Origin of the sequence: Anabaena lutea FACHB-196 (assembly GCF_014698305.1) — a bacterium.
Taxonomy (GTDB): domain Bacteria; phylum Cyanobacteriota; class Cyanobacteriia; order Cyanobacteriales; family Nostocaceae; genus Anabaena; species Anabaena lutea.
On the sequence record NZ_JACJST010000011.1, the window covers coordinates 1 to 57,671 of the forward strand.

The 57,671-nt window shown below is 39.1% G+C and carries 48 protein-coding genes, 1 pseudogene and 2 CRISPR repeat arrays (1 of these 51 running past the window's edge); of the genes and pseudogenes, 19 read left to right on the forward strand and 30 right to left on the reverse strand.

Annotated elements, in window-relative coordinates; all coding sequences use genetic code 11:
* Positions 1-132 precede the first annotated feature (132 nt).
* The 6 genes from H6G59_RS13155 to H6G59_RS13180 all read left to right on the forward strand — a co-directional run bounded on the left by H6G59_RS13155 (position 133) and on the right by H6G59_RS13180 (position 5,572).
* Positions 133-648 (forward strand): glycosyltransferase, encoded by a 516-nt coding sequence (locus H6G59_RS13155; protein ID WP_242038867.1) that lies wholly within the window; start codon positions 133-135, stop codon positions 646-648.
* The gene (locus H6G59_RS13160) at positions 645-1,355 is read left to right on the forward strand and encodes a class I SAM-dependent methyltransferase (protein ID WP_190715046.1); all 711 of its coding nucleotides are present in this window, start codon (positions 645-647) and stop codon (positions 1,353-1,355) included. Before H6G59_RS13155 ends, H6G59_RS13160 begins: the two co-directional genes overlap by 4 nt.
* A 45-nt stretch (positions 1,356-1,400) precedes the next feature.
* Positions 1,401-2,246 carry an FkbM family methyltransferase gene (locus H6G59_RS13165; RefSeq protein WP_190715048.1) on the forward strand — a complete coding sequence of 282 codons (846 nt, stop codon included), beginning with the start codon at positions 1,401-1,403 and terminating at the stop codon, positions 2,244-2,246.
* Between the two features lie 67 nt (positions 2,247-2,313).
* The gene (locus H6G59_RS13170; RefSeq protein WP_190715050.1) at positions 2,314-2,793 is read left to right on the forward strand and encodes a serine O-acetyltransferase; all 480 of its coding nucleotides are present in this window, start codon (positions 2,314-2,316) and stop codon (positions 2,791-2,793) included.
* A gap of 60 nt (positions 2,794-2,853) precedes the next feature.
* The gene (locus H6G59_RS13175; protein ID WP_339327963.1) at positions 2,854-4,218 is read left to right on the forward strand and encodes a hypothetical protein; all 1,365 of its coding nucleotides are present in this window, start codon (positions 2,854-2,856) and stop codon (positions 4,216-4,218) included.
* 211 nt (positions 4,219-4,429) lie between these two features.
* The gene (locus H6G59_RS13180) at positions 4,430-5,572 is read left to right on the forward strand and encodes a glycosyltransferase family 4 protein (RefSeq protein WP_190715052.1); all 1,143 of its coding nucleotides are present in this window, start codon (positions 4,430-4,432) and stop codon (positions 5,570-5,572) included.
* A 52-nt stretch (positions 5,573-5,624) separates the two neighbouring features.
* Here H6G59_RS13180 and H6G59_RS13185 read toward each other — a convergent pair whose 3' ends face one another.
* From H6G59_RS13185 to H6G59_RS13240, 12 genes are all read right to left on the reverse strand, one after another.
* The gene (locus tag H6G59_RS13185) at positions 5,625-6,296 is read right to left on the reverse strand and encodes a class I SAM-dependent methyltransferase (RefSeq protein ID WP_190715055.1); all 672 of its coding nucleotides are present in this window, start codon (positions 6,294-6,296) and stop codon (positions 5,625-5,627) included.
* 23 nt (positions 6,297-6,319) lie between these two features.
* Entirely contained in the window at positions 6,320-7,414 is a 1,095-nt protein-coding gene (locus H6G59_RS13190) for a glycosyltransferase family 4 protein (protein WP_190715057.1), read from the reverse strand.
* 101 nt (positions 7,415-7,515) lie between these two features.
* Positions 7,516-8,646: a glycosyltransferase gene (locus H6G59_RS13195; protein ID WP_190715059.1), complete on the reverse strand. Its 1,131-nt coding sequence runs from the start codon at positions 8,644-8,646 to the stop codon at positions 7,516-7,518.
* 37 nt (positions 8,647-8,683) lie between these two features.
* Entirely contained in the window at positions 8,684-9,886 is a 1,203-nt protein-coding gene (locus H6G59_RS13200; RefSeq protein WP_190715060.1) for a glycosyltransferase family 4 protein, read from the reverse strand.
* Between the two features lie 3 nt (positions 9,887-9,889).
* On the reverse strand, positions 9,890-10,048 hold the full coding sequence (locus H6G59_RS13205) for a hypothetical protein (protein WP_190715062.1): 159 nt from the start codon (positions 10,046-10,048) through the stop codon (positions 9,890-9,892).
* Positions 10,049-10,207: 159 nt separating this feature from the next.
* Positions 10,208-10,930, reverse strand: coding sequence for an FkbM family methyltransferase (locus tag H6G59_RS13210; protein ID WP_190715064.1), 723 nt, complete (start codon positions 10,928-10,930; stop codon positions 10,208-10,210).
* Positions 10,927-12,192 (reverse strand): MATE family efflux transporter, encoded by a 1,266-nt coding sequence (locus H6G59_RS13215; RefSeq protein WP_190715066.1) that lies wholly within the window; start codon positions 12,190-12,192, stop codon positions 10,927-10,929. The genes H6G59_RS13210 and H6G59_RS13215 overlap by 4 nt, the downstream gene beginning before the upstream one ends.
* 216 nt (positions 12,193-12,408) lie before the next feature.
* Positions 12,409-13,842: a carotenoid oxygenase family protein gene (locus H6G59_RS13220; protein WP_190715068.1), complete on the reverse strand. Its 1,434-nt coding sequence runs from the start codon at positions 13,840-13,842 to the stop codon at positions 12,409-12,411.
* Positions 13,843-13,959: 117 nt separating this feature from the next.
* Complete coding sequence (locus H6G59_RS13225) at positions 13,960-14,901, reverse strand: aromatic ring-hydroxylating oxygenase subunit alpha (RefSeq protein WP_190715070.1); 942 nt, start codon at positions 14,899-14,901, stop codon at positions 13,960-13,962.
* Positions 14,902-14,967: 66 nt separating this feature from the next.
* Positions 14,968-15,558, reverse strand: coding sequence for a TetR family transcriptional regulator (locus tag H6G59_RS13230; RefSeq protein WP_190715072.1), 591 nt, complete (start codon positions 15,556-15,558; stop codon positions 14,968-14,970).
* 93 nt (positions 15,559-15,651) lie between these two features.
* On the reverse strand, positions 15,652-16,296 hold the full coding sequence (locus H6G59_RS13235) for an Eco29kI family restriction endonuclease (RefSeq protein WP_190715074.1): 645 nt from the start codon (positions 16,294-16,296) through the stop codon (positions 15,652-15,654).
* A gap of 22 nt (positions 16,297-16,318) precedes the next feature.
* Positions 16,319-17,527, reverse strand: coding sequence for a DNA cytosine methyltransferase (locus tag H6G59_RS13240; protein WP_190715076.1), 1,209 nt, complete (start codon positions 17,525-17,527; stop codon positions 16,319-16,321).
* 203 nt (positions 17,528-17,730) lie between these two features.
* On the opposite strand from H6G59_RS13240, the gene H6G59_RS13245 reads away from it, so the two are divergent.
* From H6G59_RS13245 to H6G59_RS13265, 5 genes are all read left to right on the forward strand, one after another.
* Positions 17,731-18,480 carry a thioesterase II family protein gene (locus tag H6G59_RS13245; protein WP_190715078.1) on the forward strand — a complete coding sequence of 250 codons (750 nt, stop codon included), beginning with the start codon at positions 17,731-17,733 and terminating at the stop codon, positions 18,478-18,480.
* A gap of 393 nt (positions 18,481-18,873) precedes the next feature.
* Positions 18,874-19,368: an Hsp20/alpha crystallin family protein gene (locus H6G59_RS13250; protein ID WP_071191156.1), complete on the forward strand. Its 495-nt coding sequence runs from the start codon at positions 18,874-18,876 to the stop codon at positions 19,366-19,368.
* Positions 19,369-19,562: 194 nt separating this feature from the next.
* The gene (gene dnaK / locus H6G59_RS13255) at positions 19,563-21,446 is read left to right on the forward strand and encodes a molecular chaperone DnaK (protein WP_190715086.1); all 1,884 of its coding nucleotides are present in this window, start codon (positions 19,563-19,565) and stop codon (positions 21,444-21,446) included.
* A gap of 350 nt (positions 21,447-21,796) precedes the next feature.
* Positions 21,797-22,042 (forward strand): hypothetical protein, encoded by a 246-nt coding sequence (locus H6G59_RS13260; RefSeq protein ID WP_190715088.1) that lies wholly within the window; start codon positions 21,797-21,799, stop codon positions 22,040-22,042.
* Positions 22,043-22,056: 14 nt separating this feature from the next.
* Positions 22,057-23,058 carry a hypothetical protein gene (locus H6G59_RS13265; RefSeq protein WP_190715090.1) on the forward strand — a complete coding sequence of 334 codons (1,002 nt, stop codon included), beginning with the start codon at positions 22,057-22,059 and terminating at the stop codon, positions 23,056-23,058.
* A 176-nt stretch (positions 23,059-23,234) separates the two neighbouring features.
* Here the strand turns inward: H6G59_RS13265 and H6G59_RS13270 are convergent, their stop codons facing one another.
* The 3 genes from H6G59_RS13270 to H6G59_RS13280 form a co-directional block, all read right to left on the reverse strand.
* Positions 23,235-23,987, reverse strand: coding sequence for an MBL fold metallo-hydrolase (locus tag H6G59_RS13270; protein ID WP_190715092.1), 753 nt, complete (start codon positions 23,985-23,987; stop codon positions 23,235-23,237).
* A gap of 166 nt (positions 23,988-24,153) precedes the next feature.
* The gene (locus H6G59_RS13275; RefSeq protein ID WP_190715094.1) at positions 24,154-24,921 is read right to left on the reverse strand and encodes a circadian clock KaiB family protein; all 768 of its coding nucleotides are present in this window, start codon (positions 24,919-24,921) and stop codon (positions 24,154-24,156) included.
* 459 nt (positions 24,922-25,380) lie between these two features.
* On the reverse strand, positions 25,381-26,661 hold the full coding sequence (locus tag H6G59_RS13280; protein WP_190715096.1) for a type IV pilus twitching motility protein PilT: 1,281 nt from the start codon (positions 26,659-26,661) through the stop codon (positions 25,381-25,383).
* Between the two features lie 677 nt (positions 26,662-27,338).
* Between H6G59_RS13280 and H6G59_RS13285 the strand changes: the two genes are divergently transcribed.
* Both H6G59_RS13285 and wecB read left to right on the forward strand, forming a co-directional pair.
* A complete protein-coding gene (locus H6G59_RS13285) occupies positions 27,339-27,710 on the forward strand; it encodes a hypothetical protein (RefSeq protein WP_190715098.1) in 372 nt (123 codons plus the stop codon).
* A gap of 116 nt (positions 27,711-27,826) precedes the next feature.
* The gene (wecB, locus tag H6G59_RS13290; RefSeq protein WP_190715100.1) at positions 27,827-28,936 is read left to right on the forward strand and encodes a non-hydrolyzing UDP-N-acetylglucosamine 2-epimerase; all 1,110 of its coding nucleotides are present in this window, start codon (positions 27,827-27,829) and stop codon (positions 28,934-28,936) included.
* A 122-nt stretch (positions 28,937-29,058) separates the two neighbouring features.
* On the opposite strand, the gene H6G59_RS13295 is transcribed toward wecB, so the two are convergent.
* Positions 29,059-29,664, reverse strand: coding sequence for a peptidoglycan-binding domain-containing protein (locus H6G59_RS13295; protein WP_190715102.1), 606 nt, complete (start codon positions 29,662-29,664; stop codon positions 29,059-29,061).
* 186 nt (positions 29,665-29,850) lie between these two features.
* Positions 29,851-30,717, reverse strand: a complete 867-nt coding sequence (locus H6G59_RS13300) for a M23 family metallopeptidase (protein ID WP_190715104.1) — start codon at positions 30,715-30,717, stop codon at positions 29,851-29,853.
* Positions 30,718-31,264: 547 nt separating this feature from the next.
* Here H6G59_RS13300 and H6G59_RS13305 point away from each other — a divergent pair.
* Positions 31,265-31,627, forward strand: a complete 363-nt coding sequence (locus tag H6G59_RS13305; RefSeq protein WP_190715105.1) for a hypothetical protein — start codon at positions 31,265-31,267, stop codon at positions 31,625-31,627.
* Positions 31,628-32,510: 883 nt separating this feature from the next.
* On the opposite strand, the gene H6G59_RS13310 is transcribed toward H6G59_RS13305, so the two are convergent.
* Genes H6G59_RS13310 through H6G59_RS13320 form a run of 3 tightly spaced genes read right to left on the reverse strand, consistent with a single transcriptional unit; the run spans position 32,511 to position 34,917 of the window.
* A complete protein-coding gene (locus H6G59_RS13310; protein WP_190715107.1) occupies positions 32,511-33,446 on the reverse strand; it encodes an alpha/beta fold hydrolase in 936 nt (311 codons plus the stop codon).
* Positions 33,447-33,465: 19 nt separating this feature from the next.
* Positions 33,466-33,969: a DUF4112 domain-containing protein gene (locus H6G59_RS13315; RefSeq protein ID WP_190715109.1), complete on the reverse strand. Its 504-nt coding sequence runs from the start codon at positions 33,967-33,969 to the stop codon at positions 33,466-33,468.
* Positions 33,970-34,026: 57 nt separating this feature from the next.
* On the reverse strand, positions 34,027-34,917 hold the full coding sequence (locus H6G59_RS13320; protein ID WP_190715111.1) for a YihY/virulence factor BrkB family protein: 891 nt from the start codon (positions 34,915-34,917) through the stop codon (positions 34,027-34,029).
* Between the two features lie 142 nt (positions 34,918-35,059).
* Between H6G59_RS13320 and H6G59_RS13325 the strand changes: the two genes are divergently transcribed.
* From H6G59_RS13325 to H6G59_RS13335, 3 genes are all read left to right on the forward strand, one after another.
* Positions 35,060-35,581 (forward strand): hypothetical protein, encoded by a 522-nt coding sequence (locus tag H6G59_RS13325; protein WP_190715113.1) that lies wholly within the window; start codon positions 35,060-35,062, stop codon positions 35,579-35,581.
* Positions 35,582-35,732: 151 nt separating this feature from the next.
* Positions 35,733-36,926, forward strand: coding sequence for an AbrB family transcriptional regulator (locus H6G59_RS13330; RefSeq protein ID WP_190715120.1), 1,194 nt, complete (start codon positions 35,733-35,735; stop codon positions 36,924-36,926).
* Positions 36,901-37,716, forward strand: a complete 816-nt coding sequence (locus H6G59_RS13335) for a DUF1838 domain-containing protein (RefSeq protein WP_190715122.1) — start codon at positions 36,901-36,903, stop codon at positions 37,714-37,716. The genes H6G59_RS13330 and H6G59_RS13335 overlap by 26 nt, the downstream gene beginning before the upstream one ends.
* Positions 37,717-37,936: 220 nt before the next feature.
* Positions 37,937-40,410: a CRISPR direct-repeat array (repeat unit 37 nt; unit sequence GTTTCCAATTATGCGTCCCCACATGGTTAGTGGAGAC).
* Positions 40,411-40,767: 357 nt separating this feature from the next.
* Here the strand turns inward: H6G59_RS13335 and H6G59_RS13340 are convergent.
* From H6G59_RS13340 to H6G59_RS13370, 7 genes and pseudogenes are all read right to left on the reverse strand, one after another.
* Positions 40,768-41,175, reverse strand: a pseudogene (locus H6G59_RS13340) (Rpn family recombination-promoting nuclease/putative transposase); the annotation flags it as partial.
* A gap of 32 nt (positions 41,176-41,207) precedes the next feature.
* On the reverse strand, positions 41,208-42,941 hold the full coding sequence (locus tag H6G59_RS13345) for a hypothetical protein (protein ID WP_190715124.1): 1,734 nt from the start codon (positions 42,939-42,941) through the stop codon (positions 41,208-41,210).
* A 14-nt stretch (positions 42,942-42,955) separates the two neighbouring features.
* Entirely contained in the window at positions 42,956-44,944 is a 1,989-nt protein-coding gene (locus H6G59_RS13350) for an RAMP superfamily CRISPR-associated protein (protein WP_190715126.1), read from the reverse strand.
* Between the two features lie 2 nt (positions 44,945-44,946).
* The gene (locus H6G59_RS13355; protein WP_190715128.1) at positions 44,947-45,396 is read right to left on the reverse strand and encodes a hypothetical protein; all 450 of its coding nucleotides are present in this window, start codon (positions 45,394-45,396) and stop codon (positions 44,947-44,949) included.
* On the reverse strand, positions 45,393-46,277 hold the full coding sequence (locus H6G59_RS13360; RefSeq protein WP_190715131.1) for an RAMP superfamily CRISPR-associated protein: 885 nt from the start codon (positions 46,275-46,277) through the stop codon (positions 45,393-45,395). The genes H6G59_RS13355 and H6G59_RS13360 overlap by 4 nt, the downstream gene beginning before the upstream one ends.
* 11 nt (positions 46,278-46,288) lie before the next feature.
* The gene (locus H6G59_RS13365) at positions 46,289-47,353 is read right to left on the reverse strand and encodes a type III-B CRISPR module-associated Cmr3 family protein (protein WP_190715133.1); all 1,065 of its coding nucleotides are present in this window, start codon (positions 47,351-47,353) and stop codon (positions 46,289-46,291) included.
* Complete coding sequence (locus H6G59_RS13370; RefSeq protein ID WP_190715135.1) at positions 47,314-49,086, reverse strand: Cas10/Cmr2 second palm domain-containing protein; 1,773 nt, start codon at positions 49,084-49,086, stop codon at positions 47,314-47,316. Before H6G59_RS13370 ends, H6G59_RS13365 begins: the two co-directional genes overlap by 40 nt.
* A 460-nt stretch (positions 49,087-49,546) precedes the next feature.
* Here H6G59_RS13370 and H6G59_RS13375 point away from each other — a divergent pair, with 460 nt between their 5' ends.
* On the forward strand, positions 49,547-50,395 hold the full coding sequence (locus H6G59_RS13375; RefSeq protein ID WP_190715137.1) for an Rpn family recombination-promoting nuclease/putative transposase: 849 nt from the start codon (positions 49,547-49,549) through the stop codon (positions 50,393-50,395).
* A 135-nt stretch (positions 50,396-50,530) separates the two neighbouring features.
* Here the strand turns inward: H6G59_RS13375 and H6G59_RS13380 are convergent, their stop codons facing one another.
* A complete protein-coding gene (locus H6G59_RS13380; protein WP_190715139.1) occupies positions 50,531-50,866 on the reverse strand; it encodes a hypothetical protein in 336 nt (111 codons plus the stop codon).
* 241 nt (positions 50,867-51,107) lie between these two features.
* A CRISPR array of direct repeats spans positions 51,108-53,023; the repeat unit is 36 nt; unit sequence GTTTCCAATTATTCCGATTTAACCCAATCGGTGGGG.
* A gap of 345 nt (positions 53,024-53,368) precedes the next feature.
* Here H6G59_RS13380 and H6G59_RS13385 point away from each other — a divergent pair.
* Entirely contained in the window at positions 53,369-55,531 is a 2,163-nt protein-coding gene (locus tag H6G59_RS13385; RefSeq protein WP_190715141.1) for a WYL domain-containing protein, read from the forward strand.
* 321 nt (positions 55,532-55,852) lie between these two features.
* On the opposite strand, the gene H6G59_RS13390 is transcribed toward H6G59_RS13385, so the two are convergent.
* Together H6G59_RS13390 and H6G59_RS13395 are read right to left on the reverse strand one after the other, a co-directional pair.
* Positions 55,853-57,568 carry a sensor histidine kinase gene (locus H6G59_RS13390; protein WP_242038868.1) on the reverse strand — a complete coding sequence of 572 codons (1,716 nt, stop codon included), beginning with the start codon at positions 57,566-57,568 and terminating at the stop codon, positions 55,853-55,855.
* Positions 57,565-57,671, reverse strand: the end of a protein-coding gene (locus H6G59_RS13395) for an ABC transporter substrate-binding protein (protein WP_199332028.1). 946 nt of this gene lie beyond the right edge of the window; only the last 107 of its 1,053 coding nucleotides appear in the window; its start codon lies off the right edge, out of view — the gene reads right to left on this strand; it ends in the stop codon at positions 57,565-57,567. The genes H6G59_RS13390 and H6G59_RS13395 overlap by 4 nt, the downstream gene beginning before the upstream one ends.

The window sequence follows — 57,671 nt, forward strand, 5'->3', positions numbered from 1 at the left end:
AGTAATATTATTTATTTGTTATGTGTAAAATCATTTTTTTGTACGGTAAAGATTTTTTAGTGATGCCTGTTTTTAACTTGGCGATCGCACTTTTTTTGCCCTACCTCACAAAATCGCGTTGCTCCCCAAAGTATGTTACTTTCTGCTTTGGGACAATTACGTGACATCCCTGGCTGGATATGTTGGATAGCTGGGGGAGTACAACGCTCCCATGAGGCTGAATATTTAGAAGAACTAAAGATACAAGTACAGGAACTTGGTATTGCCGACCGTGTGCTATTTTTAGGACAACGATCTGATGTACCGAGCTTGTTAGCTGCTGCTGATATTCACTGTCAACCTAATACGGGAGCAGAACCTTTTGGTATTGCTTTTATAGAAGCCCTTTATGCAGGTTTACCAGTTGTGACGACAGCTATAGGCGGGGCTATGGAAATTATCGATGATTCCTGTGGGCGTTTGGTTGCAGCCAATGATATTGATGCTTTGAGTCAAACTTTAGAAATACTGATTTCTAATCCGGGTGAAAGAGCATCTTTAGCATCTGGGAGTAAAGCACGGGCTGAGTATCTTTGCAATCCGCAACAGCAATTAAATCGACTTTATAGTCTGCTTTCTCAAGTTATCGAAAAAGAGGCTGTAGCATGATTTCATCGGATGAGGGAAAGCAAATAGCATCAATGAATGTGGAAAACCGGGCATTACAAAGTCTCGGCGGTAGTAGTGATCCTGTGTACCAAATGGTAGCCAGAACACTGAATAAATTACATCCTGACGGTGGTGTATTTGTAGATGTTGGTTGTGGTAGCGGTAGACTCTGGTCATTTGTGAGCGATGCCTACGGCAATAAACTACGCATTAACCGCTATATTGGTGTAGATGTTGTCCGCTATCCTAACTTCCCAGCAGAAATAGAATTTATTCCCTTTGATTTGGATATTGGTAAAGCACCTTTACCAGATGGATTTGCTGATGTAATCTGTGCTGTGGAAACTATTGAACATTTAGAAAATCCACGGGCTTTTGTGCGAGAACTCGTTAGATTAGCCAAACCAGGAGGATTGGTAATTGTCACTACACCGAATCAGTTAAGCTTGTTGAGCAAATTGACTCTAATTCTTAAAAATCAGTTTAACGCATTTCAAGAAGCACCAGGTCTTTATCCAGCACATATCACAGCTTTATTAGAAATTGACTTAATAAGAATTTTTACGGAGTGTGGTCTAACCAAGATTCAAATAGATTACACTAATTCTGGTCGTTTGCCTTTTACACCGTGGCACTGGCCAAAACGTCTAGGTTTTGGCGGTCGGGCGTTTAGTGACAATATTCTTTGTGTGGGGAAAAAATTGTAGATATAACTATCAACTATGGAACGATGAAAATTAATGAGGTAGCGCATGAATTGGGAATACAGTACTAAAACTAAACTACTGAAAATTTTTCTAGTTATTTTTTCAAGACCATCTTTTTTTAATTTCTTCTATGGAATAAATAAAATTTGTTTGAACGCTATGAATCGAACGGCAGCTTCTCAATTATCCCCTAATTTTACCGGGGAAAAAAAAGCCTTTAAATTTGCATTTGAGAAGCTAAAAAATCATGATAAATTGGTTATATTTGATGGTGGCGGAAGTTATGGGGATTATTCAAACATGATTAAGGAGATATGTTACTCTGCAAATAATAACTTTGATTTGTATATTTTTGAACCATCTTCAGTCTGTTTTTCTTATTTGTCAGAAAAAAATAAAAATTTAGAAAATATTAAACTTTACAAACTAGCTCTTTCAGAAGAGAACAGTTGCTGCCGATTGTATTCACCTTGGGAAGGATCATCTGGAGCCAGTCTTGCTGAACTTAAATATTTGAAAATGGTGATTAAAAATTCAAGTGATTCACTTCCTTCGGAAACTGTAAATACTACTAAATTAGATGATTTTTGTGACGATAATAATATCAATAAAATTGATTTTTTAAAGCTGGATATTGAAGGATTTGAATTGTCAGCACTTAAAGGTGCATACCAAATGATTATGAACGGAAAGATTAAATTTATTCAAATAGAGATAGGTTCCGCTTCACTTACAACTAAATCCATGTTATTTGATTTTTGGGAGATGTTCAATAACTTGTATTATTTTTATCTTATTTTAAATCAGGGTTTGATAGAAATAAAAGAGTATAAAGCCGATTTAGAATCCTTTTATGGGGCTTCTAATTTTCTTCTTCAGTTAAAAAAATAATTTTTGCAATATGATTGAGAACACTGAAAAATTTGATCTGCACTTGGAGTTAAATAAAGGATAAATTATGTTAAATCCATCATATCTATGGTGGCTAAGTTCCCAGGCTTATCAAAAAAAGCTGTATTTTGTAGCCCGGATATTGAAAGCAATCAATTTTTTAGTTTTCCATGCTATTTTACCTCCAGAAACAGAGATTGAAAAAGATATTAAACTTCAACATTATGGATTAGGAACTGTCGTTCACTGTAATGTTAAAATTGGAAATCGTGTGCAAATATATCACCATGTCACCCTAGCAGCACAAGTTCCCATTGCTTCTGAACATAAGATTTTTATTGGTGATGATGTAATTATCTGTGCTGGGGCAGTTATAGTTGGACGTGGCAACCAAAGTTTAAGCATTGGTAGTGGTGCAATAATTGGTGCTAATGCTGTAGTCACCAAAGATGTACTACCAGGTCAAACCGTAGTCGGGGTTCCTGCCAGACCAATCCAAAAAGCAGTGTCTACAACTAGTGCAGGCGATAAATCTGTTAATAATTGATAGCGATACCCCTAATTTTGGGGTTTTACGAATTGTAAAAAAGTTGGTTAAGTAGACTCAGTGATTACAAAAACAAGTCAGGAATTACCACATCCTTATATCTGGGCAAAACTAAACTGGACATGGGCGCACACCTTCATCTTGTTACAGTTTTCCCTGCAAATATTACTCTTATTTCCGGCAATCGGGGTTTTCCGAGTACCAATGCGGATTGCTTCCTTTGCCCTTGGTTTATTTTTATTAGTGTGGCTACCTACAGCAGAAAAACAGAAACATCCAGCAACTGAGCCAGCAATTATAGTCCTAGCAATCATGCTGCTACAGTTCTGCCTCAATCCTTATATTAATTCGGTAACAGCAGGATTAGCACAAGGAGCGATGTATCTTGCTATTCTCAGTCCTCTTTTTTGGGTCAGAGGATTAAAAATTACACCCAAGGCTTTTGAAAGCTTAATGTTTTTGATGTGGGGAATTAATACATTGAGTGCCATTGTTGGGGTGTTACAGGTATACTATCCAGGTAAATTTCAGTTAGCTCTTTCTACTGCGATTCAAAATAGCGCCTTTGGTGGAGAGGACTTATTAATCACCTTAGCTAATGGCTCACAAGTATATAGACCAATGGGCTTAACTGACGTACCGGGAGGTGCAGCCAATTCTGGTTTATATGCTCTTTTATTCGGGGTTGTATTTGCACTCAAAAATAAAAACCCGATTTTAAGAATTGCTGGCATTAGTAGTGCTGCCATTGGTTTATTTTGTATCTATCTAACTCAAATTCGTTCTATTTTGGTATTGGCTGCTATTTCTATGGTTGTTTTGGCAGTAGTCTTAATCAGGACAGGTCAAGTTGCCCGTGCCACAGCTATGGTATCAGGTGTGACAGCTTTGTTTGCCGGGACATTTTTTTGGGCAATAGCCATTGGGGGACAATCAACACTACAACGCATAAATAGCTTGTTTGCTGGTTCTCCTCAAGAAATTTACCAACAAAACAGAGGGGGGTTTTTGCAGAATACTATTGAGAATTTATTGCCTAAATATCCTTTGGGAGCAGGTTTAGGGCGTTGGGGGATGATAAATGGCTATTTTGGTGATAATGCCGACTTGATATCTCAACCAATTTGGGTAGAAATCCAGTGGACAGCATGGTTGCTAGATGGGGGAGTGCCACTAATATTTGCTTACGTTTTTACCATTTATTGGGCTTGTCAGACAGCATGGAATATTGCTATCAATCGCAAATTGGGAGATTTTGCACTGTGGGGAGGATTAATATTTGCATACGATATTGGGGTGGTGGCGCTGACTTTCAATTACCCTATTTTTATGAGTCAGGGCGGTATGGAGTTCTGGTTACTGAATACAGCACTGTTTGTAGCTGCTAATCATATTTTGGATCAAAAACCTTTAGAAGATGTCTGATAGCTTGCGTGGCGTAGCCATCAACTTTTTCGTGTCGTATACAACACTTGTATATCCCCCTAAATGCACGCCAGTTCGCACAACGGGGGGAACCCCCACAAGCGACTGGCTCCCCTTAAAAAGGAGGACTTTGATTACTTTATTCCCCCCTTATCAAGGGGGATCTCGATAAAATCTGATACTTATCAGATACCCTCTTAGATGTGCAGTAATGAAATCTTATTTGCTAGTAACAGGTGATTTTGTCAAAACTGGTGGCATGGACAGAGCCAATTTTGCTTTAGCTGACTACTTAGCAAAGCAAGGTGAACAAGTACATTTAGTAGCTCATCGGGTAGCTAGTGAGTTGTTAGCTTATCCTAATGTTAAATTTCATCGAGTACCAAAGCTAGGGAATTCTTATCTACTCAGCAGTCCTTTACTAAATAGAATGGGAGGCATTTTAGCACAGCGATTAGCTGCCAATGGTGGTAGAGTTTTGGTTAATGGTGGTAATTGTCAATGGCCAGATGTGAACTGGGTGCATTATGTTCACGCAGCTTACCAACCTGATCATAAAGCTAGGTTATTGCGTCAGTTGAAGGGTTCAGTTTCACGTCAGATGTTTTTAGATGCCGAAAAAAAAGCATTAAACTCTGCGCGGGTAATTATTGTGAATTCAGACCATACTAAACAAGATTTGATCGAGAAATTGGCGATTCCTGAGCAAAAACTGCACACAGTATACTATGGCATAGATCCACAAGTCTTTTATCCAGCGACACCAGAAGAAAGAATAGCATTACGTCAGCAGCTAGGATGGGCAGAAGATAAGGCAATTGTAGTATTTATTGGTGCTTTAAGCGATCGCCGTAAAGGATTTGATACTCTGTTTGCAGCTTGGCAACAGTTATGTAAATCCCCTGATTGGGATGCCGATTTGGTAGTGATTGGAGTTGGTGCAGAACTACCACTATGGCAGCGTAGCGCTGATATTGCTGGTATTTCCAACATTCATTTTTTGGGGTTTCGTGCTGATGTGCCGAAATTGTTGCAAGCTGCTGATTGTTTAGTTGCTCCAACACGTTATGAAGCTTATGGTTTAGGGGTGCATGAAGCTTTATGTTGTGGAATACCTGCTATAGTCAGTGCTAATGCTGGAGTTGCAGAACGTTATCCGCTGGAGTTACAAGACTTGTTACTTCCTAATCCTGAAGATGCAGTTGATTTGGCAAGACTGCTGCTCAAATGGCAATCGCATCAAAATCATTATAGTCAGTTAGCCTTTTCTTTTTCTCAGGAATTAAGAAATTATACTTGGGACAATATGGCACAGGAAATGTTACATTTTTTTGATTCTTGCCAGCAGGACTGAGAGGATGTTTTAAAAGGTATAAACTGAATTTGTAGACAGTTTCAAATTATAACTACGCATAATTTTTTACAGCTAGACCTAGTTGTTGGGGATCTTCTGACTCCAAGATGTAGATACTATAATTAGGCAGATAATCAATGGCTGCACGACGAACGTTAGGCTCTACAAAATCATGAAATAACACCACAGACCCGGGCTGAAGATAAGGTGTAACAACCTTTAATTCTTCACTAACTCCCTCGTAGTCATGGCGGCTGTCTTGAAAAAATAAATCTGGGGCTACCTGCTTCAAGACTTCAGGCATTGTTTCTACAGATGGTTTTCCTCGATAAAGTTCGATGCGCGATCGCAAACTGTTAGGGATGTATTTTCCGGCATGAGGATAAATATCAAATGTGTGGACTTTACCCGTGGCATCAGCATCTTCGAGGGCAGCAGCTAAATATGCTGTAGAGTATCCCCAATAAGTGCCAGTCTCAAAAACTTGGTTAGCCTGACTAGCTCGACAGATAGAATATAAAGCATGACCTGTATCAGGATGCACGGTATTTGAACGGGCAAAAGCAGCATCGAAACGGCGAATTAACTGAGGTGGAAGAAACTTGTAAAGACTTTTTTCTTTTTGGCGTATTGAATCAACAACATCCATACCATTGGGATAACCAGAAACATCTGCAATGTGCCAATGCTCTTTAATAAATTCCTCAAGACTAATAGTTTTCATTTTCAAACTCCTGGTAAGTAATATTAATTTTTTTTGGAAGCATCATCAATAGCCTGTTGATAAGCCTTAGCAATCTTCTCCGCTGCTCTCTTCCAAGAGTATACTTGTACTTTTTGCCTAGCAGCTTCCCCAAGAGAGCGGGCTAGAGTTTCATTGCTAACTAAATGATCCAAAGATTGGGTAAGAGATTCAACATCACCAACTGGAACTGTAAGACCATTAATACCATTCTCAATAAAATCAGCCATGCCACAGATATTAGTTGTCACAATGGCTAATCCCATAGCAGCAGCTTCAAACATTGTCAAAGGCTGACCTTCAAAATAGGAAGGCAATACTAATATTGAATGCTGACGGTAAATATCAATTAGTTCTTCATTACTTGATATTTTTGGGATTACCTGGATTTGGGAACGGATATCTTGAGCAAAATATGCGACAACAGTATCAGCATCAAAACCACAACCAGCAATAGTAAACTGAAGCGATGGGTGACGTTGCATAACCTGGCTTATAGCTGGAACTAAATCCAATGTACCTTTTCGCAACACCCAACTTCCCAAAAACAAGATCCCTGAGCGAGATAGACTTGCTTGTGCTAAAACTTCACCTGCGAGCAAAAACTGTGATTCAACACCATTATCAGCTTGAGTAATCCTATTTTTATCCACACCAATTCGTTGTAGATAAGCAGTATCCTCTGAATTTAAACAAATCACATGGTCACAATGCCGCACCCCATACATTGCCTGTAAAACCGTAATCCGCAAGAAACGAAGGGGAAGGGAAACCGGGAGATATTTCTGCCGTCTATAAGCTAGTTCAGCTAATTGGTTACGTTTTTCCAAACCATGTGAAAATAAGACTACAGGTGGTAGATTCTGATTAATTTTACGATTGAAACAGTAAGCAGCCGCTAGAGGCTCGTGAATCTCGACAACATCATACTGTTTGCCTTTCTGAGCTAGGCTGTAAATTAGTCCCGGTATTTGTAGTGGCACAGTAAATCGCCTCGGAACAACAGATCCACTTACCTGCCAGTATTCGCTAAATATATAGTCAACTTGATGACCCATTGCTATTAGCGCATCCCCAGTGCCGTACATTGCACGAGACATACCACCTGTTCGATTATTAGAAGCAGTACTTATCCGTAAAATTCGCATTTATGATACTAGTAAAGGCTAAATTTTAGTTGCTACTGACAGAGAATATGCAGCTATTCCCTGGTAGTTTTGTTAGCTATTCTTTTAGATTCCAGACAGAGCAGGTAAGTTTCACTTGTGATTTGGGCGATATGCTGCCAGGAAAATTGTTGGGACTGCTGTTTAGCCCACAAACGAGCAACTTTAAGTTTTTCTTCATCATGTAATAAATTTATCACTTTGTCACTCATGCCTTTGATATCTCCTCTAGGTACTAAGTACTCAGGTGGTAGCATCATCGGTGGACCAGGAGCATCATAAGCAATCACGGGAATAGAAGCAGCAAGCATTTCTAAAACTCCAAATCCAAAGCCTTCCAGATATGAAGGAAAAATTCCTACGGAGCAAGTAGCAAGTAGCTTGGGTAGTTCCTCTGGGTGAAAGTTAGATATAACTTCAATTTTGTTCCTCAATCTCTGATCAAAATGTCCCAAAACTTCTTTTTCGGTCTTGTAGCGTCCACCCATCAGCCGAAATTTTACATTGGGAATTGCTTCTGAAATATACTGCACAATTTTAGGAAAATCATTAGCACCTTTGCGGGGGTCGAATGTGCCGACAAAAGCTACAGTAGGTTGAACAGGAGACAAGCTGGAAACATTATCGAACAAAAGCCTTCTACTTTGACTAATACCATAAGGAATTACAGATATTTTATTAGCTGGTATTCCTCGTCTGACTAATTCTGTTTTATCATCATCATTACTCACATTAACGAGATCAGCTTCTCGAATGGTCAGTGTGGCATCCCTAATCCAGCCCTGAACCTGAGCTTTTCTTGTGGCTCCATTGATGAGGTTAGCAATCTTTCCCCGCAAATTATTGGGGATGGGAATAGGAATAGTTTCCAAATGTTGTACTAATAGAACTGATCTGGCAACAAATAGAGTTGAATTAATAAATTCATCTCTTGAATAAGGAAGATAAACATGATCGTATTCTATAACATCATACTCTGAAGCATATTGATGCAAATAATTTTTCAATTTTTCAGCATACATATGCTGATATTTGAGTCCGCTATAGTTGAGTATATCAGGACAGATATCTGTTGGACTTAATAACTTACATATCCAGCCTAATTCTTGCAGTTCTTCTATCAATTCTATTAAGACTTTTGACATTCCTAATTCTTTAGAAGGCACGATTGGGCTGCAAAAAAGTATTTTCATTAACTGCCTCCTAATAATTTTTGTTTGTCTGACTAATTTTTATTAGCGAATCCTCCAGACGAGCTAACACTACTTCACTTCTCCAACTTTTAGCTTTACTAATTGCATTTTTAGATAAATACTGCCAAGTTTGACGATTAGTATAAGTGCGAGCGATCGCATCCGCAAAAGCTTTGGCAGTCAGTTTTTTAACCAGTAATCCATCAACGTCATTTTCAATAATTTCTGCTGGTCCACCTGAATCATGGCAAATACAGGGTGTGCCTACAGACATAGCTTCAACTATACTACGACCATAAGGTTCACCCAGAGAAGTTGAGATCAGCAAATCTGCGGAATACAGATAGTTATAAACTTCACTATTAGGAACTTTCCCTTGCAGGTATATACAATCCTCCAATTTCTCTGAAGCGCAATAAGCTTCTATATTTGAACGCTCCGAACCATCTCCTAAAAGTGTTGCTTTCACATTAATTCCATAGTCACGCAGAAGCTTGACTGCTTGACAAAATATTAAAGGATTTTTATTGGCAACAAGGTTGGCAACAAATAAGAGGTGAAAAGGTTTGGATTGATTAGGAACTTCCCTAATTGAAGAGAAATCGTAAATAGGAGGATCTACAATCACAGGCAAACACAATACCTTAGCTTGGGGAAACTGATTTTGCATAGATTCAGCCTGCTTACTCGTCGCACAAATGATCAGAGAAGCAGCCTGTAATGTCTGATGCCATCCTTTCTGGGCTAAAGGACTAACAAATTTTTCTATACCAATGCCAAATCTTGGTTTAGCCCTCATTGCCTCATTTTCTGGCCAGCCATAAAATAGAGGTCCAACTACCAAAGGTTTGCCCCGGGTTTTGGGTAATGTCGGACAACCTGTTCCATAAGGGTGCATTCGCCACACAATATCAATATCATATTTATGGCTTAAATCCTGCAACCAATTATCGGCTTTCCAGGAATGTTCCCAAGAAGCAAGAGAGTCAAAGGGGACACGATGTCTGCCACCCACTTTTACTTGTAAATTAGGATATTCTTCAGAAATAGCAGCATATCTGGTGTAAGCAAAAATATCATGGTTGCGTCTGGTTAATCCGTTCAGTAAAGAGAAGCAAATTAGACCATCGCCGTGAGATTCGCAGTCAGTCAGGTACTCTGAAGCTGAATGGACAAATATTGATAACGATTGATTAAAGATATTTGAGTCCATTTTTCAGCTTTTTTGATGATAGGGAGATGCTAATAAACTTTGAATTAGGGGCAAGGCGCTTGGCTGAACAAAAGCTATATCTTTATCTAAATCGGGATGAAGAAATTCACCGAACTGATAAGCAAACAAACCTTCATTTCTAACGTAAATATATTTGTTCACCAGTATGCCAACATAAACTGCTTATCGGTCTAAATTTTGGATAAAGGTGTCCAAGCCAAACAAATATTTTTTCTAAAATAGGAGACTGTGAGCATACCCAGCCTAACGGTTGAAGAAGTCTCATAACTTTTATCTTACTTTCATCTTATTAATTGCTGTTTAATTTTCTATCTTTGAGGTTGGCAATTTCATAATAATTGAAGGTCCACATTTAGCTACTATTTCATATCCATATTTACCTAAATAATTAATAATTTCCAAATTTTCAATTTCTTTTAGAGAAATATCATGTTTTTCAAAAATTATAATTTTTGGTTTGTATATTTCCCAATTATTAGACCTAAGAATTGCTTCATCCATACCTTCTATATCAATACTCATTAAATCAATATTAGTTCCTTTTGGTAAGTATACATCTAACAGTTCCTCTAGGGTACTTGTTGTCAAAGTCTTTTTCTCAACTAATTTTACTCCCATAGATAAAGCCTTGTCAGCCATCTCTTGATCGAATGTATTATATGCAGCCTGTTCAAATATATAAAACTCCACGTTTTCTACTTTTTTTTCTGGATGTAACAAAAGCTCTAAATTTATATCTCTTGGTCGTAAAACTTGGAATATATCCATGATACCGGGAGCGCCATCAATATTAATTCCTTGCCAGCCTTTGCAATAGAAGTGATGAGTATTAGAATAATAAACTGGATGGTGAGCGCCAATGTCTATATAAAATCCTTTCTGAATATCATTAGTTAGAAATCTCACAACCATGTCTTCACCAAATTGAGAATGAGACTGGTAAAAGCTTGGATATACGTTAGCTTTAAGTCTAGCCCAAATAGTAAACTTCAGTTTAATAAGCCATTTCTCTAAAATATTCATATATTTAGGCTAGTATTCTTTAAACCCTTGTAAGTCATGTATGAATTTAATATAACCCCTGGAATCAAAGGAACCATTCCGAATATAATTGCTCCTTTAAGTGTAGACACATTTACCAATAAAACTGCAACAATCTGTGCCATAAGTGTTCCAGGTATCTGTAACCAGACAAGATCAAGCCATGCTTTGGAAGCATTGAGAGACCACATAGTATTAACAACAAAAAACAATCCTGAACTAACTATGACTAAAATTAATTCTGACTGTAAATGTGCGTATTTCGAGCCTATGATCCATAGAAATTGACTAGGAAAAAGTGCGGCTAAACCTACTAAAGCTCCTGAAAATATACACATGGTGCAGAGAATTTGGCAATAGCGACGGAATAGAAGCTTTGGAGACTGACAACGAGCAAAGCTTGGTAGTATAATCCCATTCATAACTGAGCCTATAATGGAAAAAATAACCGCCAAACGCCCTAATGCTCCAATTTCAGCAACAGTTTGTACATTGCCAAAGATACTCAGTAACCATACGGTAATTTGTCCTTGGAAACAGTAAAATATTGTATTAGGTGCTGATTTTTGAATAATTTTGGTAATTTCTGCCCTATCTTCTTGATTCAAGGGGGCTTTCCTGTCAATATTATCAATTACTAAATTTCCTAACAGCAACCTCTGTATTCCTAGTGCAATTGAGGAGGCAGATGTGACTAAAGCTGTGTTGAAAACTGTTAGATAAGAAACCCCCAATAAGGCTATTCTAGAAATATTCAACGCTAAATCCAGTTTCTGAATTCGACTGACTTGTGAATGGAGACGGGGTACAATATTCAACACACCAATAGTCAATTGAAAATAAAGTCCCACCAGTACCGCAATTGTAATTAAAATTGCGTATAACAGGGAAGCTCCATTTCTGAATAGCATCCAGATAGAAATTGGTGTCACAACTGTAATGGAAATAGCAGCTAGATAATAGCGAAGATGTAAAGCTGTATTGATTAATTGTCCAAAGCGATACCTATCTTGCCATACCTTACCACCAATCGCTGAAAGTCCAATACTGATACCCATGTCAGCCAAAACACTCATAGTCCCTTGCATTGTAGTAGCAATGGTATAGTAGGCATATTCTCGCTGTTCTAAAGTACGAACTATGAATAGACCACTAGCGAGGGTTAAAGCTTGAACTATAATTTGCACAGAGACAAATTTGCCCAGTAATTTAGTCCAATGAACAAAATTTGCAGGTAGAGACATCTACTCACTCGTCTCTTTTTATTAGTAGACAGTCAATTTTCATTTAGATAAATCCACAATTTTCACTTAGTATTACTCTAACTCAGGTTAAAGTACTTGCTTATACTTGTCAATCCGTTAATTTTACTATTTTTATTTAACGGTTTGCATAAGTCTCTATAGAAAATATGTATGCAACAATCAAACTAATCCTGTCTACTAAAAGTTTCAAATTGATTAAGCAGGTTTCCAAGTACCATGAAAGCTGTGGGGAATAACGCTGGGTAAACCTAGTTTACAAACAGGTTCATCGTTCAAGTGTTGGCTCTCAAATACCCAAACCTCGCTATTATTTGTATTACCATCGTAAACTACTGTTAAAATCCAACTTTGCTCAGGGTTTTGATTGTCTTGTGCTGGGAGAGGTTCACAAGGATAGCGATTTTCACCCAAGTCTGCTTCCGACAGAGTTCCAGTTTGATGATCAAAACGAGCAATACCGTTTAATATTTCTCCTTCAATATCTGTTCCTTCCCGAAAAATAGACATATAGCTATAGCGAGAGAACTTACCCACATTTTGTGGTGGAACATTAGGAAATTCACAAGTTCTATTTAATAGAGTTTCAATTCCCGTTACTTTCGCTGTTTGCGGATTAAGTTGTACCCGCGTCAACGTGGTTTTAGCAATTGTTTGAGTTTCTCCAGATGCAACCTCTTTTAAAAATTGATTAGTTTGAAAATCTGCATAACGGGAAAAATCTACAATCACCGTACCGCTATCATCAACATAACCATTTCCAAAATGCCATTGAAACCAAGGTTCTGTAATTCCTTCACTCACTAAAGATAAAGTTTCTCTGTCAATTACTAAAATCTTAGTTCCTTTTTGTGGTAGCCATTGCAGCGAATCACTGTAACTACTAATTCCCAACAAAACAGGCCAAACATTTAAATGTACCGCCGGCGCAAAAAATATTAAATATTGTCCCGCTAACACAAAATCATGTATAACTGGAAAACCTGCTAATGTCAACTTCGCAGTTTTCAGAATCTTGCCCGTCAAGTCACTTTTGTAGAGACTTAATATCGCATTTGCTCCCGGACTCACACCAAAATTAAAAATTTCTCCTGTTGCATAATCAACTTTAGGATGGGCAGAATAAGGTTGTTTTTTCTCTAAACCATCTAAATTATCTAATCCTTGAGTTTCTAAAGTTTGCAAATCTAACGCATAAGGATTATCACCTTCCCACAATGCCAGCAGTTTATCAGGTAATGCCAAAACCGAAGTATTTGCAGCGTGCTTAACAGGTTTTTGCCATTGATTCCAAATGGGACCCGGTGCAGTCATGCCATAATTACCATACAGCAATTTACCCGCCGCAGTTTCTTCTTGATAACCAGCAGTCTGCACGTACCGATAAACCCCAGTCGCACCAGCATCAGTAAAATGGACGGCTAAAATAGCACCATCTCCATCAAACCAATGTCCTACTGACACACCACCCCGTTCTAGTCTTGCTGCACCATTGCGGTAGAGTGTACCCCGCAAACCATCAGGGATTTTACCCGCGAGAACAGGTAATTGCGTGGGAGGAAATTCAGTTGCAGGTTGAGATATGGCTTTTGCCCAAGTTTTTTTTGTTGACTTTTTATTGATTGTTTGCATAGAAATTTTTGGTTTATAGAGTTTTTCTAATCAATAGGAATCACTAATGATAGTTATATCACTTAAGCTATTGGCTAGGGTTTTCACCCATGCACAATAGCTGAGTGTTGAGATAGGTTAAATCGTCACTGCTTGACGAGCGATCGCTTGATGATACCAACGACGAAAAAGGAGTGTTGCTCGATCAGTGGGAACATTACATTCCCCAGTTGTAGCAGGAATCTCACCTTGATGCGATTCAATCACTACTTTATCTTCAATAATGGGAGTGATGAACTCATCGAGCATGGCCACAGCATGAGGCTCAAGCAACTGAATTGCGATTAAGATTCGTGTTTGATACTGATTGATGGGGATTGCGAAAAAATGACTCCGAACAGGCATTCCCATTTCATCAAACTTCAGAACAACTAAGTTTGGCTGATGCCATTCAAAGGCAAAGCCAGATTCTATGTTGTGATAGCGATTAAAAATTTGAACGCTATGTTTTGTCTGTGTAATTTGAAATTCAGCAAAACTACCAGCCTTGATCGCCTGACCAACTTCGCCTCCGAAGGAATTACGATGCACAAACGGCACATGGACATAATCCATTGCGTTCTCGACTACTCTTGTCCAGTGAACATTCCAAACCTCATGATGAATGAAGTAGAATTCAGGCGATCGCATTAAACTCTCAGGAACTTCCAGATCCGGAACTTCACCTTGACCTGTAAACACCCAAACTAACCCAGCAATGATGCGAGTCGGTAAGCTCACAGCGGAAAGCACAGACAACTTAACATCAGCTGGATTATTCAGGGGAACGTGTCTACAAGCACCATTTTGGTCAAACTGCCAGCCGTGATAAGGGCATTCTAAACATCCGTTTTCGTTGACACGACCGAGTGAAAGGGCAACGCCCCGATGAGGACAGCGATCTAAAAGCGCCCCAATTTCACCTGTCAAATTCCGAAATAAAACCAGACGTTCCCCTGCAAGTTCAACAGCTACAGGGGTATTCTCAACTTCAGCAACAGGCAGAACAGGTGTCCAAAAATTAGGTAACAGGTCAAACATGATCAGTTTCTCCTTGTATGGAAAATAAACAACCTAAAATTAGGTAGGTAAGAATGCAAAAAAAAATTAATTCGAGACAGAACCTTTCAAAAGTAGCTCAATCAAATCATTAACTAATTCCTCATCAGTCTTAGAGCCATATTTTCTAAAGGTATACAGCGATTCTAAAGCAGACAAGAAAGTACCTCCAATGAAGCCCAAATTGCTTTGGAACTGATCCTTTAACTGATGTCGATATTGGATGAATAACGCCTCAATGGGAGCGAATGCACACCGATATATTGCTTCTTCGAGTTGAGCAGCTTTGTCTGAAGATAGCTCTGGTAAATCGCTCATGATCATTCTTCCAGCGTTAAGAGGAGGCTGCTGAATCAACCAAACTCCAACTTCAAGCAAGCAACTTTCTAAGGTTGGCTTCGCTCTGGAAATCAATCTTTCAAGGGAGATAAGCCGATGTTCTAAATGACGCAACATTACCTCAACATACAAATCTTCCTTTCCCAGAGGAAAGTGGTAGTAAAGTGAGGCTTGCTTGATGCCAAGTTTGTTAGCAACATGACTTAGGGTAACAGTTGTATAACCGCGAGATACAAATAATTGCTCCGCTGCATCTAGAACAGCCTCTCTTGACGAGGTTTGATTAGCTTTTTTATTCACATCACCTAACTTAAATTAGGTAGACTATTTTGTCAAGTAGTGGGAAAAGTATAATAAATATTCAGTAAATTGCAATATATCCAAAAAATCTAGTTAAATTTTATTATCTCCACCTAAACACGGACATCCTAAATGCACACACAACTTTTGGCAGTGTTGAATTACCTGTGGCTGTAGATTAGAGATAGTGATGGGATTAGCAGGTAAGAGAGTGGCAAAGGATCTTCCTGAGTGTATTTCATCCCATAGAGATCGCATTTGTAAGCCCCGTCCTTTACCGGGTGCATGAATGCCAAAGCCAGAAATGATACTGCACCAAACAGGCCGAAAATGCCTAATTAGCACAGACTCACCCCAAGCCACTAAATCCACAGCCATTGCTACTACCGTAAAGTGAAAATCTGCGACCTCAAGATTGTTAGCTTGGCGAATAGAATTTCTATGTTCTCTTAAACGACCAATTAAACCGCCTGTAATAGTTCCTGTTCCAGTCCGCTTCCCTGGATTTTCTGCTTTGCCAATATAAATTGGCAGACAACAAGAATTTTGATTAGCGTAAGTTATAGCTGAGTAAAGCGGAAATTCTCCCCTGTAATAAAGTAAATAGACACCAACATAGCCAGCTAACTCTTCTTTGAGTTCTTCCAGTTCACTGAGAGGATAACAATGCTGTCTAGCTTGAAACTCAATTAACTGGTCACGTAGTGTTGGAGGTGCTTGAAAGACTTCTAATGGCATGAAAAATTGTAACTATAAATAACTAGACAGCAGTCTTAATTTTGAGCCGAGAGTCAACTTTTTGTAAATGGGTACGGATGCTAGTAGCGATAATATAAGCCAGGGTAACAGGTACAGCATTACCAATTTGACGCATGGACTCACCCCAAGCGCCGGGAAAGTAATAATCATCAGGGAAAGTTTGCAATCTTGCAGCCTCACGTACCGTAAAATAGCGGACTTGTCCATCAGGGAAAGCGAGCATATTTTCACCACCAGGGACACCATGTACACCTGCTTTGAGAGTTTTGGCTGGTTCATCCCAAGGGCTACCTGTATGACCTGGATAGCTTTTAGCACCGGGAATGTAGATATGATTAGGAATTTCTGCTGCTAAAGTAGTTTTTTCAGGTGGTGGTAAGTCGGCGATCGCATCTCTCACAGTCAGCCAAGGAGAAGTTATACTACCAATTAAACTCGCTCCCTTCCGTTGATAGCTACTGCGTATTTTTTTGGGCATTTCTGGGCGATATAACTTAGCAATACCGTGATGTTCCCAGTATTCACCTGTCACCCATTTATGCCAAATCAGCGCCTCTTCTGTATGGGTTGGTTCAGGAAAAGACCAGTTAGCTTGTAAATCGGAACGGAAACCAACAATAAACACTCGTTCACGTTTCTGTGGTACTCCATAATCAGCCGCATTTAACAACCGCCACGTCACCCGATAACTAAGTTCATCTTTGATATTACTGCGCTGATGTTGCTGAAGTCTGACTAAATGATCAGCCCAAGATTCATCAGCTTTGGGTTGCACTTCAGGATAATTTAACTGTAAAAGAATATACTCAAAATAATTAATAAAATTAGGTCGCACTAAACCACGGACATTTTCAATTAAAAAAGCTTTAGGACGTAATTCCCGCACAGCGCGGAAAAATTCGGGAAACATATCCCGTTTATCTAAATAACCATTATGGTTGCCACCAATAGAAAAAGGCTGACAAGGTGGACCACCTGCTAAAATGTCTATTTCTCCTCTCACATTGGAGTAGTCAAAATCAGCCACATCCATTTGATGGAGACACCAGTCACTCACAAGTCCCATCCCTCGACTTTGATTTTCACGGATGGTTTGACAACTATGTTTATCTCTTTCCACAAGTGCTTGATGATGGAAGCCAGCGCGATCGCATCCCATCGCTAGACCTCCAGCACCTGTAAATAACTCTAGTGATTTTAATTTAGACACAGACTATACAATTGCAAAACATATTGATGATACAGCAGAATTCAGGAGTCAGGAGTCAGGAGTCAGGAGTAAAACTGGCTTGGTGTCTAGGTTTCAATTTTGATTCTGTACCTCATTGATCTGCAATCTGCTGTATATCTAACTTGCAGTCAGTGAATATAAAAAATCTAGTTAAATCTTATTATCCCCATTTAAACCCAATTATGACAACCAAAACCACCTTCAACTCGTGGGTTACTTGTCCCCAACCCAACCCCCAAGCCAAAATACGCTTATTCTGCTTACCCTACGCAGGAGGTAGCGCAATGGTATTTCGCAACTGGGCTGATGATTTACCCTCAACTATCGAAGTGTGTCCTCTAGAACTTCCTGGAAGGGGAAGACAAATGAACTTACCTCCCTACACAAAAATGCAACCTTTGGTGAGGGAAATAGCCCAAAATCTCATTCCATATCTAGATAAACCCTTTGCTATCTTTGGTCATAGTATGGGTGGACTTGTCAGCTTTGAATTAACTCGTTTACTACGCTCAGATTATAATTTAACTCCAATACATTTATTTATATCGGCTCGCAATGCTCCACAAGTTCCTCCCACAAAAAGACCGATTTACAACTTACCAGATGCAGAGTTTTGGCAAGAAATCCGTAATTTTAATGGTACTCCTGATGATGTTATCGAAAATCAAGACATTATCCAACTTTTTCTCCCTATTCTCCGGGCTGATTTTACAGTTTTAGATACCTACATTTATACAAATCAACTGCCTCTTGATTGTCCTATTAGTGTTTTTGGTGGTTTACAAGACAAAGAATTTACTGATTATGAACTAGAAGCATGGAAAGAACAAACTAGTGCCGCTTTTTCATTACAAATGCTTGCGGGCAATCACTTCTTTATTCGCTCGAACCAAAATCTTTTACTGAGAAGTATATCTCAACAGTTAGAGTAATAATATTTTTGGATAAAATCCGTACTTGTACTTACACCTTAGACAGATTTTGAGATTATTACTTTCAGCTAGAATAGCTAACTGACTTAATAACCTATATTAGGAATAAATGTAGAGATATTTACACTTATCTTTAGAGAGATTTTATTGGGTTTTTAATATTTGAAATTGTAACAAATTATGAAAAAACTCACAGGTACGGCTATTGCGATTCCCATAGCAATAAAACCGAACCCACTGAATTTATATCCTAGTGTTATTGTTTAAGTAGGAAGCTAAAGATTAAGCTTCAGGCATGAAAAGATTTAAAAAAGTATGACCGTTATTTGCCATCGATGAAGCTTGAAATTCAGCCTCCACAAGCCAAATTAGAGGATTGTACAGGAGATAGATATGGCACTTATTCGTTGGGACCCACTCCGGGACATTGAACGCCTAGAACCATTCCGCGAACTTGAACGTTGGGACCCACTCCGCGAAATGGATACCCTACAACGGCGCATGAATCGTTTGTTTGAAAGAATTATACCAACTGATGGGGGTGAAAGAGGAGGAATTACCTTTATTCCTTCTGCCGAACTTGAAGAAACTGATGACGCATTCAAATTGAGACTAGAATTACCTGGTCTGGAAGCGAAAGATGTAAATGTGGAAGTAACCCCTGAAGCTGTTTCTATAACTGGTGAAAGGAAATCGGAAACCACAACAGAAAGAGAAGGTTACACTCGTTCTGAATTCCGTTATGGCAAATTCCAACGGGTAATTCCTTTACCTTCTCTGGTCCAACATGAACAAGTTCAAGCTGAATATAAAGATGGTATTCTGCGGTTGAACTTGCCAAAAGCAGAACCAGAAAAACAAAAAGCGTTCAAAGTTAATCTCGGTTAATTTGTAACTAATTTCTAATTTTCTCGTTCTCATACAGAGTATGGGAATGAATTCTAGAAGGCTCTGCCTGAGTGTGATAGCAGAGGCAGAGCCTCTGTGATTGCATTCCCAGTCTGAGACTGGGAACGAGATAACGAGATATAGCTGAATGCTTACTAAAAAAGTAAATTTCTACTGAAGCCCAAGGGGAAGATATGGCAAAAGTAGTGGGAATTGATTTAGGAACGACAAACTCTTGTGTTGCGGTTATGGAAGGGGGTCAACCTTTAGTAATCGCTAATTCTGAAGGACAACGCATTACTCCTTCAGTTGTAGCTTACACTAAAAGTGGTGAACGCTTGGTTGGTCAAATTGCTAGACGACAAGCGGTAATGAATCCAGAAAACACTTTTTATTCTGTTAAACGCTTCATTGGGCGCAAATATGAAGAAATTACCCATGAAGCCACAGAAGTTACTTATAGAACTCTGCGCGATCGCAACGGTAATGTGAAACTCAACTGTCCCACAGCAGGTAAGGATTTTGCACCTGAAGAAATTTCTGCCCAAGTATTGAGAAAGTTAGTTGATGATGCTAGTAAATATTTAGGAGAAAAAGTTACTCAAGCAGTAATTACAGTTCCTGCTTATTTTAATGATTCTCAACGGCAAGCTACCAAAGATGCAGGTAAAATTGCTGGTTTAGATGTTCTCCGCATTATCAACGAACCAACAGCAGCAGCCCTTGCTTATGGTCTTGACAAAAAGCAAAATGAAACTATCTTGGTGTTTGACCTGGGTGGTGGGACATTTGACGTTTCCGTTTTAGAAGTTGGTGATGGTGTTTTTGAAGTAAAATCCACCAGTGGGGATACTCATTTAGGTGGTGACGACTTCGATAAAAAAATTGTGGATTGGTTAGCGTCGGAGTTTCAAAGTAATGAAGGTATTGATTTACGTAAAGATAAACAAGCTTTACAAAGATTGACTGAAGCGGCAGAAAAGGCAAAGATTGAGCTTTCCAGTGCGACTCAAACTAATATCAATTTGCCCTTTATTACCGCTACTCAAACAGGGCCAAAGCACTTGGATATGACACTGACACGAGTTAAATTTGAGGAGATGACAGCCGACCTTCTTGATCGTTGTCGTCAACCAGTCCAACAAGCACTACAAGACGCAAAACTCAGTAATGCTCAACTTGATGAAATTGTCTTAGTTGGTGGTTCGACTCGCATTCCTGCTGTACAAGAATTGGTGCGAAGAATTACAGGTAAAGACCCTTGTCAAGGTGTGAACCCGGATGAAGTTGTAGCGGTGGGTGCGGCTATCCAAGCAGGAGTATTGTCTGGAGAAGTCAAAGATATCCTCTTACTTGATGTTACTCCCTTGTCTTTAGGTGTGGAAACTTTGGGGGGTGTGATGACCAAAATTATTGGTCGAAATACAACTATCCCGGTGAAGAAATCAGAAATCTTTTCGACTGCGGCTGATGGTCAAAATAATGTAGAAATTCACGTCTTGCAAGGTGAGAGAGAATTCGCTAAAGATAATAAGAGTTTAGGTACTTTCCGCCTTGATGGTATTCCTTCAGCACCAAGAGGTGTTCCGCAAATTGAAGTTACCTTCGATATTGATGCTAATGGTATTCTCTCTGTCACCGCCAAAGATAAGGCTACGAGTAAACAGCAGTCAATTTCGATTACAGGTGCTTCTACTCTCGATAAGCGGGATGTGGAAAATATGGTGCGGGATGCAGAATCTCATGCGGAAGAAGATAGAAGACGACGTGAACAAATTGACAGCAAGAATTTGGCAGACTCTTTAGTTTATCAAGCCCAGAAACAACTCAAAGATTTGGGTGATAAAGTAAGTGCAGCTGATAGAAGCCGAGTTGAAGATTTAGTCAAGGATTTGCGGGAAGCGATTAACCAAGATAACTTTGACCGCATTAAGTCTCTCAGCAGTGAATTACAGCAAACCTTGATGCAAGTTGGTAGCGCAGTTTATGCCCACGCAGGAACCTCCAATGGAAGTGGTGAACCACAAAGTAGTCGAGGAGAAGATGTGATAGATGCTGATTTTGTGGAAAATAAGTAAAAAAAAGGATGAATCATAAATTACGAAGGATGAACAACTTTATCCTTCTATTTCATCCATGAGGAGGATGCTTTTAACTTCTTATTTATCCAGATTATCAGTAAGCAGAGATGAACAAGTAGAAAGACTTAATTCAATACGAAGTTTCAGTGTCAGGAAAACTTAGTACAGCGGAACAATCCCAGGGGCTGAGATTGCTTCGCTGTTTATTCTTGACAATTAAAGTTTGTATCTTATGCTGGGCTTTTATTTTAATGATTTGAAGAAAAGTTGCACTAAAACACACACTGATGCAGTTTCATTTGCTTGAATAGCTATATTAAGAGGACTGAAAGTTGCAATTATTAATTATGGCCACTAAAACCATTGATGTTAGGGAATATACTGTCAGAGCGCATAAAAGACAGATTCATACTCGAATCTTCAACTTTGTCTGTAAAGAATGTGATCAGCCGACTAAACGCGAAACTTTTGGACCTCGACCCTTATATTGTGAAATCTGTCGCCCTCCCCAAGCACCTAAAAGATCGCCCCAAGAATCTAAAAAGGCAAAACCTCGACCAATGTCTTATCAAAGTGGCATAAATTTAGATTGATTGATTGAAGTGATATGAATCCCAAAGAACAGCTACAACCACCTTCAGACGTATTTATCAAGCCATTGTTGGAATTACGAGACTATTATGCTGGTCTTACACAAGAATACCAACGGCTATTTATAGAGGCGCGATCGCAACTTGATCATGCGGAAGCTTTGTTGTCTAACTGGTCTTATGCAAATGATCATGAACAATTTTCACAACTTGAAAATGCTGATCAAGAAGGGTCACTCTTGTTTCTGTCATCAGATAACAATTCTGACTTAGACTTTTTAGAGTCTATAGAATCAGAACTTTCCAACTTAGATCAATTGGAGATAGATTATGCAACTTCTCCAACTCAAGAGAAAGAAGATTCTCCGCTTCCAAATCTCCCCTCAGAAAACGATGATCATTTCATCAAGAGGGCAGAAGTTCCGATGCTACCCCAATATCAGGCTCTAACTCGAATGGAAGCTCTGAAAAAGCTATTGCATGAATATGCTGGTACTGTGTGCCATATAGATTTTATTGTGCGATCGCTTTATGGCGAGTTGGAGCCAACTATCTTCAGAGTAGTCAAAGGTAGAGTCCAGTCCTCTCTCACCCAAGGCAGAGAAAGGGGTTACTGGTCAGCTATTCCTAATGAACCTGGTTGTTATACTCTGGTTTTAAGTTTGTTAGCCCCAAATCCTCACCATGCCTTCGCTCAGAGTGTCAAAACCCGAAAGAAAAAATCTTTCATTTTACCCAAGAGCGAAGTAGTACCGATGCTCAGAGCTTTTGATGGTCAATTTTTGATTGATGCTATCACCTCTTTCTTACAGCAAAATCCTGGGCAAATTTTCAGCGTCAATGAAATAGTCAATGGAATTTATGGAGACATTGATTCTCAGCAACTCAGAGAGGTAAAAAACAAAGTGCTGAATGAATTATCTAGAGGTCATCGGACTGGAAGATTCTCCAGAGTTCCTAACCAAATTGGCTTCTATACTTGGGATGCCAATACCATTCTTCAGAAAACTTCTCGCTGAACAATCTTGAAAATGAGGAGTGCTATTTCATAGATATAGTTCCAGGGAGCAGGGACAAGAGGACACGGAGACACGGAGACAGGGGGAAGGAGGCAGAGGGCAGAGGGCAGGACGAAGAAAGATAAATACTCTCCCAATCTCCCCATCTCCGCGTCTCCTCCTGATAGATTTAAAAATTAAAAAGTGACTTGTTCACCAGGATTAGGTACAATTACCCGCGTTGACAAATTGTTTTTCTCTAATAAAGCTTGAAATTCCTCAATACTTCCCTGAGTTTGTATGAATTTGTTTAACAATCCCTCAAATAACACATCCCCTCCAGCAGCTGTAGGTAGCATAATTTGAGGTTGCAACCACTTGGCTACTTCTAAAGCACTATTCATCCCTTTAATAATCGAACCTAGGACAGGTAAACCCAGGCTAATCATAGGAGTAATTACTACATCAACAGGTGCAAGCGGCTTCAGTTGGGGTGAATGATATCCATGCGGCTCATAATAAAGCGTTAAATTACTCGCTAACTCTTTGAGCAGATAACCGTTTTCTATGAGAGTCGGACCAATAGGAGAACCAGGAAAAGCCTTAATTTCTACTTGATCATTCAATGTGAAATGTTCACCATGAGCCAGGGTGATAACTTGGGTGTAACCCAACTTTTCTACTACTTTGGCCGCATTGGGAGAAGCTACAACCTGAATATTCCGGTCAAGTTGCTTGAGGGTGGGAGGGTGAGCATGATCTTCCAAACCCTGAGATAACAGAATCAAGTCAATATTTTCTGGTATCGGCCGCTCTTGAAGTCGAGAACCTTTAAATAACCAATCCAAATTGTTAAAAGTTAAAGAACTAACTAACCAAGGGTCAATTAGTATCCTTTGTCCGCCAATTTCCATCAGCCAACTATTGCTGTCTAACCAAGTGAAGTACATAGCCGCCTAGGTTGTAAGATTAATGCCTGTTTTAATTATGAATTGTTTGGGGATTGGGGAGATGGGGAGATGGGGAGATGGGGGGACAGGGGGACGCGGGGACAGAGAAAAAACAGTAGGGGTTTAGCATTGCTAAACCCTTACTAAACTGATTGCTACTGTATGTCTATTTTTCTTTCGCGCCTAACATCTGTAAAAGTTTGTCTACATTATCTAAATCGCCAACAATTCGCCGAATTGGTTGAGGCCAAACCTTCACTAAGGTGGGAGTTGCGGAAACTTGATTGATTTCGGCTTGTTCTGGATGTGTTAAAACGTCGATCACTTTGAGAGTATAAGGATATCCAAGCGATCGCTCTAGTAATTCGTGTAAATTTTCCAAAATCCGTTCAGTGGCTCCGCTATGGCCAGCCACAAACAGGCGCAGGACATAGCCTTGAGTATTGAGTGTTGTCTGTGGTGCAGTTATCACTCTTTGCGGGTATTGTGGTGTTACCTCAGCAAGGTCTAAGCGGACAATTAAGTCATGGTCTTCCCAAAGCTGGGGGAATGAGGAGCGATAAGTTGCCAACACCAGGCGATCGCACAATCCTTCTTGCCAAGGTGCTGTTTGCCATACTAGCTCCCCCGTGCCAAAAATAGCTTTTAGCACTGTTTGGTGGCGAATAACAGCCGGATAAGCTTCCGCAAAGGTCTGCACTTGTTGCGTGCGTGGATTAAGCCAGTGATCAATGGTCGCTGTATAACAAGGCACTAAAAAATGGGGCGGCTCTGGTAAATCTAGGATTTCTTGCAAAGCCGCACACAAATGCAAATGCCATCGTCCCTGTTTACTAGGGTCAATGCAATAAATTAAATCGCCTCCAGGTGTAAACAGAGCAATCCCTTTGAACAACTGGGGTCTAGATAGTTTATCTGTAGGTAACTTGATCACAGTGTCTGGGGACTAGGGTGGTGGGGACACCTGACAAGGGTAGGTTTTTAATATTATCTGTTAAGGCAGGACTAGGAAGGCAAGGAGGGAAAGTAGACAAGGAAGATTTTCTCCGCACAATGGTCTTTTTGCTACTAAAAGAATATGATTTTGTACGGTTTTCCTCCCTTGTCCACTGTCCTTCCTTGTCCCCCAAGCCTTGCCCTCACGACAATGTAAAATACCTACCCTTGTGAGGGTGGGGACACGGGGATGGGGTGACGCGGTGAGATGGAGACACGGGGAGATGGAGACACGGGGACACGGAGAAAATGAAGAATAACTTAATTACCTATTCCCAATGACCAATGACCAATGACCAATCACCAATCACCAATCACCAATCACCAATCACCAATCACCAATCACCAATCACCAATCACCAATCACCAATCACCAATGACCAATCACCAATCACCATTAAACACGTCCTCGGAGGAATTGCGCCATTTCATTGGGAGTTGGTGACATTTCCAAGGCGGTTTCTTCAGTAATGCGACCTTCTTGGTACAAATTGAGTAAGGACTGATTCATAGTCACCATGCCATCAAAGCTGGCTTGCTTCATCAATTCGGCAATTTCATCATATTTACCATCTTTAATCCATTCTTTCACCGCCTCGGTGTTAATCAGGATATCGTGGAAGGCTGCCCGTTTACCATCAGTTGTGCGACACAAACCTTGGGCAATCACAGACACTAAAGACTCAGAAATTGCCACCCGCATTGCATCCTGTTCCTCACCTGAGTAGAGATTAAGAATCCGCTCAATAGTTTTTACAGCACTATTGGTATGCAGGGTTCCCATAACCAAGTGACCAGTTTGAGCCGCTTTTAGAGCAGTGTTGACCGTTTCTTTATCCCGCATTTCCCCCACCAGAATCAAATCAGGATCTTCCCGTAAAGCTGCTTTTAGGGCGTTGTCAAACTTCCGGGTGTGCATTCCCACTTCCCGCTGCTTGATTAAGGACTTGCGGCTTTGGTGGACAAATTCAATTGGGTCTTCAATGGTGATGATATGCTTAGGCATCTCTCTGTTGATGTAGTCAACCATCGCTGCCATTGTCGTAGATTTACCTGAGCCAGTGGGGCCTGTCACCAAAATCAACCCTTTGTGATAGTGGCAAATATCCCGAAAAACTGGAGGTAATCTCAATTGATCCATAGACAAGATTTTGAGCGGAATTAACCGCAGCACCATTGCATAGCCTCTGAGGGTATCAAAGACATTAATCCGTACACGGGCAAATTCGTACTGAGTCGCACCGTCAAATTCTAGATTGTCTTGAAACCTCTGAATTTCTCCATCGCTCATAATCTCCCGTAACCAACCCATAAAAGTTTCTTTATCGGTTTCTGGATAATTGGTGGGTTCAATTTCTCCTCGATTACGGAAGCGGGGTATTTCTCCAACACCTAAGTGAACGTCAGAAAATCCCTGATCAAAAGCTTCTTGAATAAGCTGTGCTAAAGTCATCCCTAATGGCTTTTTGGGAGTAGCCATAGCCATAGGCATTGGTGGTGGTGCAACTGGACGTTGGGCGGCAGCAGGCATACCCGGTGGTAGGGGATTGTTAAGTGCAGTAGGATTATTCATCCTCTCTGTTGACATCTGCAACGTTTTTGTCGGTTCGTGCTGTGCAGATGATGTTGGTAGTGGTGGCGGTACTGGTGGTAGATTGCGGGGTTTTGATTCTGTCATATAAGGAAGGAGTGCAAAATAAATTATTTAGTTAGCGCAGGGAATAGGGAACAGGGTTGAAACTCTCTTAATCAACCGTAACTGTGTAGTTTTTTGCTTTTAATTCCAATATTTATCGATGGTGTAGAAATTCTTTCCCCAATATAACCTTGTTTTACACCGGTTAATCTTCCGTATTATTCCGCAAATAATTGGTAAATCGCTTGTTCTTAATGCCACTACATATAGAATTAGCCTTGTTCTCAGCTTTTAAATCATAGTAAATGAGAAATTTTTCATAGTTCATAGATACAGTTTGCAACCACAATCAGGAACAGATAATTTTTTCAGCCGTTAATTAACCTGTCTGAGAATTATGAGAGGTGGTCTGACTTTTTATAAGAAATGTTAAGCTATCGGCAACTGAGGTTCGGATAATCAAAGGTTTGCTCTCATACCCAAAAGGATATATTTCTAAAGACCTATAGAAAAAGCATCCTGACTCCTGAAACCTGAATCGGACTAGACATTCATAATTACAAAAAACAAACTGTAAAGTTTAGTAAAGAAATGCTCATTTTTCCAGTAGGGTTCTATATACTGGGTTTCACTGAGGTTAATTCAGTTAACTCGCAAACAGCGAGAAGCGACTGAAAGTTAAATTTTAAACTTTGCTATGTAATTTGGGAGGAAAAGTCATGGTTTTGGCTGAAAGCTCTAATCAAGGAAAGACCTACTCCTTGTTAATGATGAAAAGCTTTTTGATATGGACTTTCACATTGGCAGTATGTCTGCTAGTTGTTGGTTTTCCATTAATTGTGGTAATGGCTACGGTCGGATGCCTGTTATCGATTGTGTTGCAATCTGTAATGCCTGTTAGTGCAGTGCTGCTGGTGGCAGGTGGTTTAATCATGTTCAATGTTATGACAGTGTTGATTATGGCTGGTGTGCTGACTGCTAAAGGTGTTCATCCTAAAGAGGTCAGATGGTTAAGCTGGCTTCATGGAGAGGAAGACAAGGCGCAGACTACTGTTTTTGCAGCTTGTCCCTTAACTTGTGAACTTAAATAGTTAACATTGTTAAACTCGATGAACAGTGCATCTGCCCGGTTAAGCCGGGTTTTTTCATGTTGGTTTTTTGTCAGTTATCAGTTATCAGTTGTCTAATAACTAATGACTAATAACTCATGACTAATCAAAAACGAGTTGGTATTATTTTGGGTACTCGTCCCGAAGCGATTAAACTAGCGCCGGTAATTCAGGTTTTCCAAGGTTCCCCTGATTTGGAATTACAGGTAATTCTGACTGGACAACATCGAGAAATGGTTGAACAGGTGATGCAGTTGTTCAACTTAAAGGCAGATCATAATTTAGAGATTATGCAGCCTAAACAATCTCTGAATGATATTACCTGTCGGAGTTTGCAAGGTTTAGAAGCGTTATTTATAGAACAAAAGCTAGATTTAGTTATAGTCCAGGGAGACACTACAACAGCTTTTGCGGCAGCGTTAGCGGCATTTTATCAAAAAATTCCTATAGGTCATGTGGAAGCAGGGTTAAGAACTGATGACTTATTTAATCCTTTTCCAGAAGAAGCTAATAGAAGGTTAATCTCCCAAATCACCCAATTACATTTTGCTCCCACCTCCCTAGCGGTGGAAAATTTGCAAGCTTCTGGTGTATTGGGAGAAATTCACCTAACGGGTAATACGGTGATTGATGCATTGTTGAACGTAGCCGCAACCCACCCAGCTTGTGATATACCGGGTTTAAACTGGGATGAATATAGGACTATACTGGTAACAGTGCATCGTCGCGAGAATTGGGGAGAACCACTGCAAGCGATCGCACAAAGTTTTTTACAGATTTTAGATAAATTTCCTGATACAGCCTTATTATTGCCCTTACACCGCAATCCCACAGTTAGAGAACCATTGCAGCAGTTGTTAGGTAATCATCCGCGCATATTCTTGACAGAACCCTTAGATTATGGTCAATTAGTAGGGGCAATAGAGCGATCGCACTTATTATTAACAGACTCCGGTGGTTTACAAGAAGAAGCACCCAGTTTAGGTAAACCTGTTTTGGTTCTCAGAGACACCACAGAAAGACCAGAAGCCGTTACCGCAGGTACAGCTAAATTAGTGGGAACTGAAACTAAGAGTATTGTTGCTGCTGCAAGTGAGTTATTAAGTAACCCTGAAGCATACACAGCAATGGCTAATGCAATTAATCCCTTTGGGGATGGTCATGCAGCAGAACGCATTTTGGAAATTGTGAAAAATTATTTGGGGTAAAAAATAAATACTCAAAACCCCTCCCCACTGTCTCGTGGAGGGGTTTTAAAAGCCACTTTTGACCGGGTGGAGTTCTTCAGCAATAGTAAGTAATCAACCGAACACCATATCTCCAATCACCTCTAACTAATACCTAAAGCGCTACGAGTTGCAGGGCCAACGATACCATCTACACGCAAACCATTTCTTCTTTGAAAATTGCGGACTTGTTGAGCAGTATTTGGTCCAAAAACACCATCAACTCTTATCCCTAAAGCTCTTTGAACCACTCTCACGCGCTCACCTCTGGCTCCCTGTGCCAATAAAACTCGACCCCCAACACCGGGACTAGGACGATTGGGAGATGTCCCCGGATTCATCCCAATCCATCTTTCAGCCACATAATATCCTTTGTAACGTCCTGAAGTAATTTGAGCAAAACCATTACTCACATTCCCCGTAGACCCAATATTTGTGCCATTAGGTACACAAGCTACAGAGGAGTTACCGCCACTAGGACCCCTACGGATATATAAACAACTACCATTAGTTCTGACATATTCTGCGGAAGCTTCTTGAACTTGGGAAACAGCGGCAAGAAAGACAGTTACACCAGCTAAAGCCAACCAAGCAGAAGATTTCAGCAGTTTTTGCCAATTGATGACTGGTAAGGTAGGAAGATTCAATTCGATATTTACAGGTGTCTCTTCATTAGACATATACATATGGGAATAAGCCATATATTCCATGATTCCCTGCTCCTTTATGTAAATAATTGGGATATTACAGACAGTTAACTTGTTTTTCTCTAGATTTAATCTAGATGTATTTTATACTCTTTAATTAGCAGAAATTTTGATGCCATATTCCGCCCTTTGAACTGTCACATAGGGTGTTTTTGCCGAAATGATAAATTACTAAAATGATCAACAGCCTTAATTCCCAAGGCGCTCAGAGGTATTAAAATTCTCAGAGCGAATCTGATTCCCGTAGCGCCATACTTCCACTTTTTCTGGGGTAATTAGGTATGAAAAAGTACCGTTATCTGCTTGATATTTGTCTTTACCCACACTTCGAGCAGCTATCTTCACGGGTTTACTGGTATCTTGTTTTAATTGTCCAATGTAAAAGAGTTGACCGTTTTCTTCACAGACTTGGACACGAATCTTTGCCGTCTCACCCGTCATAACTGTAACCCCCGCGCATTCAGTCTCAAAATTTACGGGATTAATATTGACGGGAATTGGTTGTGAAGGTGAAACTGGTCGCTCTACGGGTGTTTTAGCCATAATGGAGGCAGGTAATAGGTGTAAAGGATCAACCGCTAAACGACTATTTTGATAAAACTCAAAATGCAGATGAGGGGCTGTACTATTACCTGTAGATCCCATTTCCGCAATTATTTGACCTTGGTTGACTTGTTGACCTTTGCTGACTAACAAACGTCGATTGTGACCATAGACTGTTAAACTACCATTAGTGGGATGTTTGATCTCAATCACATTACCTAATCCCCAATCATCCCAGCCTGCTTTGACAACTGTACCAGATGCAGCAGCGAAGATAGGAGTTCCAATAGCACCGGCGATATCAATTCCCTCATGTTGATATTTACGGAAACCTTGAGAAATAATTCCTTGAGTCGGCCAGATTAAGTTATTACTAAGCAAGGGAATTGGTTGAACTAGGGAAGCTTTGACTGTCTGAGGTGACGCAGAGGTAGTTGTACTTAAAACAGATGTTAAAGATATTAACCCTATCAAGGTATAAGTACAGAACCGAGAAAGAGGATTTTTTGGCATAAAAAACTTTTGAATTCTTATTTGCTGTTTCAGCAGCACTCATCTGACATCAGGAAAATTGTTACAGATATGTCAGGAGTCAGGAGTCAGGAGTCAGGAGTCAGGAGTCAGAAGTCAGGAGTCAGGAGTCAGGAGTAAAACCCTCTTGTAGTGAGAGTTTCATTATTAATTGATGTCCTAACCACCCTGTCCACGGCTATAGATGAATCTATACAGCACTTATACCGTTTCACTTTCAGGTTGATACAAATGGACAGACGCGGTGACATGGTGACAAGGCAGCAAGTTTTGTGTCGAGGTCTAAATCCCCGTTGCAAAACTTAATTACGAATTACGAATTACGAATTACGAATTACGAATTACGAATTACGAATTACGAATTACGAATTACGAATTACGAATTACGAATTACGTTGGCGGTAGCCTGCCGTAGGCACTATTACGAATTATTTTAACCGGACTTGATATCAGGCATGGCATTACTGCTGCTCATACTTGTGTATTCTAGTATAATCATGTACTAGAGGATGCAAATCTGAAATGAATCATGGATAAAAGTCAAAGTGTAAAGCAGCAGTCAAGCCAAGCCACGGAAACCAGTTTAGAGATAGTAAAAGAGACATCTCAACCTAAGAATCTGTTGGTAAAGTATCCTTGGATTTTGTTTGTTGGGTTGTTGGGAATTCCTCTGGGAGTTGCAACCTTTAGCTATTATGAACTGAGTTATGTTGGGGATGTTCCCCAGAAACAACCAGAAAAACCCCCAAATTTAGTCGTTAAACAACCAATCGCCATAACTTCTGATACTAGCAATGCTACACCAGCATGGTTAATCTTAGCGATCGCTCTAACTTGTGCTTCTGGTTGTTTGGTTATTTTTCGTTTACTCAAACTTCCACAACGAATTTGAAAGTATAGGGTTGAGAGTGAGTGTCAGGTGTAAGCAAACCCCCAATACCAGCTAGGGTGACGAAGTGGGTTAAATTTTCTATGTTTTGATGTGAATAAAAATACTTTTCAAACATCCTCTGAGACTGATAACTAATCACTCATAACAGATAACTGATAAAAACTGCCAACTTGGCAACCAATCTGTGAGTAACCCAGTTAAATTGATGAAAGATAAACGACTTTAAGGGTGTTGTTATCAGGGGTACTACATTACAAACTTAGTCTAAAAAGATTTTTTCTCAAATCTTGATTAAGGACATATAAAGCAATCTACCAACAATTTTATTTTCCTATTTTTTCAGTAGAAAAATAATAATCAGGTTTCACATTTGCTGCAACAGGAATATTACTAGCGTATAGGCGTTGTCTTTAATGTATAACTTAGCCCCCTAAATAACAGGCAGGCAGCGTCTAATAAATATTCCTGAACGCCACAGCAGCAAATGCAGAGTGGGAGATTAAAGGCGCTTGATATGTCTTCTCCCACTCTTCTTTTATTGGTAATTGGTAATTGTTAAAAAGCCATTAATAACAAAACCAAAGTTACCATAAATAGCCAATTATTAACTTATTATAGGAATAATATTTGATTTTTGAAATATACGTATGAAATATACGTAGGGTGGGCAATGCCCACCTTACTAAGAGACTTAAAATTTTATGGCTACGCCACGCAAGCTATCAGCTATCATTTATGATTCCTATGTATAGCAATTCCCATTCAAGTGAGGTGCAAGCAGTAATAATTAAACGCAGATGTAGCTTGCTTCCCGCAGGGTACGCAGATAAACACAGATAATTTTGTACTTCATTAGACTAGAAAATGCTATATACGGCAAAGTTTAATAGGAACTGGTAGCTTTTAAAAATTCTAAAATTGCTGCATTTACAACATCAGCAGCACCTGTTGAGGCATCATGATCACAATTCTGCAAAATTTGCAAGCGCGAATTAGGGATATGTTGATGTAATTTTTTGCCATGACTTACAGGGAACCAACTATCTTGATCACCCCATAAAACGAGAGTAGGACATTCAATAGTACTGAGATTACTTTGAATGCTAGTCAGTATATTGGGCTTTTTGGTTTGGAAATTCTCAATTTCCTTGATTGCTATTTGTAACTCTTCAGTAACTTTTACCAAAGTACCTGGAATTTCAATAAACGGGTAAGTGATCCAATAAACATCTTCCTCTGAGAGAATTGTAGGATCAAATAGCACCTTGCGTCTTTCTATAGCCATTATTTCTCTGATTATAGGTGCAAACCAATATGCTAGACGGAGAGAATCTATAGTATGTATTATTTCTAATGGAATTTTGGCAAGTATTCCCATGACCCAATGGGGTAAACTTTCCGCGAAAACAGGCACATTAATTACTACTAAACGCCCGATTAATTGAGGATATTTTTCAGCTAATGCCAGAGCAACTAATGCACCTAAAGACTCTGCTACAATTATAGGTGGTTCATCACATAAAGCCTGAATAATTCGCTTGAGTTCAAGTACTTGATGACCATTTTGTTCTCGTTGTGATAGAGGTTTTTCTGAGAAACCATAGCCTTTAGCATCAAAACAAATCACCCGAAAATATTGCGATAAGGGTTTTATGCTGTGCCGCCAATTATAACTCCAACTACCTAAACCATGTAATAAAATCAACGGCTGACCTGTACCTTTTTCGCCGTAGGCTATTTGTACGGGGTAGCCATTGGCATCAGTAATAATTAGATTTTGCCGCCCTTTGGGAAAATTAACTTGCCACCAATCTTGCATTACGTGATTAATAACTAATTTAGCTGCCAGTTAAGGCGTTCCATAGCAATCTTATTAATATCACGGGTAAGGCGATTAAGACAATAGCAAGCAACAACAATCCCGCGAAAAGGGCGATAATAAAACCCTGATCAGCTTTCTTTTTTTCACCAGGAGATTTTAAGTAATCTTCTAATAACTTGATATTATAATTGTTAGCTGTCCATGCAAAATCAAAAAAGTCTCCTAGCATGGGTACAGCGCCAATTAAGGAATCTATGATAATATTTACAACCATTCTGCTCAAACTGGCTCTAGACACGCCCATTCGAGCCGATTCGATGATAATGTAGATAGAAAGCATCACTCCCAAAACATCACCACCAACAGGTATTAATCCCAGAATGGGATCTAAACCAATTCCCACTTGAGTGCCGGGAATGGTGATAGCATTATCCAATAATCTACTAATTTGATTTAGACGCTTTAATGTAGGTGCATAACCATCAGCTTCACTGGCAGATCGATGAGGAGAATTAGACATTTTTTGGTAAGTAGTAATTTGGAATTTGGAAAAAAGCAGCAATATTGCTAACAGTACTCAAGATTGTTTCAGTGATGTTTTTGAGTGTATATCTTCACCGACAGTAATATTCAATTGGTATCCGATGAGGAAAACAAAGGCACTCATCCATAACCACAGCATTAAAACTATGAAAGTTCCTACTGCACCATAGACTTTATTATAGTTGCCGAAATTGGTGACATAAAGGCGAAATAGAGCAGAAAGAATTGCCCAGAATATAGCGGCTAATACAGCCCCTGGCATTAGTGGTATACCCTGTTTCCAGACGCTAGAACCATAACGATAGACTAAGCTAAAAGTAGAGGCAACGATTACCAAGGCTAAAGGCCAGAGTAACAATTGCCAAATATGCAATAAGAATTCTAGGGCAGCACTGCCACTCACTACTATTCCTAAGATTAAATCGCTGGTAAATACGAGGAATGAAGCTAATATTAATAGTAAAATCGTCCCAACTGTTAATCCTAATGAAATGAGTTTAGCTTTCCAAAAGGGGCGGGTATTTTCTGGGCTAACTTGCTGGATTTGATCGAAGGTAGTCATGGCAGTACTGACGGCACCAGAAGCTGTCCAAATAGCGAGTAGAAAACTTAAAGAAAACAAACCACTATTTTTAGAGTCGGCAATTTCTTGGGTAGCAAAATCACTAATTAAAATCCAAGCTTCTTGGGGTACAATTTGACTCAGTCGCATGGCTAGTTGAAGAAATGTGTTTTGTAAGGATTCTGCCATTAACCCAATGGCTGTGAGCAGGGCAAGAATTGCTGGAAACAGCGATAACATAGCATTAAAGGCAATTTGTGAAGCCAGTCCCAAAAGTCTGATTTCGATGGTTCTGGCAAAGGTTTTTTTCAGTGTACGCCAAGTGAGGTGATGAAAGAAGCTGACAAAACGAGGCTTAGACATATATATTTACAAGTTGCACCTTGTTGAAAAGTAAAAATTAATATAAGTATCGGACGAGCAGATTTATGGCAGAGTTGTTAGTGGTGGCTTCCTGAGTGATTCTACTTTACAGAATAATTTTTAACTACACTTAACTAAAGTAATGACTGAAAATACTGATAAAGCTGCCCGGTTAACACAACAGTGGTTGGCTGAAATTCAAGCCTTGAAACAGCAGATGGCGGAACTTCAGCAAAAACGTGATGAGGCTTGGGAAAGTTCACAGAAATGGCGACAGTTATATAATACCGAATCAGAACAACGCCGTGCAGATGCCAGAATGTACCAACAAGCGATAGCGAAGCGCTCCGAAGGAATCGCATCTTTAAAAGCTGAACTTCAGAAACTGCATGGTATAGACGCTCTCAAAGCTACTGACACAACAGCTATTGAACCAGAAATTACACAACTAACATCTGTGGAGGATGTAAAAGCCACACTCATCTCCTTAATCAAAGAACGCGATCGCTTGTTACAAGCTTTGAAAACCGAGCAAGATAACCACGCTCAAACTCGTAAAAGTCTGACAACTGCTTTGGGTGATGCTATTGATAGCTTGGCAAAGGTGCGAGCCGGGGATATGAAGCACAGTAGCACAGAGCAGGGTGCAGAGGGGAAAGATTAGATATCTCCGACACAGTAGAGACGTTCACTGGAACTTCTCTACAAGGGTTCCAGAAAACGCATAAGAACGCATATTTAATTTTCACTGCTATGTCTATTTTGAACAAATTTTAGTGATACTAGCAAATAAAACCTAAATTCTAAGTTTTGTAATGAATCAAAACAGCAGTGCTGCTTCCACTCAGGAGAAATCGGTTACTAAACAACAGCTAATGATAAATCCACTGACTATTATTGGTGGTGAACTATTATTAGCATTGCCTTTAGGGTTCCTATTGGCAAAATTGCAAGTTGGGGGAATTGCCTGGATATTTGGGGGAATTGTGGCTGGTGTGTTCGTATGTCAGGGATATCGAGTTTTGTACGAATATACACCTAAACCAAACCGGACTGCGAGAAAGGTAGGAATGGCACTTGTCGGTTTAACAGTTGGTGCTGCCAATGCACCAGATCATCTAGGTAATGTAGCTGCTGACTTGCCGATTTTTGCTGTGCTGACTTTTTTCATGCTGCTGTGCAGTATGGGGATTGGCTATTTTTATTCTCGTTTTAGTAAAACTAACATTTTGACGGCAATGCTGGCCACAGTTCCTGGTGGTGTGGGTGTAATGTCAGCGATCGCAGCAGATTACAATCGCAATGTTAGTCTAGTGGCATTAGTCCAAGCCATTCGTGTTACTTCCGTCGTTGTCATCATTCCCTTTATTGCCAAAACATCCCTTGGTAATTCCTGGAATTTGCCTGTACTGCCAGTAAAATCAACTTTAATCAGTTTCGATCCCATACAACTAGGATTACTCTTATTAGTCTTGCTAATTACAGCATTATTGGTTTATTTGGTTAAATTAGGCCAAATTCCCGCAGGTGATTTTTTCGGGGCGCTGTTAATTGGTATTGCCATTAATCCTTTACTAGATATATTGCCTTTTATGGGTGATATTGACTTTACCCCACCAACTTTAATTAAATTAGTGGGACAAATGCTGCTGGGAATTACTATAGGCGAATATTGGGGAGATAAACCCAAATTTGACAAACTGACTTTAGGCTATGCTGGGGTTTCCGTCGCCATGACACTCATTGTGGGTGCGATCGCTGCTATACTAGCGATGAAATTAACTACTTGGGACTGGTTGACTTGTCTGCTAGTGACAGCACCAGGAGGATCAGCAGAAATGATTCTTGTCGCCCTGACTCTAAATCATCATGTCGAAATTGTCACAACTGGGCATATAGTCCGATTGATTGCAATTAACAGTTCTTTACCTCTATGGTTGTTTTTATTTCGCCGTTTTGACAATTTTATGGAGCAAACAGCAGATGGTATCCCACATTCAAGAAGTTGATGCCCAACAATGGGTAAAAACTCGTTCTTCACTAGATTCAAATGAATCGACTTTCCTAATTTGGACAGGTAAAATTTATAGCTTTGTTCCTAGTGAAAAACGACAACTATTGTTTAAAATTGTGGGCATGAGTGTGAGTCGGTGTATTCCCACTCTGGAAGGCCGTTGGGATTTTACTTCTAGAGAATTAACTTACTACCTAAAGCCTGACACAGATGAGATTTTGCGGAAATGGGAAAACCCTTGGACAGGGGAAACAGTGTCGGTAATGCACGTTGCCAATAGTCCAGTGCAAGGTAAGTTTAGCGGTAAATTTCCTGTGCAAGTTGATGGAGAAAATAGTACCTTCGTCTTTGATATCTTTCCCAATTATCCCAATCCTTTAGCAGAAGATGCCAAATTTGCTGAATATTGTCCATCATCAATCTATCAAGCTGCGGAATTATTTAAAATCACAGTCCCTAGTGCAGATTTAGTGAACTCAGAATTGAACTCTGTGACAGAACTGAAGCTAAGTTGGGATAGAATTGGTCAATGGTTGCCTTGGATGAAAATGGGCGACCGCCCCGGTTATCTTATTTACAGTGCTACTGGCAGCAAAGTCCGCAGTTTTACAGAATTACCCCCACTTCTACAAGCAGAAATCAATACTCGCGTTCCTTTGTATAAGCAAGCTCCAAAAGCCTTTATGGAAGGGGAAGATATAACGTCTTGGTTATATTTCCAAAAGCATTTTCCCGCTTATTTAGCTGGAGAAATCTTTCCCTTACCAGCAGCAGAGGAAAGCTAGTAGTCTGTCAAATACATTTTGACGAATAACAGGATTTCCCGCTAGTTCATCTTTTTTAAACAGATTGCTTTGATTCTCTGCGAGTTCTAGTAGCTTTTTCTAAGTTACTACCAACTCGTTCTGCTTCACTTACAGGAGTTTCTACCTTTGAAGTCGTTATATCTTCACTAATATTAACTACTTCAAAGGTATTGAAAGCAGATTGATGATGCCTTTGTTAGTTTCCAATTATGCGTCCCCACATGGTTAGTGGAGACTTTGGTTTATGGGAGGTCAATATACTACGGGAGGAGTTTCCAATTATGCGTCCCCACATGGTTAGTGGAGACAATTTAGTTCAGGATTAGTTCAAGATGGCAGGGAGTTTCCAATTATGCGTCCCCACATGGTTAGTGGAGACACTTATGGCAGAAAATCAATTGATTTTTGGATTTGGTTTCCAATTATGCGTCCCCACATGGTTAGTGGAGACTAATTGCGGTAGGTGTGTAACCAGTACTGGAAAATCCGGTTTCCAATTATGCGTCCCCACATGGTTAGTGGAGACTCGACATTGGCCCGGTTTATTTTTCTTTAAAACTTTTTGATGTTTCCAATTATGCGTCCCCACATGGTTAGTGGAGACATCAAATGGAGGAGTTTTAATGAATATTGAAGAATTGTTTCCAATTATGCGTCCCCACATGGTTAGTGGAGACTCAAGTCAGCTATTAATACTCTTGACAACTATATTGTTGTTTCCAATTATGCGTCCCCACATGGTTAGTGGAGACTTAGTCAAAATCTAACTTCAGTAGACTACACAATGCAGTTTCCAATTATGCGTCCCCACATGGTTAGTGGAGACTTACTTTCCCCGAAGTTAGTAAAGCAGTCCCCCCGTTTCCAATTATGCGTCCCCACATGGTTAGTGGAGACCCAAAATCATCGATCCTAACGACTTTCGAGACTTAGTTTCCAATTATGCGTCCCCACATGGTTAGTGGAGACCCAAATGTTCAAGAAATTGCCTACTTAAATACAACATTGTTTCCAATTATGCGTCCCCACATGGTTAGTGGAGACCCTCCTTTACTGCGTTATTTCGGCGGCAAGTACCGAGTTTCCAATTATGCGTCCCCACATGGTTAGTGGAGACCCGGAATTCTAAACTTAATTGGCGCTCAAGGATCTGGGAAGTTTCCAATTATGCGTCCCCACATGGTTAGTGGAGACTTTCTAATTGGGGGTATCGGGTACACGCTCTACGTAGTTTCCAATTATGCGTCCCCACATGGTTAGTGGAGACACCACCGAACATATCGACCGTCATGGTTTCTGTTAGCTCGTTTCCAATTATGCGTCCCCACATGGTTAGTGGAGACGTTAATTAGCTCCTGAAGTTTGTCTCCTTGGTAGGTTTCCAATTATGCGTCCCCACATGGTTAGTGGAGACGCGAGTGCTTTATGGGTATCACACTATAGCAAATTCATTAGTTTCCAATTATGCGTCCCCACATGGTTAGTGGAGACATATGAAAATGCCACGACCTAAAGAAAATAGAAGTTTCCAATTATGCGTCCCCACATGGTTAGTGGAGACGCGCGGCTTCTTAATGCGATCGCCAAAATTCTCACTTTCGTTTCCAATTATGCGTCCCCACATGGTTAGTGGAGACATTGTCAAAGAAAATGCAGAGGAAGAAGTTTTAAGTTTCCAATTATGCGTCCCCACATGGTTAGTGGAGACCTCAGTCTATTGAAAGACTAAAGCCAGCCGTTAGAGTTTCCAATTATGCGTCCCCACATGGTTAGTGGAGACTCGATTCTGCCTTTGCCACATGGTTGCACCCTCCAATGTTTCCAATTATGCGTCCCCACATGGTTAGTGGAGACTTTACAGGGAAATGGTAATTGGAAATCTGATTATCGTTTCCAATTATGCGTCCCCACATGGTTAGTGGAGACAAACCAACGAACGGTATTAAATTAAAAGAGAAAAAGTTTCCAATTATGCGTCCCCACATGGTTAGTGGAGACGGGTATTCGCCAATTCATTGTACGAAAGTCTACCCAGTTTCCAATTATGCGTCCCCACATGGTTAGTGGAGACCAGAGTATCTATCCAAGCTTGCTAGTGAGATATCAGCGGTTTCCAATTATGCGTCCCCACATGGTTAGTGGAGACCTGGGCAGTTTATTGGAGTTCGCCTCTAAATTTAGCGGTTTCCAATTATGCGTCCCCACATGGTTAGTGGAGACTTGATTTTGATGTAGCTTGGAAGATTGCGGGATACTCGTTTCCAATTATGCGTCCCCACATGGTTAGTGGAGACGAGGTGTTGACATTGATGGTAATACCTATTGTCGCTCCTGTTTCCAATTATGCGTCCCCACATGGTTAGTGGAGACCATGGCTTATAAAAAATGTTGCACTACCTATGATGTTGTTTCCAATTATGCGTCCCCACATGGTTAGTGGAGACAGGGTTATTAAGATTGTTTCAAGCCCGATGATGAACAAGGTGGTTTCCAATTATGCGTCCCCACATGGTTAGTGGAGACCCAAATCTAAGTTTAAGCGGTATGGGTTCTATGCAATCGTTTCCAATTATGCGTCCCCACATGGTTAGTGGAGACGAGTGCTTTATGGGTATCACACTATAGCAACTTCACAAGTTTCCAATTATGCGTCCCCACATGGTTAGTGGAGACAGCGGGGGTCAGTAAGACTTGATAGACAAGGCTTTGGACACCCATTTGCGCGGATGAAACTTAAAAGTACCGTTTGAGCGATCGCTTGTCAAGTCCTCCCTTAATGAAAAATGCCTCAAACCCTTTGCTGGCATAGATTACAGACTTTGCGCGAGCCTCTTTTTTTCCTAAAGACCTCCAAAGCCATAGCTGATAAGCCTTTAGAGGTTATATAACAAGCGTTCGATAAATACACCCCCTGGGTCGCGCAGTTTTAGGTAGTGTTTTAAGTGATGTCGTTAGCGATCGCATTGGGTGAGTTTTAGAGATGAAGCGCGCGAAGGTATCGTGCAGTAGTTCCTTTAAAGCATCTCATCATCAACGAGAAGATTGTTGCTGTGCAGCTTGTCTCACCTCATCTATAGGTAAACTTAAAGCCTGTGCTATCTGTTCTATACTTAACCCAGCAGCTAACATTGCTGGTACTGCTAGTAGCTTTCCTCTAAGTTCTCCTTTCTGTTCTCCTTTCTGTTCTCCTTCTGCAAAGGCTTGCTGGTATACTCGTGTTTGCTTTAAATCGCTCAATCCAAACATTTCCTGTATCTCCTCGATGTCCATGCTGGGAAATTTATAAACCAAAATAGTTTCAATAATTTGTAATAATTGTTGCTGTTGGCCTACAGATGCAATTTCTTGATTGGTTCTGGTAATTAACTCCCTAGCTAATTGGATAGCTCTATCTTCATTTTCCATGACTAACTTAATCGTAGCAACACCGATGGGTAGTGGTACATTTTGGAGGGTGAGATGGTTGGGGATTAAGTGATGTCGTTGGCGATCGCTTCTAGTTCATCGTATAAATTCCTCTCCTTGTAAGGTAGACCTAAATTCTTGATTTCATTCAGAAATTTTTCTTTAACTTCCTGCTGGTAAATGGTTAAGACATCTCGCTTGCTTGAATCAGACTGATCACCTAAAAGATATCGGATAACATCTCTTTCCGTAACTCCACGTAGATTGTGCATTAATTGATTGCGGCGGTCTGCTTCACGTTTTCTTACATATTTACCTATCCATTTCAGAAGTGTCCAAGGTTGAAAATTCTTTTTTGGTGCTTGTTTACACAATTCACATAGCCACGCAACCATACCTTGATTGCTTCCTATGTCAGAAAAATTACCCAACTCGCCTTGATTGAGTTTTTTATAATTATTTTTGACAGGAAAAAATAATTGTTCCAAAATTCCGATTTTTTCCTCTTTAATATTTATGCTTCTATCTACACCTAGCAAGTCTTTTAAATAATTATCTTTTTCATCTTTTTTCGTATCTTCCTCGTTAGTTTTAAAAACCAAACCTTCTTGATTCCAAACAATCACTTCATCCACCCTTAATTTTCCGCTAATTGGTGAATCAAAAGTTTCATAGCGACTATATAATTCATTGATTATAGCTGCCTTTAAAAATGTTTCATGAGCAGCAGCTAATAATGTGATTCCCTGAATATAATTTTTTTCTTTAAAGAAAATCTCTATTAAAGATAGTGAATCAACAACCCGTTGTATAGCTGGCTTCACATAAAATTCATTTTCATCTTTTTTGATCAGACTTTTACGAATATTAAACACGCTCACCATGTTTTTTAAACGTGGCATAACGTTTTTAGTATCTTCATAACCAATTTCCTCCAACATAGACAAAGCAGCACCAGGTAAACCCTTACGAACTAATTGTTTTGCTTTTTCAATTTGAATTCCCATCCAGTAATTAGAAATCTCAACTAATTGAGGCTCTGATGACGGCTTATCATCATCATTAAAAAATATATTACTTGATAAAAATTTGACGTTATTAAAATTACCTAAACTGACAAATTGTACTGCTGAAGATATTGCCGGAGTTCCCGCTTGATGGCTAACATATACAGTTTCTTTGGGGTCATATTCAGGAGATTCTGATAATTTTTTTTGAATCTTTTGGAATTCTTCTTTCACTAAATCTAAAGTTTTTTCCCAGTTATCTAGTCCTTCCTTAGATGGTTCTGAAGTGTGAGATTTCTTACGTGGTCTTAAAGTGCAGAATTCTAGTTTAACTGATGAGAAAATTAAATGTTGTTGAAAATACTCTTTAAATATAGGCTCTAAAGTACAAGTATCCTGCCAAAAAGGAGAAAATTCATGTTCTACCTGCTCATTCAAATCACCATTTTCATCAACAAATATATTTCTTTGGTCAGTCAACAATACAATAAGCATAGATGGCTTTTCATCGGGCTTATTCACAAAATATTGAGTAAAAGTATCTAATAACGGAAAAGCCAAATTGCCATAATAATTATCCTGTACATGATTTCCATACACTATGCCTAATATCCTGGCAGGAACAGGATAAAGTTCGGTAGTTTTGTCTTCCTGAATAGCTGCAAATTTATCACATTTTCTGATATCTTTCTGATCATCATACCTCACTTCTTCATATAACGGCCTTTCCCAGTTATCATCGGTCTTTAACTGCACATCACTATTACCTGTTGTAATAATCCAAATTGACATATTAATTCTCCTAATTACCAAACTTTTTTAAATTCACTATTCTCGTTAAGAAAAGCCAAAAACTTTGTAGTTTCTGAAGATTCATCAGGGAAAATGATCAGCAACTCTACATAACCTTTCCCTGACACAACTTTCCCCTGCTCATTAGTCACAAAACGCGGATACATACGATGCCAAATGCGTCCTGTATTTCCCATTTTTCCCGCTAAAATATGAGGATTTCTAATTCTATCATTCCCCTTATAAGCATCATGAAACCAGTGAATTGCTAGACTTTTGCCATTTTCTGCAAAACGCGCCCACACTTGTACTTTCGGTGCATACCAAGCTTCCCGCCATTGTGTGATGTCATCATTTTTATTTGATTGATTTTGAGGTTGATTCTGGACAGTTTCGGGACGTTTTGGTGGAGATTTGAGAATAGGAGCTTGATTTGGTTTTGATATATTTTTGTTATTGGGTATATTGGTTGTGACAGTTGTATTTGTAGCTTTCTGTGTTGGTTTATTGGTTAATAAATTAACATCCTGTTTAATTTGTTTATCTTGTGGTATCCAAATCCGAATTACATCACGAATTTGTTGGATATATTTAGTAATATTATTGGGATTATTTTGGTCATTTTCTAAATTATTAATGGGATAATATTCTGACTCATTAATAAATTGCCAATGACAACCAATCACCTTGTCTGGATGGTTTTTAAAATAGGTTGTGTGAAACTCCTTATGACATACTCTACGCCAAGATTTACCAATTCCACCAAATAGCATGGTAAATTTAATTATAGCTTTGGCTGTATTAATTAATTTGAGTCTTTCTGCATCAGTTATCTCAGGATGCATACAAAAAATATTTAAAGTTCCTTCAGATAGTTCATAGTGCTTAGGATTATATGTAAACCTAATATTTTCTAAATTAAAATCAAAATCTATTCCCAATAATCCCACATTTGTATCTTTTGAATCTTGATTATTTTTGTCAGCAAATCCACCCCATAATTTTCTAGTAATTTGCTTGGCTGTATCTCCGTCAGTCATTCCTGCTAATAAACGTAAGGTATGTCCCCGTAATGCAGCCTTAAACATATTCGGACGAAATTCCGGTGTTTTATTAACTAATGTTGATACACTACCCTGTCCTTTCAGCTTAATTTGTAATAGTAGATGAGAATGCTCTTGATGATTATAATCAATTTCTTGAAAATATCCGTAACCAGCACTAACTCTAGAACCCAGTCCATTAGCTAATGCTCTTTCCCAGATTTTTTTAATTTTATCCCATTCGGATTTATCTAATTCTTCGGTACTAGAAAAACCGAATTTTAATGTGGTATGATGGAGAGATATCATAGAATTTGCATTAGTTGGGTTATCTCTATCATCCTTAATTACTTGTTTGCTTTCTTGACTGTGAACAATATCTACTAATTTTTTTGTCCAGTCTAAATCAACTGGATAAGCACCATGAAAGCGCAAAATTCCAGGTTTACTACTACCATCTGCTAATTTTTTACCGCAATAATTTTCTGCTTCTATTCTTCCCTGTTCTTTCCCATAAATTTGTTTGCAAGCACGAATAAAAGCACCTTTCATACTTGCACCAGAGAAATAGGGAAAACCTTTAGCACCAATAATTGGACGGATAAAACCCTCATCTTGTCCGCTATTGGAAACCAATCTCCATTTGATTGTGTATTTCCATGTTTCTACCTGAGAACCAAATTCTGGGAATTTAAAGTTTGTATTTTTTGCGGGTTTTACATTTGGTTTTGAACGTGCTAAAGCTTTATTTATTGGCTGCTGGAAATTAGGTACAGCTTGATTGCTGTGAGATACTTCTTTAGGAAGTAAATCTTTAGGAAAAATCCCCTTCCATTCATCAACCCATATCTCTGCATCTTGTCGTTTTTCTGCACTTTTTCGCTTATCAACAACTCTCTGAATTTGGCAACGTCCATCAATTTGAGCGCGGAACATCATGGGTACATCTTCAGCATTCATGGTTATTTTTCCTCTTTTTTCTCTTTAACTTTATTAAATCGCTGTGTCCACCAAACTAAACTGTCACAAAATTGAGTTAAAACAGCTAAAGTTACTCTTTGATGCTCAATGGGAAATTGCTCTTTATCCCAAAACAGAGCCGTCATTTTTTTGATATCTTCGGTTTTAAAATTTTTGCTGTCACGCCCTATTTTTTCATTAGGAACAATAATTCCAGCTTTCTTCATAATTTCTACTAACTCTTGCCAAGTTTCTAACCAAAATTCTCCTTTGTTGTAATCTTCGCTATCTTTTCCCTTACTCATTAAGCGTAAATGCTCTCCCCAAAATCTTTCTAATCCATAAGCTGCTGTGACGCGCATTTTGTGAGATTCTTTTAAAACCTCTTTGTCTCGATACTTAAGGACTAAATGCTGTGCTTTTTGGTCTAATTCATAAGAGTTCCAAGTCATGATTTTTCCTCACTAATATGCTTAATTGTTAAATGACAATGACCTAAACCAATAGATTCAAGTCCACCCAAATATATTTCACCACTTAATTTACCCTGAATCGGTTTCCAATCCCAATCTTTATCATGGGGTTTAATCGCAATGGGGAAGGCTAAAATTGTACCTTCAGGTAATGCCTCAGTATTAAAAAATTGACCTTTTTTAGCCATTTTTTTATCGTCTTCCAAAGCGACTCGACTTTGACGATATAAAGCCATATCGTGAATCATCGCTATATCATTATCATCCACTACTACTGCTGGTAAATCTTCACCTAAAGGAAACCAATCTGATAAATTTCCTTCTCTTTTAATTTCTAAAAAACCGAGATTAAAAAAGAGAAATTTCTTACCTTTATGTTTATTACCCTGAGATTCTAAGGCACTATTCCATAACTTTTTAGAAGCTGTATATTCTCTAGGAATTTCATTAGCTTTTTTATTTAACCCAGCTATACGATTATATCTTTTGAGTAAACTAGGACAAGTTACCCAGACAATTGGTTGTCCTGGACAAAAAACAGGTAGCCAAACAATAGAAGCGTGTTCTAATTTAATTACAGCTTCGCTGGTACTATCTGGTTCTCCAGGTTCAGCTTTTCTTCCATACCAAAAATTTTCATCTTGTTCGGGAGGAATTGTTTCTCCTTTCTTTTTGAGATATTCGCAATATTGACGCATATCGGCTCGCAAACGACCGCGAATTGAACTACCATTAATAATGCCAGTTTGGGTAAATTGGTCACGAAAGATAAGGTTTAAATTACCGTTTTCTTCCCCTGCTGTCGCTCCCACATGAACTGGTGCTAAGGTTTCAATAATTCCACAAGCTTTCTGATACATGATTTTCTCTCCTATTGATTTACTAATTGAGTTTCTTGATACTTTTGTAAACCTTTAATTTCTACTGGTAAACACAAACCAGAACCAATTTTTTGTAAGCTATATCCCTGATTTGGAAACCAGTTTTCATCAAATTCACTCCAAGTTTTATTAAGTGGTTTTGGTAATACATAGACACTGCCGGCGGGAACTGCATAACGTCCTCTTCCTAATCTTCCAGCGGAATTGAACCGATAAGGTATGGCTTTATCAGTTAGTAATTTAGTTTTGTCTTCTGGAAAATATGATACTAAATCAGGATGTTGGGGAAAACGATAAGAAAACCGGGTTGAACCCCAAACAGCAGGAGAAATTAAAGCAAATGCTTGTTGTATTTTTTGATCAAAAACTTTGATAACTTCTGAATTTTTAATCTCTTCACATTCAATTTCTACAATGTGATTTTCTCCTCCAAAACGATACCAGCCATTTTTTAATTTATGGCTTGATAAATAAATTAAACAAGTATCTTCTGGCATTTGTACGGCACTTTCTAGAAACAAACCATCTTTCTCTTTGGAGTGCCTTTGGTCATCTTTCATGTGAGGATGAAGAAAAGATACATAATCCCAAGGATGAGTAGCACAATCTAGTTTATTCTTATTCCAAGATGTAATAGTTTGCCATGTAAAAGCTGGTTCTAATTTATCTTCATCTTCTTGATATTGTCTTTGTCGCTGCCAATTTCCATTTTTATCTAATACCCATTCGTCTCTATATTTCTCCTTATCTCCAGCAATAATTCTATGCCAAGGAATTGGCACATAAAAATTTTGTTCATATCCAGATTTAGCCCAAAATGGACCCGCAGTATGCAATTTTTGAGTAAATTTTTCGTGAGTTTCCTCTGCTTCTGGTTTAGGGAAGTTTTTATCTGCTAATTTGGCACTAAAAAATAAACCAGAAAGAACTGCTGCACTAGGGGGAAATTTTTCTCCAGAACGACCAACTAAATTTTCTGGTGACAGAAATGCACCTGCACTACCATATAAAAAACCTAATGGTCTGATGATGATGATGTATTTGTATTTGCACATAAATACCAACCAATTGTAATTAAATTTTCTATCCAATCAATCATTAATAAAGCTTTTTGAGCGGAACTTGCATCATCACTTGCACCCACAAGAAATTTTTCGTGAGTTTTAAGTATTTCCTGATAACTAGGAAAATAAATACCAAAAAATTCTAAAAAATATCGACGATAGTCAAGAATTTTACTTTGTTTAGCGGTGTTATCACTATCAATTTCTTGACGACGACGGTTTTCTCCTAGTCCAAAAGCGTGACGGGCTTTGAGTTGGGCTAAATCACTGTATATATGCGTCCAATTCGGTTCGTATTTACTATCCCGACCTTTGCATTCCCATTCTGGATAAGTGTTACCTTTTCCGTCTGTATATTTTTTCAAAATATGCAAGTATTTCCACGGACAAGTCCATTCTACATACTGTCCACTATTAAATACAATTCTAATGGTCACGCGATCGCGCTTTAAACTTTTGGCTGTCTCCTGTGCTTGACGACAATGTTGCAATACATCTCGTTGGGGAACACTCCCCGCAACCCAGACAAAACCAACGCTGACATTTATATCTTGTTTATGTTCGTGCCATTTATTATTTAATGTCATTAACCATTCCAATGCAGTCAATCCAGGAATTGGTTTTCTGACATTTTTACTATAAATTACTCCTAAAAAATCATCTCCACCGGCGTAAATAATTCTGCCTAGTTTTTGCTTTGGTAAGTATCCATAAAAATCCTTACCCCAATTACGTAGTTCTATAGTCAATTCTCGAAGATTATCTTCTGCTTTTTCGCTATTGGCTAGTTCTTTCAACTTTTTTCCAACTTCATCTCCATCTCCCATAAACCAACCAGTCCATTGTCCAGGCTGAGTTGCAGTCGGTTTGCGACGAATTTCTTTAAATCCTTTGGGTAATTTCCCAAAAGAAAAACTATTTCCTCCAATTTTTATTCCTATATCTTTTCTGACATCCTCACAAGTTACCAGACGTTTAACTAATTCAGGAATACTCAACTGTTCGTTAAGCGCGATGAATTTACCTTCTGCTTGAGCTTCTTCAGCAATATCTTCTTCTTCTTCTAATTCTTCTGTTTCTGGTTCTTCTTCCTGAGAATTTTCTCTGTTTTCAGTTATATATGCTAAATCTCCATAAAACGTTGTGATATCATCTTGTTCAGAGCGATAGGTTAAATTTTTAGGGTTACGATTTTCTCCACCCAATCCTGGAAATGCAATTCCATCTGTACCTGTTAAACTTGAACTTTCACCAATCCAGTTAATTGCAGTCCAATTACGAGAAAGTTTGCGAGTTTCCAAATCTTCCATTGCATTTGCGATAGAATTACCTTGCCCCCAAAAGATTTCCCAAGCATGGTTTCCCCAATGTCCCCACTCACGTTCCCACTCATATTTATAATCGGATAATTCTGTCTCAATCCAGTTACGACAAACTGCAAGTATATCCTTCCAAGCTGTTAATAATATCTCCCGTGCAGTATCTTTGGGAAAATGACCGTTTATAAGGATGCGGTTCGGCATTCCTTTTTGTAAATTAATATTTGCAGGGGAAATTACTGTCGTTTCTGGAGGTTTATGTGCTGCTAGTACTATCTGTTGACTAAGGTAGGACAAAATTAAAGACGCACCATATAAGTCCCTCAACTTCCGTGATTTTTCGATAAATCCTTGCACTGGTGCAAAGGTAATAGCAGTGTATGTGTCTTTTGCTTCATCAGCCATACTCTTACTTCAACACGTAAACAACTTTTACAACAATGTCTGGCACTAGAAAATCGTATAATGAACAACTTAAATGCTACTCAAAATAACTGATTTTCTTTATTATCTATGTAACAATACGTAAAGGAAAAGTAACAAAGTAAAAAGAACTGGTTATCCCCTTACTTGTTATTTTTCAACCTAACGCTCATATTACTAAGTGTTGCAGAGATGACCTGAGTTCCAAACTGTTTTCATGCGAATGACGAAAAATATGGCAATCAGTTGAAATATAAGATAACACCCCACCCCTAACCTCTCCCCGCTGTTTCGTGGAGGGGAACAGGATTTACAGTTAATTCCTATTTTGAAAAGAGCGATGTCTCCGACGGGCTACGCCTACGCATTTTCAACCATAAATCATTCACTCTTTCCCATTTCAAATTATGATAAATCTCTAGACAAAAGTGCATCTTAAAAAATGCCAAAACCAACAGATACCAGCACAAAAAAACTAATTAGCCTTGCCCCTGACAATTGGGTAAGATGGGTGACGGATATTCCTAATATCAAAGCCCATGAAATTTTATCGGGGGAATTTCAATGGATAAGTAGAGAAAGTGATGTATTAATCCGTGCCACAAGTCCAGAATATGGAGAATTTCTCGTATTAAATGAACTGCAACTGCGCTACAATACCAAAATGCCTCGACGAATGCGTTGCTATGCAGCACTTGCAGAAGAAAAATATGAATTACCGACTTACCCGGTATTAATTAATATTTTGCCAACTAGCGATGTAGAAATACCTACGAGATTTACATCAAATTTTGCCGGATTAACAGCAACCCAAGATTACCGCGTGATTAATTTGTGGGAAGTTGATGTGAATATTCCCTTTCAACAATCTTTGCCTTCATTACTTCCCTTTGTCCCAATTCTCAAAGGAGGAGGAAATGAGTTTATAATTAGGGAAGCATTGCAAATCTTACGTCAAGATCAAGAATTAAATCAACTGGAGACGGTTCTAGCCTTTTTTGCTACCTTTGTATTAGAAAGTGCGTTAGTGAAAGATATCATGAGGTGGGATATGGCAGTTTTACGAGAGTCACCTTGGTATGAAGAAATACTAAAAGAAGGAGAAGCACGGGGACGAAAAGAAGAAATGCTTTCTAACATAGAAATGAGTTTGGAAGCGAAGTTTGGTAATGAGGGTTTGGAATTAATGCCTCAAATTTGTCAAATTAATGATTTGGAACAATTACAAGGGATTTTGCGAAGTGTGGTTTTAGCGAATAATTTTGAGGAATTACGGCAAACTTTTTCATGATTTTTTGTTAATTAGTAGCTATAGCCTCAGTTACCAAAATTAGGACGTAAAAATCATAATTTGTAGGGGTAAAGCACAGTGCTAAACCCTTACCAATCGCTGCAATATACCTGACCCCAGAAATCTGTTTGACGATTACTGTCGGACTTCGGTCAGTCCTCGAACGTCAATTATATCAATGCCGCCTTTATTATTTGTTACTACAGAGCCAACTGTAATAACTTCTTCTTGGGTAGATTTTAAGCTATTAAAAAATAAGAATCTCCCAACATAGACGGGAGTTTTTAGGGAACAATTGTTGTTCACAAAACGATTGTGCTTTACGTGATTACTCTTCCAGGTAATGCTAATTGTGGAAAAAGTGTTTTTAGTGCAGTATAGTCGCACTTCTTGAGTTTTTTCTTCTTCTAGTAGTGCTGAACAAGAAAAAGATAAATAAATAACAGCAAAAACAAAAACTAAACGAATCATTTTTTGATTTTCTAATTACAATTCAATTTACTAATTTAGGACTTACGCACTGTACAAATCAATCGTGATATGCGTTCACTAAAATACCTTATTTCCGGCTGCAATTAATTCTATTTTTGCCGATAAATCAACCGTGGGGTAGGGGTTTAGCACTGCTAAACCCCTACGATAAATGTGTTTTTCACATCTACACATATTTGATGTTTTTTGTCAATGCGTAACTTCTATAATTGTCAAACAAGTTTCCAATTATTCCGAATTAACCCAATCGGTGGGGCTTATATTGACAACAAGCCAATAACCAACGCAACTGGGTTTCCAATTATTCCGAATTAACCCAATCGGTGGGGTAGAGTTACTTAATGGAATGACATTTAACTTATTTCGTGTTTCCAATTATTCCGAATTAACCCAATCGGTGGGGTATTTATGTTTTTTTCGTTTTTCTTCGGAGGGAGTTTTGTTGTTTCCAATTATTCCGAATTAACCCAATCGGTGGGGATTCTTTATTTTCCGACGTCTTATGACTTTCGAAAACGTGTTTCCAATTATTCCGAATTAACCCAATCGGTGGGGAGGAAGCCCCTCCGTCAAAGGCGAGAATCAGTTAGCGTTTCCAATTATTCCGAATTAACCCAATCGGTGGGGAACTCAAACAGTTTTTAACCTACAAAAATTTTGTAGTTTCCAATTATTCCGAATTAACCCAATCGGTGGGGAAAATTTAATAGCATCTCTGACACCGTCGTAGAAAAAGGTTTCCAATTATTCCGAATTAACCCAATCGGTGGGGTAGATCCCCAGTTGAAGAAAACGCTTTTCTTCTAGTTCTGGTTTCCAATTATTCCGAATTAACCCAATCGGTGGGGAAACCAAGCAAAGGATTGTTTATGATTGCTTTTGTTTCCAATTATTCCGATTTAACCCAATCGGTGGGGATACAGAAGAAATTGTTCTCGAAGCACAAAATGAAGTTTCCAATTATTCCGATTTAACCCAATCGGTGGGGAGCAAACTGGATTGACCCAGAAACGTTCTATCCTGTGGTTTCCAATTATTCCGATTTAACCCAATCGGTGGGGACCGTATTTTTGCAACCCAAGAAGACCCCCAAAGGGTTGAAAGTTTCCAATTATTCCGATTTAACCCAATCGGTGGGGTCAAATGGCAGAAATAGTTGCGCGCATGATACAGCGTTTCCAATTATTCCGATTTAACCCAATCGGTGGGGAAAGGGGGGCAGCGATTTGTTCTCCCCTTTTTTTGATGTTTCCAATTATTCCGATTTAACCCAATCGGTGGGGCCGACAACCCTCCACCAGTGGAACTGGGTACCAAGAACAGTTTCCAATTATTCCGATTTAACCCAATCGGTGGGGGCGATCTTCACAGACCCCGCGAACGCCTGCGAAAGTTTCCAATTATTCCGATTTAACCCAATCGGTGGGGTCCGCATCAGTTTCGTCTTTCTAACGCAACCATCTTTGTTTCCAATTATTCCGATTTAACCCAATCGGTGGGGTTAACGCACAACCCGCAGAAGTTGCTCGCTTAATCGTTTCCAATTATTCCGATTTAACCCAATCGGTGGGGGTAATGACACTATCTATGGTGGACTTGGTAAAAGTTTCCAATTATTCCGATTTAACCCAATCGGTGGGGGAACCACAAGATCAGTATCAAGAACCAGCGTTTCCAATTATTCCGATTTAACCCAATCGGTGGGGTTTCTTGCGTTGGTAGTTTTGGCTTTTGGTTTTTTAACGTTTCCAATTATTCCGATTTAACCCAATCGGTGGGGCTACGAGATTAGAGCATTAACAGACATAAACGTTTCCAATTATTCCGATTTAACCCAATCGGTGGGGGCGATTAAAATCGCCAACGACTAACCCCCATTCTTCTGTTTCCAATTATTCCGATTTAACCCAATCGGTGGGGGCTATACTGTAGTCCCTCCTCAATTGTTCTTTCGTGTTTCCAATTATTCCGATTTAACCCAATCGGTGGGGAGTTGACTTTATTGGCGGATACCATGCTGACCAAGCGTTTCCAATTATTCCGATTTAACCCAATCGGTGGGGGTTACATTTGAATAATGACAGGTTCAGAACAATGAGCGTTTCCAATTATTCCGATTTAACCCAATCGGTGGGGAGTTCGTCTAGCAGCCCTTACCCAGTAAGGATTTGGAACCACAAATCGACGCACCTCTAAAAAAGATTGTAAAACCAGCTAAAAAATTAGTCAAACACATAGCTCAAACCCTTACACAGTAAGCTATCGACACACCTCAACGAAAGAATAGGGGTTTGGGCGATTTGCCGGGGTGTGTCGATAGTCATGATACAAAAACCTCTTCAAACAGCCTCCAACCTAGATACAGAAAGACTTTGATAGAACCTTATGTTGACAAAATATCTTCTTAGTCATTCGCACAAGCGATGTAAAATGATCACTTATTCCAACTATATAACTAATTAAGTAAAATTATACATTAATATGTCAACATCTCGACGCAAAACTCAACAGGCAGCTAAAACCGACTCCAAAACAATCATCGTTCATTTTCTCATCGGCACACCAGGAAGCGGTAAATCAACCTTTGCCAAACTCCTATCCAGCACAGGAAATTGCGAAATCGTCTCCACTGACGACATCCGCCAAGATTTATACGGTGATGCAGCAATTCAAGGAGAATGGCACAAAATCGAAGCCATTGCCATTAACCGTATTTGTACTGCTCTTAGTCTACAAAAAAGTATTATTTACGATGCTACTAATTGTAAACGTTCCTTTCGCATGGACTTTTTACTCAAAGTCAATAGTCAACTAGCAGAATGGAAATTAACCCAACCTAACTGGATTGGTTGGTATTTACAAACTCCTTTGGAAATTTGCATTCAGTGGAATCAACAACGCCAACGCCAAGTTCCTACTAATATTATTGAGTGTATGTATCAAATGCTGCAAGACTTTCCACCAATTAATGGGGAAGGATTCGCTGCTATCAATAAAATTGATGTTACTGCACCCAATTTTTCTTTACATCAAATTGCCAAAATAATTACAGATGTTCCCCGTAAAATTGTCAATTGCCAAAATCGTCATGCCAACATCACACCCCATCGTTATAGTCATTTATTAGATTTTGAGCGTTTGATATATTTGATATTCTTAATCATTAATTATCCTGGTATTGGTGAATTTCATATCAACAACCCGAAATTATTAGAAGATATTCTGGGTTATCTTCCTAATTTTACCAATTCTCTAGAAGAAATTACTGCTATTATGGCTAAACTGCGGGGTGGGGTTTATGCAAATAAAGATGCGATAGCGGCTGATTTAGAATGGTTGGAAACTCAAGGAATTATTAATGCAACTTTCCCTGTAATTAGTCAAAATACTCAAGAATTTAAAAGTGATGAATTGATATCTTTAAGTGGATTCCACTCTTACTCAGATAAACAAGTTTTTGAGCGGTTAATTGGCACGATTCGCTTTATTATCCACTACCCTTTTTTGGCTGACATGGGTGTAGGTAGTTTGAATACTTTAATTCGCTCTCTTGCACAAGCTGGAATAATTGACGACTATCGTACACGAAAAGCTACAATTCGTAAAGATATTGAAAGAGTTTTAAAACCTTATAAAATATTATCGGAGTTTTCAATGCGTCACGGTTATTTTGCTGGTACTGGCATTCTTTCTAAACCAGAATTAATCAAGGTTTTTGATATGATTCAATCCCAAGCTAAGAGTTTAAATGACCCTCAAGCTTTAGCAATTTATGAAATGTTTAGAGAACGATTGTTACAAACACATACTATTGAAAATACTGAAAATATTTATCCGGTGAGGGCGATCGCTAATAGTTCCATTGTAGACCCCAAATATCTCCATAGTAGCGCCTTAAGTAATAATCTCACTCAGTTGGAAACAGCAATTGTCGAAGGAAGGCTTTTAGAGTTACAACGGTTTGCAGGTGTGGGTAGGTACGAAGGAGATGAAAAAGACTTTTTCTTAGCCTATCCATTACAAATAGTGTTTTCTAACTTTGCTTGGTATTTGGGTTATGAATGCGTCAGTGGTGAAACTGCTGGTTTATTGCGGTTTGAACGTCTGGATAGACTATGTTTAGGTAGACCACAAAGCCAACAACGCAACGCAGAATTACAGGAAAAGGCACTACAAAAGTTACAGAAATTATTTAAATCTGGTGCGGGAATGCACTTAGGAAATAGCAGCATTGACCAAAAACTGTTTCTCAGTACAGATCAACAAGAACGAATGCAAGTCTGCGTGACGGTGGAACTTTGGTTTAATGATCGGATTTATCCGTTTATTACTGAGGGAACAAAACGGTTTGCACAGATGAAAATGTCGCCACCGATTCAGAAGACAACGAGTAATTTACCCAAGTCTCTATTTTGTTTGGACAGAACAAGCGATCGCCATTTCCCCCATCGTTTTCAAGCAATATTTCCTAAATGGACTTTAGATGATTTTGATTTGCAAAGATGGATTATTGGGTTTGGTGGAGGTGTGAAAGTCATCACTCCAGAAAATTTGGTAGAGAGGGTAAAGACAATAGGTGAAGAAATTAGGGCGAATTACAGCAGAATTCAGGAGACGCTTCGCAGACCTCCGGTTCAGGAGTAAAACCCTCTTGTAGTGGGAGTTTCATTATCAATTGATGTCCTAACCACCCTGTCCACGGCTGTAACAAAAAAATAAGCTTTTATCTCACTTTGACGAAAGCACCCGAAGAAAGCTTAAGAGGATGTCTGAAAACTTTTTCGTGTGGGATCTAACACTTGTAGATCCTCCTAAATCCTCCTTAAAAAGGAGGACTTTGAGTAATTTATCCCCCCTGGGAAAAGGGGGTGAGGGGGGATCTTGATCAATTCTGATACTTCTCAGACATCCTCTAAGAATAATCCAAAAATTACGAAGTTCTGCGATAATTTTTGGCTGAATCAATTAGCCATTTTTGTCTTGTTGATAAATAGGAATTTTAATAACAAACTCAGTTCCTGCACCATTTATAGAAGAACATTCCAAAAAGCCCTTATGTCTTTCAGTAATAATTTGATAACTAATTGACATTCCCATTCCCGTTCCCTTACCAACCGATTTAGTTGTGAAGAAGGGATTAAAAATCTGTTTTTGAATATTTTCTGGCATTCCTAGCCCGTTATCAGCGATCGCAATTTTTACCCAATCTGAATCGATTAACGAAGTATTAATGGTAATTTTTGGAAGTAGCGGTTCCTTGAGCATTCTCTCTTCTAAAGTATCAATAGCATTGCTGAGAATATTCATAAACACCTGATTAATTTGTCCAGCATAACATTCTAATAGAGGTAACTTGCTATAGTTTTTAATAACTTGAATAGCTGGACGATTTTTTTGTTCTTTAAGACGATGTTGCAAAATCATCAGCGTACTATCGATACCCTCGTGAATTTCCACAGCTTTGAATTCAGCTTCATCCAGACGGGAAAAAGTACGTAAAGATAGCACAATTTCACGGATGCGTTGAGTACCAACTTTCATAGAAGTGAGGACTTTTGGTAAATCTTCTTGGATGTAAGTTAAATCAATTTCTTCAGATAAAGCCTGAAATTCAGGATTCATCTTTAAATTTTCTTGATACAAGTGAATTACCCGCAGTAAGTCTTGGGCATAATCCTCAAGATGGCTAAGATTACCGTGGATAAAATTGACAGGATTATTGATTTCATGGGCAACTCCAGCCACCAACTGTCCCAGACTAGACATTTTTTCACTTTGCACGAGTTGGATTTGAGCCTGTTGCAATTCTCGTAATGTTCGTTCTAATTGTTCAGATTTACTACGTTCTCTAGCTTCACTTTCTCGCAATATTTCTTCCACCTTTTGACGCTGGGTAATCTCACTTTTGAGTTGTTCATGAGTTTGTAGTTGCTCAAAGACAGCCTGAAATGTGTTTGCTAAAAACTGAATTTCATTGGCAGGTATTTTTTCTGGCATAGAGAAGGTAGCTGTTTCTTTACTGATAGCTACAGCCTGGTTTAAAATATTCAGAGGACGCAAAACATTTCTCCGGATCAGTACCCACATCAACCACAAAATAATCACAATCCCCGACAGCAATGTGAGCGTAGAAGTAAGAAAAGCTCTGCCAGCTTGGGCTTTCATTTGTCTCAAGTCTATAATAGCGATCGCTAACCCCCGTCGTCCTGAAGTCCCAAACAGAACACTGCTAAAAGGCAAGATTTGCACCAATACTGGTTTTTTATCCAACACTATCTCATAAGAAGTGGCAATGCCCGTATTCGCTGATTGGAGAATACCTAGTCGCAATTCTGGATGTTTTTGTGTATAAAAACGCTTTCGGCTTCCTTGACTATCTGCCAGAATAATTCCATCCCCGTTGACAATGGTAATCTCGATAATGGCAGGTAAAGTTGCATAGTTCTGAATAATTCGCCGTAAAATATGACGTTGCTCTACTTCTAACAGTCCTTCACTGGCAAATTCAATCGATTGCGTAATTATTTGAGCGCGTGTGCGGACTTGTTTTTCCAGGTCTGATTGGATCAACTGATAATTAATCCACAGGGTTCCTAACCCAACAGTTGCTAGGGACAAACCACAGCTAAAGAGAAGTTGCTGTGATAAATTGTGTGTACGTAACCAGGATAATCCCCTCAAGATTTCCAACCCTCAATTGCAGTCGTAATCAGTTCACGATTGATTTCCAGATCCTGACGTGGCAATCTCCCTGCTCTTTTGTCGGACTGAAGCAACTGACTCA

What these genes read in the sequence shown, in the direction of transcription:
- H6G59_RS13225 (WP_190715070.1), bottom strand. Translation starts at nt 14,901, where the DNA reads ATGTTTGACCTGTTACCTAATTTTTGGACACCTGTTCTGCCTGTTGCT.
- H6G59_RS13385 (WP_190715141.1), top strand. Translation starts at nt 53,369, where the DNA reads ATGTCAACATCTCGACGCAAAACTCAACAGGCAGCTAAAACCGACTCC.
- H6G59_RS13330 (WP_190715120.1), top strand. Translation starts at nt 35,733, where the DNA reads ATGAATCAAAACAGCAGTGCTGCTTCCACTCAGGAGAAATCGGTTACT.
- H6G59_RS13360 (WP_190715131.1), bottom strand. Translation starts at nt 46,277, where the DNA reads ATGTATCAGAAAGCTTGTGGAATTATTGAAACCTTAGCACCAGTTCAT.
- H6G59_RS13335 (WP_190715122.1), top strand. Translation starts at nt 36,901, where the DNA reads ATGGTATCCCACATTCAAGAAGTTGATGCCCAACAATGGGTAAAAACT.
- H6G59_RS13300 (WP_190715104.1), bottom strand. Translation starts at nt 30,717, where the DNA reads ATGCCAAAAAATCCTCTTTCTCGGTTCTGTACTTATACCTTGATAGGG.
- H6G59_RS13280 (WP_190715096.1), bottom strand. Translation starts at nt 26,661, where the DNA reads ATGACAGAATCAAAACCCCGCAATCTACCACCAGTACCGCCACCACTA.
- H6G59_RS13180 (WP_190715052.1), top strand. Translation starts at nt 4,430, where the DNA reads ATGAAATCTTATTTGCTAGTAACAGGTGATTTTGTCAAAACTGGTGGC.
- H6G59_RS13310 (WP_190715107.1), bottom strand. Translation starts at nt 33,446, where the DNA reads ATGCAAGATTGGTGGCAAGTTAATTTTCCCAAAGGGCGGCAAAATCTA.
- H6G59_RS13200 (WP_190715060.1), bottom strand. Translation starts at nt 9,886, where the DNA reads ATGGACTCAAATATCTTTAATCAATCGTTATCAATATTTGTCCATTCA.
- H6G59_RS13160 (WP_190715046.1), top strand. Translation starts at nt 645, where the DNA reads ATGATTTCATCGGATGAGGGAAAGCAAATAGCATCAATGAATGTGGAA.
- H6G59_RS13250 (WP_071191156.1), top strand. Translation starts at nt 18,874, where the DNA reads ATGGCACTTATTCGTTGGGACCCACTCCGGGACATTGAACGCCTAGAA.
- H6G59_RS13365 (WP_190715133.1), bottom strand. Translation starts at nt 47,353, where the DNA reads ATGTGCAAATACAAATACATCATCATCATCAGACCATTAGGTTTTTTA.
- H6G59_RS13350 (WP_190715126.1), bottom strand. Translation starts at nt 44,944, where the DNA reads ATGAATGCTGAAGATGTACCCATGATGTTCCGCGCTCAAATTGATGGA.
- H6G59_RS13380 (WP_190715139.1), bottom strand. Translation starts at nt 50,866, where the DNA reads ATGATTCGTTTAGTTTTTGTTTTTGCTGTTATTTATTTATCTTTTTCT.
- H6G59_RS13220 (WP_190715068.1), bottom strand. Translation starts at nt 13,842, where the DNA reads ATGCAAACAATCAATAAAAAGTCAACAAAAAAAACTTGGGCAAAAGCC.
- H6G59_RS13355 (WP_190715128.1), bottom strand. Translation starts at nt 45,396, where the DNA reads ATGACTTGGAACTCTTATGAATTAGACCAAAAAGCACAGCATTTAGTC.
- H6G59_RS13345 (WP_190715124.1), bottom strand. Translation starts at nt 42,941, where the DNA reads ATGTCAATTTGGATTATTACAACAGGTAATAGTGATGTGCAGTTAAAG.
- H6G59_RS13305 (WP_190715105.1), top strand. Translation starts at nt 31,265, where the DNA reads ATGGATAAAAGTCAAAGTGTAAAGCAGCAGTCAAGCCAAGCCACGGAA.
- dnaK (WP_190715086.1), top strand. Translation starts at nt 19,563, where the DNA reads ATGGCAAAAGTAGTGGGAATTGATTTAGGAACGACAAACTCTTGTGTT.
- H6G59_RS13170 (WP_190715050.1), top strand. Translation starts at nt 2,314, where the DNA reads ATGTTAAATCCATCATATCTATGGTGGCTAAGTTCCCAGGCTTATCAA.
- H6G59_RS13295 (WP_190715102.1), bottom strand. Translation starts at nt 29,664, where the DNA reads ATGGAATATATGGCTTATTCCCATATGTATATGTCTAATGAAGAGACA.
- wecB (WP_190715100.1), top strand. Translation starts at nt 27,827, where the DNA reads ATGACTAATCAAAAACGAGTTGGTATTATTTTGGGTACTCGTCCCGAA.
- H6G59_RS13245 (WP_190715078.1), top strand. Translation starts at nt 17,731, where the DNA reads ATGACAACCAAAACCACCTTCAACTCGTGGGTTACTTGTCCCCAACCC.
- H6G59_RS13165 (WP_190715048.1), top strand. Translation starts at nt 1,401, where the DNA reads ATGAATTGGGAATACAGTACTAAAACTAAACTACTGAAAATTTTTCTA.
- H6G59_RS13185 (WP_190715055.1), bottom strand. Translation starts at nt 6,296, where the DNA reads ATGAAAACTATTAGTCTTGAGGAATTTATTAAAGAGCATTGGCACATT.
- H6G59_RS13235 (WP_190715074.1), bottom strand. Translation starts at nt 16,296, where the DNA reads ATGCCATTAGAAGTCTTTCAAGCACCTCCAACACTACGTGACCAGTTA.
- H6G59_RS13210 (WP_190715064.1), bottom strand. Translation starts at nt 10,930, where the DNA reads ATGAATATTTTAGAGAAATGGCTTATTAAACTGAAGTTTACTATTTGG.
- H6G59_RS13375 (WP_190715137.1), top strand. Translation starts at nt 49,547, where the DNA reads ATGCCAAAACCAACAGATACCAGCACAAAAAAACTAATTAGCCTTGCC.
- H6G59_RS13370 (WP_190715135.1), bottom strand. Translation starts at nt 49,086, where the DNA reads ATGGCTGATGAAGCAAAAGACACATACACTGCTATTACCTTTGCACCA.
- H6G59_RS13325 (WP_190715113.1), top strand. Translation starts at nt 35,060, where the DNA reads ATGACTGAAAATACTGATAAAGCTGCCCGGTTAACACAACAGTGGTTG.
- H6G59_RS13215 (WP_190715066.1), bottom strand. Translation starts at nt 12,192, where the DNA reads ATGTCTCTACCTGCAAATTTTGTTCATTGGACTAAATTACTGGGCAAA.
- H6G59_RS13265 (WP_190715090.1), top strand. Translation starts at nt 22,057, where the DNA reads ATGAATCCCAAAGAACAGCTACAACCACCTTCAGACGTATTTATCAAG.
- H6G59_RS13315 (WP_190715109.1), bottom strand. Translation starts at nt 33,969, where the DNA reads ATGTCTAATTCTCCTCATCGATCTGCCAGTGAAGCTGATGGTTATGCA.
- H6G59_RS13270 (WP_190715092.1), bottom strand. Translation starts at nt 23,987, where the DNA reads ATGTACTTCACTTGGTTAGACAGCAATAGTTGGCTGATGGAAATTGGC.
- H6G59_RS13260 (WP_190715088.1), top strand. Translation starts at nt 21,797, where the DNA reads ATGGCCACTAAAACCATTGATGTTAGGGAATATACTGTCAGAGCGCAT.
- H6G59_RS13190 (WP_190715057.1), bottom strand. Translation starts at nt 7,414, where the DNA reads ATGTCTCGTGCAATGTACGGCACTGGGGATGCGCTAATAGCAATGGGT.
- H6G59_RS13285 (WP_190715098.1), top strand. Translation starts at nt 27,339, where the DNA reads ATGGTTTTGGCTGAAAGCTCTAATCAAGGAAAGACCTACTCCTTGTTA.
- H6G59_RS13155 (WP_242038867.1), top strand. Translation starts at nt 133, where the DNA reads ATGTTACTTTCTGCTTTGGGACAATTACGTGACATCCCTGGCTGGATA.
- H6G59_RS13320 (WP_190715111.1), bottom strand. Translation starts at nt 34,917, where the DNA reads ATGTCTAAGCCTCGTTTTGTCAGCTTCTTTCATCACCTCACTTGGCGT.